General features: G+C 37.1%; 61 protein-coding genes and 1 riboswitch (1 of these 62 only partly in view). Of the genes, 48 read left to right on the forward strand and 13 right to left on the reverse strand.

Features of this window, described 5'->3' with window-relative positions; translation table 11 throughout:
• The first annotated feature begins 3 nt into the window (after positions 1–3).
• Positions 4–819, forward strand: a complete 816-nt coding sequence (locus HMPREF1654_RS04105; RefSeq protein WP_003076645.1) for an endonuclease/exonuclease/phosphatase family protein — start codon at positions 4–6, stop codon at positions 817–819.
• 51 nt (positions 820–870) lie between these two features.
• Here HMPREF1654_RS04105 and HMPREF1654_RS04110 read toward each other — a convergent pair whose 3' ends face one another.
• The gene (locus tag HMPREF1654_RS04110; RefSeq protein ID WP_003076375.1) at positions 871–1314 is read right to left on the reverse strand and encodes a hypothetical protein; all 444 of its coding nucleotides are present in this window, start codon (positions 1312–1314) and stop codon (positions 871–873) included.
• Between the two features lie 198 nt (positions 1315–1512).
• On the opposite strand from HMPREF1654_RS04110, the gene nrdR reads away from it, so the two are divergent.
• The 13 genes from nrdR to HMPREF1654_RS04175 all read left to right on the forward strand — a co-directional run bounded on the left by nrdR (position 1513) and on the right by HMPREF1654_RS04175 (position 15476).
• Entirely contained in the window at positions 1513–1986 is a 474-nt protein-coding gene (nrdR, locus tag HMPREF1654_RS04115) for a transcriptional regulator NrdR (RefSeq protein ID WP_003071846.1), read from the forward strand.
• A complete protein-coding gene (locus tag HMPREF1654_RS04120; protein WP_003076602.1) occupies positions 1987–3138 on the forward strand; it encodes a replication initiation and membrane attachment family protein in 1152 nt (383 codons plus the stop codon).
• Positions 3139–4038: a primosomal protein DnaI gene (dnaI, locus tag HMPREF1654_RS04125; protein WP_003076434.1), complete on the forward strand. Its 900-nt coding sequence runs from the start codon at positions 3139–3141 to the stop codon at positions 4036–4038. It begins immediately after the preceding gene.
• Positions 4035–4748, forward strand: coding sequence for an NADPH-dependent oxidoreductase (locus HMPREF1654_RS04130; protein WP_003076944.1), 714 nt, complete (start codon positions 4035–4037; stop codon positions 4746–4748). Before dnaI ends, HMPREF1654_RS04130 begins: the two co-directional genes overlap by 4 nt.
• A gap of 51 nt (positions 4749–4799) precedes the next feature.
• Complete coding sequence (gene der, locus HMPREF1654_RS04135; RefSeq protein ID WP_003076771.1) at positions 4800–6110, forward strand: ribosome biogenesis GTPase Der; 1311 nt, start codon at positions 4800–4802, stop codon at positions 6108–6110.
• 212 nt (positions 6111–6322) lie between these two features.
• Positions 6323–9433: a pilus expression-regulating Snf2 family helicase gene (locus HMPREF1654_RS04140; protein ID WP_003076590.1), complete on the forward strand. Its 3111-nt coding sequence runs from the start codon at positions 6323–6325 to the stop codon at positions 9431–9433.
• Between the two features lie 41 nt (positions 9434–9474).
• On the forward strand, positions 9475–10113 hold the full coding sequence (gene zapJ / locus HMPREF1654_RS04145; RefSeq protein ID WP_003076398.1) for a divisome accessory protein ZapJ: 639 nt from the start codon (positions 9475–9477) through the stop codon (positions 10111–10113).
• Positions 10114–10195: 82 nt separating this feature from the next.
• The gene (murC, locus tag HMPREF1654_RS04150) at positions 10196–11527 is read left to right on the forward strand and encodes a UDP-N-acetylmuramate--L-alanine ligase (RefSeq protein ID WP_003076300.1); all 1332 of its coding nucleotides are present in this window, start codon (positions 10196–10198) and stop codon (positions 11525–11527) included.
• Positions 11517–12041 (forward strand): GNAT family N-acetyltransferase, encoded by a 525-nt coding sequence (locus HMPREF1654_RS04155; protein ID WP_003076951.1) that lies wholly within the window; start codon positions 11517–11519, stop codon positions 12039–12041. Before murC ends, HMPREF1654_RS04155 begins: the two co-directional genes overlap by 11 nt.
• Positions 12038–12535: a GNAT family N-acetyltransferase gene (locus HMPREF1654_RS04160; RefSeq protein ID WP_003076946.1), complete on the forward strand. Its 498-nt coding sequence runs from the start codon at positions 12038–12040 to the stop codon at positions 12533–12535. The genes HMPREF1654_RS04155 and HMPREF1654_RS04160 overlap by 4 nt, the downstream gene beginning before the upstream one ends.
• Positions 12536–12643: 108 nt before the next feature.
• Positions 12644–14248, forward strand: coding sequence for an endolytic transglycosylase MltG (gene mltG / locus HMPREF1654_RS04165; RefSeq protein WP_003076984.1), 1605 nt, complete (start codon positions 12644–12646; stop codon positions 14246–14248).
• 204 nt (positions 14249–14452) lie between these two features.
• Positions 14453–14935, forward strand: a complete 483-nt coding sequence (greA, locus tag HMPREF1654_RS04170; protein WP_003068147.1) for a transcription elongation factor GreA — start codon at positions 14453–14455, stop codon at positions 14933–14935.
• A 76-nt stretch (positions 14936–15011) separates the two neighbouring features.
• Positions 15012–15476: an 8-oxo-dGTP diphosphatase gene (locus HMPREF1654_RS04175; protein WP_003076661.1), complete on the forward strand. Its 465-nt coding sequence runs from the start codon at positions 15012–15014 to the stop codon at positions 15474–15476.
• A 131-nt stretch (positions 15477–15607) separates the two neighbouring features.
• On the opposite strand, the gene yidC is transcribed toward HMPREF1654_RS04175, so the two are convergent.
• Positions 15608–16525, reverse strand: a complete 918-nt coding sequence (yidC, locus tag HMPREF1654_RS04180; protein ID WP_003077036.1) for a membrane protein insertase YidC — start codon at positions 16523–16525, stop codon at positions 15608–15610.
• A gap of 79 nt (positions 16526–16604) precedes the next feature.
• Positions 16605–16883, reverse strand: a complete 279-nt coding sequence (locus HMPREF1654_RS04185) for an acylphosphatase (RefSeq protein WP_003076293.1) — start codon at positions 16881–16883, stop codon at positions 16605–16607.
• A gap of 30 nt (positions 16884–16913) precedes the next feature.
• Here HMPREF1654_RS04185 and HMPREF1654_RS04190 point away from each other — a divergent pair, with 30 nt between their 5' ends.
• The 14 genes from HMPREF1654_RS04190 to yidD all read left to right on the forward strand — a co-directional run bounded on the left by HMPREF1654_RS04190 (position 16914) and on the right by yidD (position 26350).
• Entirely contained in the window at positions 16914–17654 is a 741-nt protein-coding gene (locus tag HMPREF1654_RS04190) for a TrmH family RNA methyltransferase (RefSeq protein WP_003076568.1), read from the forward strand.
• Positions 17655–17699: 45 nt separating this feature from the next.
• Positions 17700–18191 carry an HDIG domain-containing metalloprotein gene (locus HMPREF1654_RS04195; RefSeq protein WP_003071884.1) on the forward strand — a complete coding sequence of 164 codons (492 nt, stop codon included), beginning with the start codon at positions 17700–17702 and terminating at the stop codon, positions 18189–18191.
• A 25-nt stretch (positions 18192–18216) separates the two neighbouring features.
• Positions 18217–18900, forward strand: coding sequence for a Bax inhibitor-1/YccA family protein (locus tag HMPREF1654_RS04200; RefSeq protein WP_003077010.1), 684 nt, complete (start codon positions 18217–18219; stop codon positions 18898–18900).
• A gap of 108 nt (positions 18901–19008) precedes the next feature.
• Complete coding sequence (locus HMPREF1654_RS04205; protein ID WP_003076769.1) at positions 19009–20259, forward strand: diaminopimelate decarboxylase; 1251 nt, start codon at positions 19009–19011, stop codon at positions 20257–20259.
• Between the two features lie 54 nt (positions 20260–20313).
• A complete protein-coding gene (locus HMPREF1654_RS04210; RefSeq protein WP_003071891.1) occupies positions 20314–20562 on the forward strand; it encodes a YneF family protein in 249 nt (82 codons plus the stop codon).
• A 92-nt stretch (positions 20563–20654) separates the two neighbouring features.
• Positions 20655–21449: a glutamate racemase gene (racE, locus tag HMPREF1654_RS04215; RefSeq protein ID WP_003076250.1), complete on the forward strand. Its 795-nt coding sequence runs from the start codon at positions 20655–20657 to the stop codon at positions 21447–21449.
• The gene (locus HMPREF1654_RS04220; RefSeq protein ID WP_003076315.1) at positions 21446–22432 is read left to right on the forward strand and encodes a nucleoside-triphosphate diphosphatase; all 987 of its coding nucleotides are present in this window, start codon (positions 21446–21448) and stop codon (positions 22430–22432) included. Before racE ends, HMPREF1654_RS04220 begins: the two co-directional genes overlap by 4 nt.
• Complete coding sequence (locus HMPREF1654_RS04225; RefSeq protein ID WP_003071897.1) at positions 22408–22929, forward strand: metallophosphoesterase; 522 nt, start codon at positions 22408–22410, stop codon at positions 22927–22929. Before HMPREF1654_RS04220 ends, HMPREF1654_RS04225 begins: the two co-directional genes overlap by 25 nt.
• Positions 22926–23387, forward strand: coding sequence for a cyclic-di-AMP-binding protein CbpB (gene cbpB, locus HMPREF1654_RS04230; protein ID WP_003071900.1), 462 nt, complete (start codon positions 22926–22928; stop codon positions 23385–23387). Before HMPREF1654_RS04225 ends, cbpB begins: the two co-directional genes overlap by 4 nt.
• On the forward strand, positions 23384–24115 hold the full coding sequence (gene xerD / locus HMPREF1654_RS04235) for a site-specific tyrosine recombinase XerD (RefSeq protein WP_003068161.1): 732 nt from the start codon (positions 23384–23386) through the stop codon (positions 24113–24115). Before cbpB ends, xerD begins: the two co-directional genes overlap by 4 nt.
• Positions 24115–24825, forward strand: coding sequence for a segregation/condensation protein A (locus HMPREF1654_RS04240; protein ID WP_003076291.1), 711 nt, complete (start codon positions 24115–24117; stop codon positions 24823–24825). The genes xerD and HMPREF1654_RS04240 overlap by 1 nt, the downstream gene beginning before the upstream one ends.
• Positions 24818–25384, forward strand: coding sequence for an SMC-Scp complex subunit ScpB (gene scpB, locus HMPREF1654_RS04245; protein WP_003076907.1), 567 nt, complete (start codon positions 24818–24820; stop codon positions 25382–25384). Before HMPREF1654_RS04240 ends, scpB begins: the two co-directional genes overlap by 8 nt.
• A complete protein-coding gene (locus HMPREF1654_RS04250) occupies positions 25371–26096 on the forward strand; it encodes a pseudouridine synthase (RefSeq protein WP_003076243.1) in 726 nt (241 codons plus the stop codon). Before scpB ends, HMPREF1654_RS04250 begins: the two co-directional genes overlap by 14 nt.
• Positions 26096–26350 carry a membrane protein insertion efficiency factor YidD gene (gene yidD / locus HMPREF1654_RS04255; RefSeq protein ID WP_003068165.1) on the forward strand — a complete coding sequence of 85 codons (255 nt, stop codon included), beginning with the start codon at positions 26096–26098 and terminating at the stop codon, positions 26348–26350. Before HMPREF1654_RS04250 ends, yidD begins: the two co-directional genes overlap by 1 nt.
• A 32-nt stretch (positions 26351–26382) precedes the next feature.
• Here yidD and HMPREF1654_RS04260 read toward each other — a convergent pair whose 3' ends face one another.
• On the reverse strand, positions 26383–27822 hold the full coding sequence (locus HMPREF1654_RS04260; RefSeq protein WP_003076575.1) for a TrkH family potassium uptake protein: 1440 nt from the start codon (positions 27820–27822) through the stop codon (positions 26383–26385).
• A 3-nt stretch (positions 27823–27825) separates the two neighbouring features.
• Positions 27826–29175 (reverse strand): Trk system potassium transporter TrkA, encoded by a 1350-nt coding sequence (trkA, locus tag HMPREF1654_RS04265; protein ID WP_003076840.1) that lies wholly within the window; start codon positions 29173–29175, stop codon positions 27826–27828.
• A 323-nt stretch (positions 29176–29498) separates the two neighbouring features.
• Between trkA and HMPREF1654_RS04270 the strand changes: the two genes are divergently transcribed.
• The 8 genes from HMPREF1654_RS04270 (at position 29499) to HMPREF1654_RS04305 (ending at position 35853) form a co-directional block, all read left to right on the forward strand.
• Positions 29499–30011, forward strand: coding sequence for a tRNA (cytidine(34)-2'-O)-methyltransferase (locus HMPREF1654_RS04270; RefSeq protein WP_003076241.1), 513 nt, complete (start codon positions 29499–29501; stop codon positions 30009–30011).
• A gap of 56 nt (positions 30012–30067) precedes the next feature.
• Positions 30068–30295: riboswitch (FMN riboswitch) on the forward strand.
• 149 nt (positions 30296–30444) lie between these two features.
• Positions 30445–31008 (forward strand): ECF transporter S component, encoded by a 564-nt coding sequence (locus HMPREF1654_RS04275; RefSeq protein ID WP_003076956.1) that lies wholly within the window; start codon positions 30445–30447, stop codon positions 31006–31008.
• Complete coding sequence (locus HMPREF1654_RS04280) at positions 30998–31648, forward strand: phosphatase PAP2 family protein (protein WP_003076978.1); 651 nt, start codon at positions 30998–31000, stop codon at positions 31646–31648. Before HMPREF1654_RS04275 ends, HMPREF1654_RS04280 begins: the two co-directional genes overlap by 11 nt.
• A 21-nt stretch (positions 31649–31669) precedes the next feature.
• Positions 31670–31993 (forward strand): MGMT family protein, encoded by a 324-nt coding sequence (locus tag HMPREF1654_RS04285; protein ID WP_003076257.1) that lies wholly within the window; start codon positions 31670–31672, stop codon positions 31991–31993.
• A gap of 40 nt (positions 31994–32033) precedes the next feature.
• Positions 32034–32978, forward strand: a complete 945-nt coding sequence (mnmL, locus tag HMPREF1654_RS04290; RefSeq protein ID WP_016670386.1) for a tRNA modification radical SAM protein MnmL/YtqA — start codon at positions 32034–32036, stop codon at positions 32976–32978.
• Positions 32972–33520, forward strand: a complete 549-nt coding sequence (mnmM, locus tag HMPREF1654_RS04295) for a tRNA 5-(aminomethyl)-2-thiouridylate-methyltransferase MnmM (RefSeq protein WP_003076795.1) — start codon at positions 32972–32974, stop codon at positions 33518–33520. Before mnmL ends, mnmM begins: the two co-directional genes overlap by 7 nt.
• A gap of 12 nt (positions 33521–33532) precedes the next feature.
• Positions 33533–33787, forward strand: coding sequence for a hypothetical protein (locus HMPREF1654_RS04300; protein ID WP_003077046.1), 255 nt, complete (start codon positions 33533–33535; stop codon positions 33785–33787).
• An 11-nt stretch (positions 33788–33798) separates the two neighbouring features.
• Positions 33799–35853: a cation:proton antiporter gene (locus HMPREF1654_RS04305; RefSeq protein ID WP_003076739.1), complete on the forward strand. Its 2055-nt coding sequence runs from the start codon at positions 33799–33801 to the stop codon at positions 35851–35853.
• 74 nt (positions 35854–35927) lie between these two features.
• On the opposite strand, the gene HMPREF1654_RS04310 is transcribed toward HMPREF1654_RS04305, so the two are convergent.
• Both HMPREF1654_RS04310 and HMPREF1654_RS04315 read right to left on the reverse strand, forming a co-directional pair.
• Positions 35928–36227 carry a DUF1827 family protein gene (locus tag HMPREF1654_RS04310; protein WP_003076991.1) on the reverse strand — a complete coding sequence of 100 codons (300 nt, stop codon included), beginning with the start codon at positions 36225–36227 and terminating at the stop codon, positions 35928–35930.
• Between the two features lie 63 nt (positions 36228–36290).
• Positions 36291–36740 (reverse strand): NUDIX hydrolase, encoded by a 450-nt coding sequence (locus tag HMPREF1654_RS04315; RefSeq protein ID WP_003076391.1) that lies wholly within the window; start codon positions 36738–36740, stop codon positions 36291–36293.
• A 156-nt stretch (positions 36741–36896) separates the two neighbouring features.
• Here HMPREF1654_RS04315 and HMPREF1654_RS04320 point away from each other — a divergent pair, with 156 nt between their 5' ends.
• Positions 36897–37790, forward strand: a complete 894-nt coding sequence (locus tag HMPREF1654_RS04320) for a helix-turn-helix transcriptional regulator (RefSeq protein ID WP_003077000.1) — start codon at positions 36897–36899, stop codon at positions 37788–37790.
• A 59-nt stretch (positions 37791–37849) separates the two neighbouring features.
• Positions 37850–38455 (forward strand): GyrI-like domain-containing protein, encoded by a 606-nt coding sequence (locus HMPREF1654_RS04325; protein WP_003071947.1) that lies wholly within the window; start codon positions 37850–37852, stop codon positions 38453–38455.
• Positions 38456–38501: 46 nt separating this feature from the next.
• Here the strand turns inward: HMPREF1654_RS04325 and HMPREF1654_RS04330 are convergent, their stop codons facing one another.
• On the reverse strand, positions 38502–40769 hold the full coding sequence (locus HMPREF1654_RS04330; RefSeq protein ID WP_003076611.1) for an ATP-dependent Clp protease ATP-binding subunit: 2268 nt from the start codon (positions 40767–40769) through the stop codon (positions 38502–38504).
• 239 nt (positions 40770–41008) lie between these two features.
• Here HMPREF1654_RS04330 and HMPREF1654_RS04335 point away from each other — a divergent pair, with 239 nt between their 5' ends.
• Both HMPREF1654_RS04335 and HMPREF1654_RS04340 read left to right on the forward strand, forming a co-directional pair.
• A complete protein-coding gene (locus HMPREF1654_RS04335) occupies positions 41009–41239 on the forward strand; it encodes a DUF1797 family protein (protein ID WP_003023686.1) in 231 nt (76 codons plus the stop codon).
• A gap of 152 nt (positions 41240–41391) precedes the next feature.
• Positions 41392–41934, forward strand: a complete 543-nt coding sequence (locus HMPREF1654_RS04340; protein WP_003077029.1) for a ClbS/DfsB family four-helix bundle protein — start codon at positions 41392–41394, stop codon at positions 41932–41934.
• A gap of 443 nt (positions 41935–42377) precedes the next feature.
• On the opposite strand, the gene HMPREF1654_RS04350 is transcribed toward HMPREF1654_RS04340, so the two are convergent.
• From HMPREF1654_RS04350 to HMPREF1654_RS04360, 3 genes are read right to left on the reverse strand one after another with little or no spacing between them, the layout of a single operon-like run.
• Positions 42378–43766 (reverse strand): ABC transporter permease, encoded by a 1389-nt coding sequence (locus HMPREF1654_RS04350; RefSeq protein ID WP_003071961.1) that lies wholly within the window; start codon positions 43764–43766, stop codon positions 42378–42380.
• Between the two features lie 23 nt (positions 43767–43789).
• A complete protein-coding gene (locus HMPREF1654_RS04355; RefSeq protein WP_003071962.1) occupies positions 43790–44437 on the reverse strand; it encodes an ABC transporter ATP-binding protein in 648 nt (215 codons plus the stop codon).
• An 11-nt stretch (positions 44438–44448) separates the two neighbouring features.
• Positions 44449–45741 carry an ABC transporter permease gene (locus HMPREF1654_RS04360; protein WP_003076587.1) on the reverse strand — a complete coding sequence of 431 codons (1293 nt, stop codon included), beginning with the start codon at positions 45739–45741 and terminating at the stop codon, positions 44449–44451.
• A gap of 269 nt (positions 45742–46010) precedes the next feature.
• Between HMPREF1654_RS04360 and HMPREF1654_RS04365 the strand changes: the two genes are divergently transcribed.
• The 7 genes from HMPREF1654_RS04365 to HMPREF1654_RS04395 all read left to right on the forward strand — a co-directional run bounded on the left by HMPREF1654_RS04365 (position 46011) and on the right by HMPREF1654_RS04395 (position 53625).
• Positions 46011–46865, forward strand: coding sequence for a bifunctional methylenetetrahydrofolate dehydrogenase/methenyltetrahydrofolate cyclohydrolase (locus tag HMPREF1654_RS04365; RefSeq protein WP_003077021.1), 855 nt, complete (start codon positions 46011–46013; stop codon positions 46863–46865).
• A 105-nt stretch (positions 46866–46970) separates the two neighbouring features.
• The gene (locus HMPREF1654_RS04370) at positions 46971–47819 is read left to right on the forward strand and encodes an NAD(P)H-hydrate dehydratase (RefSeq protein WP_003076387.1); all 849 of its coding nucleotides are present in this window, start codon (positions 46971–46973) and stop codon (positions 47817–47819) included.
• A gap of 68 nt (positions 47820–47887) precedes the next feature.
• On the forward strand, positions 47888–48883 hold the full coding sequence (locus HMPREF1654_RS04375) for a LacI family DNA-binding transcriptional regulator (protein ID WP_003071972.1): 996 nt from the start codon (positions 47888–47890) through the stop codon (positions 48881–48883).
• 131 nt (positions 48884–49014) lie between these two features.
• On the forward strand, positions 49015–50328 hold the full coding sequence (locus HMPREF1654_RS04380) for an ABC transporter substrate-binding protein (protein ID WP_003071974.1): 1314 nt from the start codon (positions 49015–49017) through the stop codon (positions 50326–50328).
• An 88-nt stretch (positions 50329–50416) separates the two neighbouring features.
• The gene (locus tag HMPREF1654_RS04385) at positions 50417–51301 is read left to right on the forward strand and encodes a carbohydrate ABC transporter permease (RefSeq protein ID WP_003076718.1); all 885 of its coding nucleotides are present in this window, start codon (positions 50417–50419) and stop codon (positions 51299–51301) included.
• A 1-nt stretch (position 51302) separates the two neighbouring features.
• On the forward strand, positions 51303–52154 hold the full coding sequence (locus tag HMPREF1654_RS04390; RefSeq protein ID WP_003076941.1) for a carbohydrate ABC transporter permease: 852 nt from the start codon (positions 51303–51305) through the stop codon (positions 52152–52154).
• Positions 52155–52161: 7 nt separating this feature from the next.
• Positions 52162–53625: a glycoside hydrolase family 32 protein gene (locus tag HMPREF1654_RS04395; protein WP_003076539.1), complete on the forward strand. Its 1464-nt coding sequence runs from the start codon at positions 52162–52164 to the stop codon at positions 53623–53625.
• Between the two features lie 108 nt (positions 53626–53733).
• On the opposite strand, the gene HMPREF1654_RS04400 is transcribed toward HMPREF1654_RS04395, so the two are convergent.
• The gene (locus tag HMPREF1654_RS04400) at positions 53734–54963 is read right to left on the reverse strand and encodes an acyl-CoA thioesterase/bile acid-CoA:amino acid N-acyltransferase family protein (RefSeq protein ID WP_003076754.1); all 1230 of its coding nucleotides are present in this window, start codon (positions 54961–54963) and stop codon (positions 53734–53736) included.
• 46 nt (positions 54964–55009) lie between these two features.
• Positions 55010–55471 carry a MarR family winged helix-turn-helix transcriptional regulator gene (locus HMPREF1654_RS04405; protein ID WP_003076515.1) on the reverse strand — a complete coding sequence of 154 codons (462 nt, stop codon included), beginning with the start codon at positions 55469–55471 and terminating at the stop codon, positions 55010–55012.
• Between the two features lie 281 nt (positions 55472–55752).
• Between HMPREF1654_RS04405 and xseA the strand changes: the two genes are divergently transcribed.
• A protein-coding gene (xseA, locus tag HMPREF1654_RS04410) for an exodeoxyribonuclease VII large subunit (protein WP_003076702.1) crosses the window boundary here: on the forward strand, positions 55753–56412 show its 5' portion. The gene runs 681 nt beyond the window's last position; 660 of the gene's 1341 nt are visible here — the first part of the coding sequence; it begins with the start codon at positions 55753–55755; its stop codon lies beyond the right edge, outside the window.

Genomic DNA, 56412 nt, shown 5'->3' on the forward strand with positions numbered 1-56412 from the left:
ATCATGGCAAAATTCCTGACTTTAAATACTCATAGCTGGATGGAAGAAGAGCAAGAAAGCAAGCTAAATCAGCTAGCTGAGCGTATTCTTCAAGAAAAATATGATGTCATTTGCCTGCAGGAAGTCAATCAATTAGTGGAGTCTGAACAGGTTGTTCAGGCTCCCTTCTATTATGCAGTAGATGGCACCATTCCGATTCACCAGGACCACTATGTCCTGTGTCTGGTTGAGAAACTAGCTGAGGCAGGACTGGACTATTACTGGTCTTGGGCCTATAATCATATTGGGTTTGATATTTACAATGAAGGGGTCGCGATTTTGTCAAAAACCCCGTTGACTGCAAGAGAACTTTTGGTGTCTGATGTCAATGATCCAACAGATTATCATACGCGTAAAGTCTTGTTGGCGGAAACGGAGCTTGAAGGACAGCCCATCACGGTCGCTTCCTGTCACTTATCTTGGTGGAATAAAGGTTTCCAAGGAGAATGGGCTAAGTTTGAATCAGAGCTCTTGCAAGTTCAGACTCCGCTCGTTCTCATGGGAGATTTTAACAATCCTGTCGGCTATGAAGGCTATCAGCACATTCTAGAAAGTTCGCTTGCTTTGCAAGATAGTCATGCAGTTGCTAGTACAGTTGTTGGTACAGCAACAGTTGAAGGTGATATTGCTGGTTGGGCAGAAAACAAAGATGCTCTAAAAATTGATTATATTTTTACCAGTAAAGATTTTAACATTGAGAAATCAGCTATTGTCTTTGATGGACAGCGTGGTCCAGTTGTTAGTGACCATTTTGGATTGGAAGTAGAAATTGCGTTTTAGCAAGTAAAAAGCGAGAAAGTTTCGACATCATTTTCTCGCTTTTTTTATTTTTTATTCTCTAGAAGAGTGGCGTTTTCCAGCAGTGATAGCGGCGGCCTCAGTCATGGAAACTACTCTATCAAACCGTGTATTACGCGGCATATTATTGATGTTGTACCAATAAACACCGGTAGCTCCATTACGAGCTACATAAACGGTTCGTTCCTGTTGTTGCGCTGCAGCAGCTTTTTGTGCTTCTTCTTGCTTCCTTTTAGCTTCAACAGCTTTCTGAGCCTCTTCTTGTGCTATCCGCTCTTTTTCTGCTTTAGCTTTTTCTTCTTGCTCCTTTTTATCTTTTTGTGTAGATGAACTGCTGCTTGATAGGCTAATTTTTGCAGAAGAGGAGGAGCTGGAAATAGTTTTGGTAGCTTCTGTATTCGAAGAGCAGCCAGAAAGGATAATGCAGGTTAGCAGGATACAAGAGTAAGCTGCAATTGTTTTCTTTAATATCATCATAATAATCTCCTTTGTACAAAAAAATGATAACATTTGTCGAAAGCATTATATAAAAATTTATCGAAAAAGAGAATAATAGATTGATTGATATTGTCCAATTTTTAGGAATCGACAGACCTGATTGTACTCAAACTGCTGCCTTTTGTTATTTCTTAAAACATGGTATAATGAAGTATTAAGAGTTCAGGAGGGAAGCAGATGCGTTGTCCTAAGTGTGGTGGTAGTAAGTCAAGCGTTATTGACAGTAGACAGGCTGAAGATGGCAATACAATTCGTCGTCGTCGTGAATGTGATGAATGTCAATATCGGTTTACAACGTATGAACGTGTAGAAGAGCGGACACTCGTTGTCGTAAAAAAGGACGGTACACGAGAACAATTTTCAAGAGATAAAATCTTTAATGGAATCATTCGTTCGGCACAAAAACGTCCTGTTTCTAGCGATGAAATTGAAGCAATTGTTAGCAGAATTGAGCAAAAAGTTCGCAGTAGCAATGAAAATGAGATCGCAAGTGAGTATATTGGTGGTCTAGTAATGGAAGAGTTAGCTGAGTTAGATGAGATTACTTATGTTCGTTTTGCTAGTGTTTATCGTAGTTTTAAAGATGTGAGCGAACTGGAAAGTCTATTGAAGCAGATTACAAAATCCGCTAAAAAGAAAAAGGAACAATAAATGAAACCAAATGATCAATTTTCTTTTGTGAAAAATAATCTGATCAGTCAGGATAGTACAAGTTTGATTCGTCTGTATTTGCCAATTTTAGGAATCGATGCAACTACTATCTATCAATATTTTCTTGCTTTTTGGGATAATGGAAAATCATCTTATACTGTTGGGCACATTTTGAATCATCTCAATCTGGGAATGAATGCCTTACAAAAAAGTATAAACATTTTGTCCGCTATGCAGTTAGTGGAGCTGTATCAAGGAGAAAATCATTTCCAAATCTATTTGAAGTCCCCACTGTCGCCACGTGAATTTTTAAGTAATTCTGTTTATAGACGCTTGCTAGAAAAGAAGATTGGTGAAGCTGCGGTAGAAGCTTTATTACCTAGTCAGCCAAAGGGTCAGAAGCAAAACGTGAAGCTTTCAGATATGTTTCAAGTAGAAGATACAAAAACAGAATTGCCATCAAAGCAGAATCATTTTGAGTTGGACTATTTTAAACAATTGATGGCACGTGAAAACTTGCGTTTTGATAATGAAAAAGAAGATTTGCTGGTACTCTTTGCCATTGCAGAGCGACAAAATTGGACTTGGTATGAAACGTATCTGTTGGCAAAAGAAACTGCTGTAGGGCAAGTAATTTCCACGAAGCGGATGCAGCAAAAATTACAGCAAAAAGTTTCAAATGAACTGTTTTCAACTCAAGAGCAAACGATTCTTCGAGAGGCTAAGAGTAAGGCAGCTGTACAATTTTTGGCGGAAATCAAGAAAACTAAGCATGCAACGATTACACATGGGGAGCGTCAGTGCTTGACAGAAATGGCAAATTTGGGCTTGTTAGATGAAGTAATCAATGTGATTTTACTATTGACTTTTAATAAGGTAAATTCAGCCAACCTTAATGAAAAGTATGCTTTAAAAGTAGCAAATGACTTTTCCTATCAAAAAATCTTTTCAGCTGAAGAAGCTGTGGTGTATATTCGTGAACGTTATCAAGCACAGCATAGCAAAAAAGCAGCAAAAGATTCTATTCCAAAAAGTAATGTGCCTAGCTGGAGCAATCCTGATTATAAAAACGAAACCAGTGCTGAAAAGCAAGTAGAATTAGAAAAACAAAAACGTAAATTGTTAGCCAAATTAGATCAAGGAGGTGACTAGATGGAACGTGTTGGACAAGCAATGTCACGTAGAAATGGTGCGCAGCAATTTGATTATGATAAATTGGTCGAGCAAATCATGGCTGATCCAGATGTGGCGGCTTTTATCCAGTCAGAAGGGATGACACCAGCTGAAATCAAACGAAGCATTTCTAAGTTTAATCAGTATATTTCTGAGCGAAATCGTTTTTTACTAAGCGATGAGGCTTATATTGCTAAAGGATATAAGCCAATTTTAGTGAAAAATGAGGGATATGCTGATGTTTCTTATGAGGAAACTCCAGAGCTAGTTGAAGCACAGAAGCAAGCGGCTATCAATGTACGTTTAAATTTGATTAGCCTTCCAGCTAGTCTCAAGGAAGCTAGTTTAGCAAAAGTAGACTTAGACGATGTTGGTCGTTACAAGGCTTTTGAGTTGCTGACGAATTTTGTAGCGGATTATCCAAACTACAAAAAAGCCCTTTATCTTTATGGTGATTTTGGCGTAGGAAAAAGTTACATGATGGCTGCGTTGGCACATGATTTATCAGAAAAACGTAGTGTTTCTACGACGTTACTCCATTATCCTAGTTTTGTATTAGATATAAAGAATGCTATTTCTTCTGGTCTGGTTAAGGAAAAGATTGATGAGGTAAAAGTCGCACAAATCTTGATTTTAGATGATATTGGTGCGGAGCAATCAAGCCCTTGGATGCGAGATGAGATTTTGCAGGTTATTTTACAGCATCGAATGCAGGAAAATCTACCAACTTTCTTTACATCGAATTTTAATTTTACGGATTTGGAACGCCATTTTGCTACATCCAAAAACGGAGATGAAACTTGGCAGGCTCGTCGAGTTATGGAAAGAATCAAGTTTTTAGCAGAGGAAGTTCGTCTGGAAGGAGAAAACCGACGATGAATGAAACAATTGATTTGATGAAAAAGCATACTTCTGTTCGTCGTTTTACAGAAGAACCGATTTCAGAAAAGGAACTACGCGCCATCATTGACGCCGGTCGAGCGGCATCCAGCTGGAAGAATTTTCAATCTTATTCGATTATCGTTGTTCGTAGTCAGGAAAAGAAAGCAGCCTTGTTTGATTTGGTGCCTCAAAAGGCTATTCGCCAGTCGTCGGTTTTTCTGCTTTTTATTGGAGATTTAAATCGGGCTAAGAAAGGGGTATGCCTTCATACGGATACGTTTTATCCGCAAGGAGTGGAAAATATTTTGATTAGCTCTGTTGATGCTAGTCTAGTTGCGCAGAATACCCTGCTGGCGGCTGAAAGTTTAGGTTATGGCGGAGTTATCATTGGCTTGGTTCGTTATGCTTCTAGGGAAATAGCAGAGCTTTTTAACTTGCCGAACTATACTTACCCTATTTTTGGAATAGCTTTGGGGAAGCCAGCTCAACACCATACTGTTAAACCGCGATTGCCATATGAAGCAGTCGTTTTTGAAGAAAAATATCAAGAACAGGATGTGTCCATTATTCAGACTTATAATCAGGTTCAAGCGGACTATGCTGGGAATCGAGCAACAGATACGTGGAGTGAGCGATTGACGGCCCAATTTGCAAAAAAGCCAAACCTTGCTAGTCAGAATCTATTACAAGACAAGAAATTATTATAAATAAAGGGTACAGCTTTTGCTTACACCCTTGAAAACAGAAAGAGGAATACTATGGCTTTACCAACCATTGCTATTGTTGGCCGTCCCAATGTCGGCAAATCAATGCTTTTTAATCGGATTGCTGGAGAGCGGATTTCCATTGTTGAGGATGTTGAAGGAGTAACTCGGGACCGTATTTATGCAACGGCTGAGTGGCTGAATCGTAAATTTAGCATGATTGACACAGGTGGGATTGATGATGTGGATGCACCTTTTATGGAGCAGATCAGGCATCAAGCGGAGATTGCTATGGAAGAAGCGGATGTCATCGTTTTTGTAGTGTCAGGAAAAGAAGGCATTACAGATGCAGATGAATACGTAGCACGCATGCTTTACAAGACACATAAGCCGATTATTCTAGCCGTCAACAAAGTAGATAATCCTGAGATGCGGAGTGAAATTTTTGATTTTTATGCTCTTGGTTTAGGAGAGCCTTATCCTGTTTCTTCCATTCATGGAATTGGTACGGGGGATGTCCTAGATGCAATTGTTGAAAATTTACCGAAGGAAGAAGTGGTTGAAAATCCTGATATGATCAAATTCAGTCTCATCGGTCGTCCCAATGTTGGTAAATCTAGCTTGATCAATGCGATTTTGGGAGAAGAACGTGTCATCGCTAGTCCTGTGGCTGGAACTACTCGTGATGCAATTGATACGGTTTTTACGGACAGTGAAGGTCAAGAATTTACCATGATTGATACTGCTGGCATGCGCAAGTCTGGTAAGGTCTATGAAAATACTGAGAAGTACTCTGTTATGCGGGCTATGCGAGCAATTGACCGCTCTGATGTGGTACTCATGGTACTCAATGCTGAAGAAGGGATTCGCGAATACGATAAGCGTATCGCAGGTTTTGCTCATGAGGCGGGCAAAGGAATTATTATCGTTGTTAATAAATGGGATACATTGGAAAAGGATAATAAGACCATGCAAACTTGGGAAGCAGATATTCGTAATCAATTTCAGTATCTCTCTTATGCACCGATTATCTTTGTCTCAGCTCTAACCAAGCAGCGTCTACATAAGTTGCCGGACATGATCAAACAAATTAGTCAGAGTCAAAATACCCGTATACCGTCTGCAGTACTCAATGATATCATCATGGATGCCATCGCCATCAATCCAACACCGACTGATAAAGGCAAACGACTAAAAATCTTCTATGGGACGCAAGTTACAACCAAACCACCGACTTTTGTTATCTTTGTCAACGAAGAAGAGCTGATGCATTTTTCTTATCTGCGCTTTCTTGAAAATCAGATTCGTAAGGCATTCGTTTTTGAAGGAACTCCGATTCACTTGATTGCCAGAAGGCGGAAATAGGGCGGAGCTAGCTAAACAAAACATAACATAAAAATAGTAGTAGCAGTATGAGGTGATTAATCTGATGTGTTTATGTAAGAAAGAATATAAATAGGACGAAATACTATAACAATCAAAGAAAACATTTTCTAAAAGAAAGCAAGAAAAACCTTGCTTTTTTTCTTTATACTGAAAATATGATATAATGAATAGATAAAATAAAGGTGGTACTTATGGCAAAATTAATTCCTGGGAAGATTCGGACAGAAGGGATAGCTCTTTACGAAGCAGGGAAAATTGAAATTCTCAAGGTGAAAGATCAGATGATTTATAGCCGAGTGGAAAATCATAATCTCCGATATAGTTTGAATGATGAAGCTATTTTTTGTGCTTGTAATTTTTTCCAAAAGAAGAAATATTGTGCCCATTTAGCAGGGGTAGAATATTTTCTGAAAAATGATCCCGAAGGGAAAATTGTTTTGACCAACCTGGAAGAAGAACAGACAAATTCAGAAGAAACTCAAACGAAAGTTTCTTTTGGGAGTCTTTTCTTGGATAGGATTCTTCCACCAGAAGATGTAGCTATTCGGTACGAATTATCTGCCGTTGGGCAAGAAGATGATTATACGGGACAATTTTTGTGGACGTTGCGCATCAGCCGTTTGCCAGATGAGCGCTCCTATGTTGTTCGAGATATTTGTGCTTTTTTAAAAATTATTGAAAAAAGTGATTATTATCAAATTGGCAAGCATTATTACGAAAAAATCCAGTTAGCAGCCTTTGATGAGGCTAGCCAAGAGGTGATTGAGTTTTTACGAGGGCTTGTTTCTTATCAGCAAACTCAAGATGCTTCTTTTATCTTTCCAAATGCTGCTAGACATCTTTATTTTCCGTCTAGTTTATTTGAAGAAGGTGTGAGCCGACTTATGAATTTGCCACATTTCCGCTTAGAATACAGTCTTTATGACTATGACGAAGTTTTTTTTCAAGATTTACATGCCGAAGTAGGAATTTATGATTTCAAAGTAGAGGAAAATTCGGATTATTTTGAACTTGTCATTACAGAGCAAAATTATAAAATCCTATACGATGGGGACTTTATTTTTTATGGAAATCATTTTTTCCAACTGACGGAACAGCAAAAGCGTATTATTCGAGTGATTCGAGAATTACCTGTGGATACTGATTGGAAAAAACGGCTTCAATTTGATACAAGTGATCAAGCGAAACTGGCTTCAGGATTACTAGAATTTCAAAAAGTCGGCTCTATTCATGCACCGGAAAGTTTGGTGATTCATACGTTTGTTCCAGCGTTTGAGTTTGAATTGTTGGATACGAAAGAAATCAGCCTCAAAATTCAGTTTGATTATGGAGATCGTATAGTTACCAGTCGTTTGGAGTTAGAAAAATTACCATTTGCTAGTGATTTTCAACTGGAACAGAAAGTTTTTCAACAAACTCTATCTGCTGGCTTTGAGGCGGATTTTGTGAGCAAACGGCTTCCTTTGCAAACACAAGAGATCTACTCATTTTTCACTTCCATTCTTCCACGTTTTAAAGATTTAGGGAAGGTAGTGGTATCAGACAACCTAACAGCTTTGTACCAAATTGAAAAACCGGCCGTTTCTATTCAGACAAATGGTGGTTTGTTGGACATTGGTTTTGACTTTACAAGTATTGACCAGATGGAAGTGGATGATGCTTTAGAGGCTCTTTTTTCAGCCAATGATTATTTTGTCAGTCGTTCTGGGAAGGTCCTCGTTTTTGATGACGAAACAAAAAGAGTCAGCAAAACTTTACAAGATTTACGAGCAAAAAAAGGAAAAGGGGGCATTTTCCAGACCCAGCGGATTACTGCTTATCAGCTATCTGAATTATTCAAAGATCAAGAAAAGGTGAGTTTTTCGGAGGAGTTTCGTCATTTAGCCTTTGATTTGACACATCCAGAGGAGTTTGTTCTACCGCCATTGAAAGTGGAAGCAGTTTTGCGCGATTACCAAGAAACTGGTGTCAAATGGATGTCTATGCTTCATCATTATGGTTTTGGTGGTATTTTAGCAGATGATATGGGGTTGGGGAAAACACTCCAAACGATAGCCTTTTTAAGTAGCAAACTACAAAAAGAGACGAACGTCTTGATTTTGGCTCCATCTAGTTTGATTTACAATTGGCTAGATGAGTTTACAAAATTTGCACCAAAAATGGATGTAGCCGTTATTTATGGATTAAAACCAATTAGAGATAATTTGATTGCGGAAAGACATCAGGTGATGATTACAAGTTATGCCTCTTTCCGTCAAGATGTCGAAGAATATAGCCGATTGAATTTCGATTATCTCTTTTTAGATGAAGCACAAATTATGAAAAATGCGCAGACTAAGATCGCTCATCATTTACGAAACTTTGAGGTCAAAAATACCTTTGCTCTTTCTGGAACACCGATTGAAAATAATCTCGGCGAATTGTGGTCGATTTTTCAAATTGTTTTGCCAGGCTTATTACCTAGCAAAAAGAACTTTTTGAAACTGCCTGCAAAAACTGTCGCTCGTTTTATCAAGCCCTTTGTCATGCGACGGAAGAAAGAAGATGTTTTACAAGAGCTGCCCGATCTTATTGAGGTTTCTTATCGCAATGAACTGGCAGATAGTCAAAAGGCCATCTACTTAGCGCAGCTAAAACAAATGCAGGAACGCGTACTTACTTCCACAGAGGAAGAACTGAATCGTAGCAAAATGGAAATTTTATCTGGTTTGATGCGGTTACGTCAAATCTGCGATACTCCCGCGCTCTTTATGGAGGACTATCATGGAGAGAGTGGCAAACTAGAAAGTTTGATGGAACTATTAGAGCAGATTCAGACAGGAAGCCACCGTGTGTTAATCTTTTCTCAATTCCGAGGAATGCTAGATATTATCGAAAAAGAATTGAAAAAGATGAAAATGGAGACGTTTAAAATTACAGGTTCTACACCAGCAAAAGATCGACAAGAAATGACAAATTCTTTTAATAATGGAGAAGGGGATGCCTTTTTAATCTCTTTAAAAGCTGGAGGTGTTGGTTTGAATCTAACTGGTGCTGATACTGTTATCTTAGTAGACCTTTGGTGGAACCCAGCAGTAGAGTCTCAGGCAATTGGTCGAGCTCACCGTATGGGTCAAGAAAGAAATGTGGAAGTGTATCGATTGATTACGCGAGGAACGATTGAAGAAAAAATTCAAGAATTGCAGGAAAGCAAGCGTCATCTCGTATCAACTATCCTAGATGGAACAGAATCCCGTGGCAGCCTAACTGTTGCTGAAATACGAGAAATTCTAGGAATTTCTACAGAAACACTTGAAAAATAGCACCAATAGGTTATAATGAAGTGTTGAAAGGAAATGTGCTCATGAAAGAAAAAACTTTTCCATTGATTTCTGATGATGAGATTATGCTATCAGAAATGCCGCGTATGAATCTTTACGATGAAAGTGATCTTATCAGCAATATTAATGGTGACTATGTTGATAAGAATTACTTAGAATGGGAACCAATTGTAAAGAAAATTGTAGACAGTCAAGTAAAAAAAGGGAAAGGGAAAGCTTACCAAGCAGCTTCAGCTATTCCGTCTGCTGAAGTCGCAAAACCTGCCCCAAAAAGCTATGCGGAATTGGCTAGAGAAGAAGCCAGAGCGGATTTAAAAAAGAAACGCTCAGCAGCTTATTTGACTTCAGACTTTATAACTAAAAAACGCTCCCATCCTGCTGTTAATAATGCTAATACAGCTATTTCACATCAACCAACAGCATTTTTCCAAAAGGAAAATGGTAGTGGGTTATCAAAATATAGTCGAAATTTAAAGCAGGATCATTATATTTTAGCAGATATCAAAGTAAATACCTCTTTGCCGAAGGAATCACCAAAAAAATCTAAAAATAATTATGACTTTTTAAAAACAAGTCAAATTTATAACAAAAAAGAATTGCAAAATCAAAGAGAGCGTCGGATAGCGCAGGAGTTAAATTTAACACGATTGGAAGAAAAATAATCGAATGTTGACAAAAAGTAAAGACGTTTTGGTGTGAACGCGATTTCACCTATTTAATGTTCTTTGTAATTAAGGAGAAATTATGACAAAAACCTATCATTTTATCGGGATTAAGGGCTCTGGAATGAGTGCTTTAGCATTGATGCTGCATCAAATGGGACATCAAGTTCAAGGAAGTGATGTTGAAAAATACTATTTCACTCAACGTGGCTTAGAACAAGCAGGAATTAAAATCTTGCCTTTTGACGAAAAAAATCTTCAAGCAGATGTAGAAGTTATTGCAGGAAATGCTTTCCGTCCGGATAATAATCTAGAAATTGCTTACGCCGATGCAAATGGCATTTCTTATAAGCGTTACCATGAATTTCTTGGAATCTTTATGCGTAATTTTGTCAGCATGGGGGTGGCGGGTGCACATGGAAAGACATCAACAACTGGCATGTTGGCACACGTCTTATCAAATATTACAGATACTAGTTATCTCATCGGTGATGGTACAGGGCGTGGCTCTGCCAATGCGAAATATTTTGCGTTTGAAGCAGATGAATATGAGCGTCACTTTATGCCTTATCATCCTGAATATTCGATTATTACGAATATAGATTTTGACCACCCAGATTATTTTACTAGCTTAGAAGATGTTTTCAATGCATTTAATGATTATGCTAAACAAGTTAGCAAAGGAGTGTTTGTTTACGGTGAAGACAAGGAGTTACGTCGGATTACAGCCAATGCTCCTATTTATTATTATGGTTTTAAGGAAGGGAATGACTTTGTCGCTCATGATTTGCTTCGTTCTACGACGGGTTCCAGCTTTAAAGTTTCTTTCCGCGAGCAAGAATTAGGAGAATTCAAGATTCCTAGCTTTGGTCGCCACAATATTATGAATGCGACAGCTGTTATTGGTTTGTTGTATACAGCTGGATTTGATTTGACTTTGGTTCGAGAGCATTTGGCTACTTTTGGTGGTGTGAAACGTCGGTTCACTGAAAAAATGGTGAATGGAGCGACAATTATTGATGACTTTGCTCATCACCCTACTGAAATCATTGCAACTTTAGATGCAGCTCGCCAGAAATATCCAAGCAAAGAAATTGTTGCAATTTTCCAACCCCATACCTTTACTAGAACTATTGCGCTTTTGGACGAATTTGCAGAAGCCTTGAGTCAAGCAGATGCAGTGTATTTAGCACAAATTTATGGTTCTGCACGTGAAGTGGATCATGGAGATGTTAAAGTAGAAGATTTGGCGGCGAAGATTGTAAAAAAAGCAGAAATCATTACTGTTGACAATGTTTCGCCGTTATTAGAACATCCAAATGCAGTTTATGTTTTCATGGGAGCTGGTGATATTCAAACCTATGAATATTCTTTTGAACGCTTATTATCCAATTTGACAAGCAATGTCCAGTAATCTAACTCCTCAAGTCACTATTCGAGAAGCTGTTTCAGAAGATTTGGAAGCAATTATAACGATTGAACAGGAAAATTTTGCTACAGAAGCAGCTGTTTTGCAAACTATCCGAACATGGATTGAACAGATTTCGAATATATGTTTAATAGCAGAATTAAATAATAAAATAGCTGGCTACATCGTAGGGTCAGCCGTTTTTTCACATCATTTGGCAAATGAGATGACAGACAATTCAGCAGAAAAACAGGAAAAATGTAATTTTATTACGATTCAGCAATTATCAATTCACCCAGACTTTAAAGGTCAGGGGCTGGGGACATTGCTTTTAGCTGCTTGTAAAGAAATAGCGGTTACACAAAATCGGAAAGGTCTTCAGTTGGTTTGTTCAGATGACTTGATTTCTTACTATGAAATGAATGCTTTCGTAAATGAAGGAATCTCTGAAAAAGTTTATGATAATACTATTTTATATGAATTGACATGGGAAAATCCATACTTTAAGGAGAAAAAATGAAGATTAGACAAGCGAATTTAGCAGATTTGGATGCTATTACGGCAATTGAGTGGGAGAATTTTGGTTCAGACGAAGCCTTGAGCCGAGATATTTTAGAGGTTCATATTCAAAAAATAGCGACCAGTTTTTTAGTTGCTGAACGAGATGGTCAAATTTTAGGCTATCTGGAGGGGCCTGTTCGTCCAGAACGTCATCTAATAGATCAGTCTTTCACTTCAGAAGTGGAAGATTATAGTTATTTACAAAATCATTATATTTCATTAACTAGTTTATCTGTTTCTAAAAGTGCTCAAAATATGGGAATAGGCCATCGTTTGTTGGATAAAATGAAAGATATTGCTATTCGAGACCGGCGATTGGGAATTAATTTGACTTGTCATGATTATTTAGTTAGTTATTATGAAAAGCATGGCTTTGTCAATGAGGGACGATCTCAATCCACTTATGCAGGTGAAGTTTGGTATGATATGGTTTGGGAAACACCTAATAGTTGAAAAAGATTGATTATTTTGTAGAAAGCCTGAAAGAAAGGCCTTCTCTTATTGCTTTTATTTACCTTTTACGTTATAATAGTAGGGATACTGAACAAGGAGGTCAATTATTTGACTGAAGATTCACGAGAAAAAGAAGGGTTGAGTTTTAAAGAACAGATTCTACGTGACTTAGCCAAAGCAAAGGAAACTAGCCAATCAACTCGTGTTGAATCATCTAATGATTTACATGAAGAGTTAGAGCTAGGACAATCTACACTTTCTTCTACTCAGAAAGAAGACAAACCGCTTATTTCTGGAATGGATATATCCCAAGTGCAGCAAGAAGAAAAGAGCAAACCAGAACCAGCTTCATTAGAAAGTCCGCTACCAACTGTTCAGCAAATAGAAGCTGAAGCAGTAGCTAGGGAAGAGAAAGAGTTTAATACTCATACAACGAAAGTTCCTGTTTCTTACCCAACTACTCAGGTGGTTGATAAAACTAAGATTCCAGAAGAATTGGTTCAATCTGCAGCTTATGGGACAGAACCAGAGCCAGAGAAACTATCCCGTTTAAATCGAACTTCTCAAGCAGTTACTGCTAAGAAACGGCAAGGTAAAGTCGCCGGGAAAATTGTTAAAACGGTTTTGATTTTAGTGCTTTTAGGAATTGGGCTAACAGGTTTCTTTGCTTATCGCTATATAACATCAGCTTTACAACCGATTGATGCAAAAAATACAAAGTATGTGACGGTTAAGATTCCAACTGGTTCTAGCCCTAAAGCAATTGGAAAAGTCCTGGAAAAATCTGGTTTGATTAAAAATGCTCAGATTTTTAGCTATTATGCTAAATTTAAAAACTATGCAAATTTCCAATCAGGTTATTACAATCTACAAAAAAGTATGACTTTGGATATGATTGCTAAAAAGTTACAAAAAGGCGGAACGGAGACTCCACAAGACCCTTCAATGGAAAAATTAACAATTCCAGAAGGTTATACGATTGATCAAATTGCAAAAATGATTGCAAAGTTGAAAAAGAATAAATTGTCATCAGATACTTTCCTAAAGAAAGTCCAAGATGATAATTTTATCACTCAGGAGGCTTCGAAATATCCGAAATTATTGGAAAACTTAGCTAAAAAAGAGAGTGGTGTGAAGTATCGTTTGGAAGGCTATCTTTTCCCTGCTACTTACAATGTGACAGATAGTACAACAGCTGAAACTCTCATTGATCAAATGTTGGCTGCAATGGATAAGACTATGTCGCGATATTATGATGTTTTAGCAGCGAAGAACTTGACAGTGCATGATGTTTTAACAATTGCATCCTTAGTTGAAAAAGAAGGTTCAACGGATCAAGATCGGAAAAATATTGCAAGTGTTTTTTACAACCGTTTGAATCAAAATATGCCTTTACAAAGCAATATTGCAATTCTGTATGTTCAAGGAAAACTTGGACAAAAAACGACCTTATCGGAAGACGCTGCAATTGATACGAATATTGATTCGCCTTACAACGTCTATAAAAACACTGGTTTAATGCCTGGTCCTGTAGATAATCCGAGCCTTTCTGCTATTGAAGCGACAGTTAATCCAGTTAAAACTGATTATCTATATTTCGTAGCTAATACAGAAACAGGCAAAGTTTATTTTGCAACTACCTATGCAGAACATGAGAAAAATGTTCAGGAGCATGTCAATAGTAAATTGACAAAGCCAAGTAGTTCAAATTAAAAGGAATAGAGCAAAATCGGTACTTCGTAGAACTTGATTTGATTCTCCTTTAGCGCAATGAAAATTAGGTCTAAAATAGAATGCAATAAGCATATTTTAGACTGGATGGAGATTGTGCCTTGCAAAGGAATCGCACACGATATTAGAAAGTTGGGACATTATTGTCCCAATCTCTTTGTTTAAAAATAGAAAGAAGAAAAAATAATGGCAGAAAAAACTTATCCTATGACCCTTGAAGAAAAGGAAAAACTTGAAAAAGAATTAGAAGAACTAAAATTAGTTCGTCGTCCAGAAGTGGTAGAACGTATTAAAATTGCTCGCTCTTATGGAGACTTATCAGAAAACAGTGAATATGAAGCAGCCAAAGATGAGCAGGCTTTTGTTGAAGGCCAAATCTCAAGCCTGGAAACCAAGATTCGTTACGCTGAAATTGTAGATAGCGATGCAGTAGCTCATGATGAAGTCGCTATTGGTAAGACCGTTACGATTCAAGAAGTTGGTGAAACAGACGAAGAAGTCTATATGATTGTTGGCGCAGCTGGAGCAGATGCTTTTGCAGGAAAAGTATCTAATGAAAGTCCTATTGGACAAGCATTAATTGGTAAAAAAACAGGTGACACAGCTACAGTTGAAACACCTATTGGTAGTTATGATGTAAAAATCCTAAAAGTCGAAAAAACAGCATAATTAAAAAAAGAAAACGCGCCCCATGGTATCATCACAATCACGGGGCGCGTCTCAGTAAAACATAGAGGAGGGAAATATGTCCCATCAGTCTCAAGTGATTTTAACCAACATGTGTCTAATTGAAGATGATCAGAATCGTATTGTTATGCAGATTCGGGCCCCCGAGCGATATTCTTGGTCAGGAGCAGCTCTGCCTGGTGGACATATAGAAGAAAGGGAGAGCCTTTATCAGGCAGTTGTACGTGAGGTTTATGAAGAAACAGGATTAACAATTCATAACCCTAGATTGGTTGGTATGAAACATTGGTATACGGCAGAAGGTATTCGTTATCTGGTCTTTCTTTATCGTACAAATGAATTTTCTGGTCATCTTCGTTCGTCAGAAGAAGGTGAAGTTATGTGGGTGGCTCGTGAAGACCTAGATACTATGGAGTTGGCTTATGATTTAAAAAATTTGTTGCGTGTTTTTGATGACCAATCATTGTCAGAATTATTTTATAGTGAGCGCTTAGAAAATGATTTTGTCCGTGAATTTTGGTAAGCTTGTTTTTGAATGAGAATATTCTGTCATTCAAGTTGGTGTTTGAAAAGATGGAGTGTTGTTTCATAGTAGGATGCTTTTCTGATTAAACGACAAGCAAAAAGCTGGAATGATTGTTCCAGCTTTTTTGTTTATCTTGAACGTTGTTTTCCAGCGTTGCGATTTTTCTTTTTATTCTGTTTTCTATTTTCAATAATAGCTTGAGTGTTAGGTGTTACATCTTTTTTACGGCCAGAATTTTTAATGGCTTTAGGGGGATTGTTTTTGTATTCTTCAGTAACGCGTTTTCTGAGTTGTGGACGGATGTAATGATTGATAATCAATTGTTGAATGATCATAATGAAACCGCCGACTACCCAATAAAGTGTTACACCTGCTGGAGCTGTGAGAGAGAAGATGACAATCATGAGCGGGCTCATGTACATCATTTTCTTCATTTGCTCTTTTTGAACTTCATCAACACCAACAAGAGTTAAAGCAGATTGAATGAAATATAAAATCCCGACAATAACAGTAAGAAGAACGCTAGCTTTTCCAAGTGGAATTCCTAAGAAGACACTCTTTGCCACTCCTTCAGTATATTGAGCAGAGAAGTAAAGAGCAGAGAAAAATGGTAATTGAATCAGTAGAGGGAGACATCCGATACCCCCGAGCATATTAACACCATTTTCTTTTTGGGCAGCCATGAGTGCTTGTTGAGCAGCCAGTTTTTCTTCTTGTGTTTCAGCATTTTTCATGCGTTCTTGGATTGGCTCAAAAATCGGCTTCAAGTAGTTCATCTTTTCAGATTGATAAGTTGCTTTCCATGATTGATAAAGTCCCAGTGGCAAAATGATCAGCCGCACAATCAGGGTAACAATGATAATAGCAACACCAAAACCTAGCCCCATGTTATTAGCAAAATACTGAATGGCAAGGCTCATTGGTCTTCCAATGATATCCCAGACAAACCCAGCAGGCTTACCATCTTTGACTTGTACACATCCTGAGAGTAGAAGAAGCATAGAGAGCCCCAGTCCTGAGAATAAAATACGATTTACTTTTTTCACGTGTTTGTTTCCTTTTTCTAAAAAATAATACCTTTCTATTCTACTGTTTTTTTCTTAAATATACAATAGTTCTTCGGACCTAATTTGCAATTTTAAAATCTGAATAGGATTCAAAATTAGCCATTGTAACATCTAAATAGCTGACTTTTGAAAATGGTGTGGGACCTTTTCGGATTTCTTGGATGAATTTAGCCATGAGAGTGGGATTTTCGGATTGTGCTAAAATCTCTACGGTTCCATCTTCATTATTCCAGACACGCCCTGTTATTCCACCTATTTCTGTAGCAAGTGTATAAACACCCCAACGAAAGCCAACACCTTGTACACGCCCTTGTGCAATCATTCTTACTTTTTTCATGCGAGTCTCCTTTTGTGTTATAATAGTTCTATGAATATTATAACCTCAAAAGCTAATAATGTGGTAAAAAATACTAAAAAATTACTTCAAAAAAAGTATCGGAAAAACTCATACTTAATTGAAGGGTGGCATTTATTTGAAGAAGCAGTTAATACACAAGCTCAAATTCTTCATATCTTTGTTCTAGAAGAATTTGCCGATAGAGTGTCAGATTTTTCTCAAGTTCATGTAGTGACGGCAGAAATTTTAGCAGATTTAGCTGATTCGAAAACGCCGCAGGGCGTTGTGGCAGAGATTGCTTTTGAAAAACAATCTGCTCCTTCATTTCTCAAAGGGAAGTATCTCTTTTTAGAAGATGTTCAAGATCCGGGAAATGTGGGAACAATTATCCGAACGGCTGATGCTGCGGGTTATGATGGAGTGTTCATTTCACAATATTCGGCAGATATTTACAACCTTAAAACTTTACGTTCTATGCAAGGCAGTCAGTTTCATTTGCCGATTTATCGTATGAAGACCTCAGATTTTCTTAAGCTTGCTAAACAAGCACAGTTACCGATATTAGCAACGACGCTTTCAAAAGATTCAATAGATTATCGGGAAGTAGCGCCCATATCAGACTTTGTTCTTGTGATGGGAAATGAAGGGCAAGGGATCAGCCAGCAGATGATGGATGAGGCAGATCAGCTGGTTCATATTTCTATGAAAGGGCAAGCTGAGAGTTTAAATGTAGCTGTTGCAGCAGGAATTCTCATTTTTTCTTTAAGTTAAAATTTAGAAATGTATTTATAATTAGAAGCACATGGAGGTGGTTCTATGCTTTATAAAGAAGACAAAGAGTATATGGAGCACGTTGGTCAATTGATTGCTCAACCACGCGTCCAGAAACTAAAAACCATAACACATCATATATATTCCAATCGTTTGGAACATTCGATTCATGTTAGTTATACGAGTTATAAAATTGCTAAGAAATTAGGTTGGGATGCAAAAAGTACTGCGCGTGGAGGTCTTTTGCACGATATGTTTTATTATGATTGGCGTGAAACGAAATTCAATAAGAGCCATGCTTGGGTACACCCTCGGTTAGCGGTGAGGAATGCACGGAAAGTAACCAAATTAAATAAAGTCGAAGAAGATATTATTCTCAAACACATGTGGGGGGCAACAGTAGCGCCACCGCGATATAAAGAAGGCTATATTGTTACCATAGTGGATAAATACTGGGCAATTAAAGAAGCGATGGCACCAGTTCGGAAAAGAATTGCTAAAAGAAGACTTTTCCACAGAAAAATGTTAAAATCATAACTATAACAATAAAAGGAGAGAGTTTATGAACAATACAATTATTCAAGAAAATAGCGGCATCAATAGTTTTTATGCAAAAGTATACTCTTTAGTTGGAATGGGGATTGGTATTTCTGCTCTTGTATCAGCACTAATGCTGACCATCTTTCAAGATGTGATTTTGTCTGTCATGACAGGAAATACTTGGATTTTTTACTTAGCAATTTTTGCTGAGCTGATCCTTGTCTGGGTGGCTTCGGGCATGTCTGTCAAAAACAATCCAGCTGCATTGCCAACTTTTCTAATTTATTCAGCTTTAAATGGTTTTACGATTAGTTTAGTGTTGGCTCTTTACACACAAGCAACAGTTTTAGCAGCCTTTGTTACTTCTTCTGCAATGTTTTTTGCTATGGCATTGATTGGGAGATTTACCAAAAAAGATCTTTCTAGCCTAGGCAGAGCTTTTATTGCAGGGTTAATTGGAGTTATCATCGCTAGTTTGGTGAATATTTTCCTTAAAAATTCTGGATTAGATTTTATTATTAGTATTATTAGTGTGATTATCTTCTCTGGCTTGATTGCTTGGGATAATCAACGAATCCGTTATGTCTATGAGCAATCAGGGGGAAATGTGGCAGCTGGTTGGGCAGTTTCACTCGCCTTAAATATTTACCTTGACTTTATCAATCTGTTTCTCAGTATTCTTCGTATTTTTGGAAGAGACAATTAAAAGTAAGAATAATGGAAGTTGGATTTTTTCTAGCTTCTTTTTTTATTGGCAGATGATTCTTCTTTTATGATATAATAAAACGCATCAAGAGAAAGCATGAGACTAACTATGAAAGAACCTTATATCAGTCGTGAAAAGTTAGCTGAAATCACAGCACAATTTCCAACACCATTTCATTTATATGACGAGAAAGGAATTCGTGAAACAGCGCGTGCGCTTCATGAAGCCTTTTCATGGAATCAGAGTTTTAAAGAATATTTTGCGGTGAAGGCAACTCCAAATCCGACTATTTTGAAAATTTTGAAAGAAGAAGGATGCGGGGTAGACTGTGCCAGCTATGTAGAACTCTTGATGAGTCAGAAAGTAGGTTTTTCGGACAGTGACATAATGTTTTCGTCCAATAATACACCTGCAAAAGAAATGCAGCTTGCGCGTGAATTGGGAGCTACTATCAATCTTGATGCTTATGAAGATATTGCATTTTTACAGGAGGTAGCAGGTATTCCGGAAGTTATTTCCTGTCGTTATAATCCCGGCGGTGTATTTGAGTTAGGAACGGACATTATGAATTCTCCAGAAGAAGCCAAATTCGGAATGACAAAAGCACAGCTTATTCAAGCATTTAAAGATTTAAAAAAATTAGGAGTCAAAAAATTTGGTATTCATGCTTTGCTGGCTTCTAACACCATTACGAATTGTTATTATCCCGAATTAGCTCGTCAGCTCTTTGAATTAGCTGTTGAGGTTGTGGCTGAAACTGATGTGGATCTGGATTTTATCAATCTTTCGGGTGGAGTAGGTGTTCCTTATCACCCTGAAGAAAAGGCAAATGATATTTTAGCAATCGGACAAGGAGTCCGGCAGGCTTATGAGGAAATTTTAGAACCTGTAGGCTTAGGAAAGGTAAAAATTTTTACGGAATTGGGACGCTTTATGCTGGCCCCTCACGGATTATTGGTGACGAAAGTATTGCATAAAAAACAAACTTATCGCACTTACATTGGTCTGGATGCTTCGGCAGTAAACCTTCTTCGTCCTGCCATGTATGGTGCTTATCATCATATTACAAATATGGATCATCCAGATGGTCAAACAGAAATAGTGGATGTAGTAGGTGGCCTTTGTGAAAACAATGATAAATTTGCTATTCAGCGTGAACTACCAATTACTAATATTGGAGATACCTTAGTGATTCACGATACAGGAGCACATGGTTTTTCAATGGGCTATCAATATAATGGCAAACTTCGTTCGGCTGAACTTTTATTGGGAGAAGATGGTGGTGTACGATTGATTCGGCGTGCCGAAATACCTGAGGATTACTTTGCAACTTTGTATGGCTTTGATTTTGAAAAATAGACAATTTTTGATATAATAAGAAGATGTAAAAAGGGAAAAGAGGATTACATATTTATGGATTTATTATTAGCTATTTTGTTGATTATTCTTGCTTTTTTTGGTGGTATGTTTGCTGGAATGTATCTTGTTCGCAAACAAATTGAAAAAGAATTTGCTGACAATCCACGTTTGAATATCGATGCAGTTCGTACGATGTTATCCGCAAACGGACAAAAGCCAAATGAAGCAAAGGTACAACAAGTGTATCGTCAAATTAAAAATCAACAAAAAGCAGCACTTGAAAATGCTAAAAAGAAAAAATAATCTTTGTTTTATATGATAAATTGATTTTTAAATAGATAAATGAATGGGGATTTGGGACTTGCACCCAGTCCCTTCTTTAGAAAGAAGAACTTATGGATAATCGACCAATTGGTTTTTTAGACTCAGGCGTGGGCGGTTTGACAGTTGTTCGTGAGCTGATGCGGCAACTTCCACATGAGGAAGTAATTTATATTGGCGATTCTGCACGTGCTCCTTATGGTCCCCGACCTGCAGAGCAAATTCGGGAATACACATGGCAATTGGTACAATTCCTTTTAACCAAAAATGTCAAAATGATTGTTCTCGCCTGCAATACAGCTACTGCTGTGGTTTGGGAAGACATCAAAGAAAAGTTAGATATCCCGATTTTAGGAGTCATCTTACCAGGAGCTAGTGCAGCAATTAAAGCATCTCAACATGGAACGATTGGCATTATAGGAACGCCAATGACGATTCAATCAGATATTTATCGTCAAAAAATCGAACGTCTCTTACCGGAAGTGGAAGTGACAAGTCTTTCTTGTCCCAAATTTGTACCGCTAGTAGAATCTAATGAACTGTCGTCTAGTATTACGAAAAAAGTGGTGTATGAAAGCTTAATGCCTTTAAAAGGCAAGGTGGACACTTTAGTACTAGGTTGTACTCATTATCCTTTACTAAAACCAATCATTCAAAATGTGATGGGACCAACTGTGAAATTGATTGACAGCGGAGCAGAATGTGTACGGGATATTTCTGTCTTGCTAAACTACTTTGAAATCAATCATAGCAGAGAAGGAAAACTCCTGCAACACCACTTTTTTACAACAGCAAATGCGAAAAGGTTTGCTGAAATTGCAGAAACGTGGTTAAACAAAAAAATAAATGTGGAGCATGTAACATTATGAGTAATAACGTTTATGAGTATAAAGATGCTCAAGATTGGTATGTTGGAGAATGGTCTTCCTATGGCAGGGGATTCTATTTTAAAGATGTTATTTCAGAAGAACTTAGTCGAATGGAGGAAGAGCTCCGTCAATTAGTAGTGGAGGGACAATCTTTTTCAGTTACTGTCATTCAATATAGTTCAATTATGTCTTTTGTTCAATTCGTCTTGCAACTAATCAATGAAAATCAAGGATCACAGTTTCAGGCACAATTTCATAAGGGTGCTATTTTAATCACGGAAAAGGAACAATTAGTTTTAGTGCACTTGCCTGAAAAAGGTGTCAAATTAAATATTTTCTTTTCTCAACAAGAATTGTCAGGTTTGACAGTAGGAGATACGATTTTAATTGCTACTCGTAATGAGGGAAAGACCGCTGAATTCCGCAGAATCTTTGAAAAATTGGGCTATCAGATTGAAAATTTGAATGACTATCCTGATTTACCAGAGGTTGCAGAAACTGGGATGACTTTTGAAGAAAATGCTCGTTTAAAAGCAGAGACTATCTCTAAGCTAACTGGCAAAATGGTATTGGCAGATGATTCAGGTTTAAAAGTAGATGCGCTAGGTGGTCTACCTGGAGTTTGGTCTGCTCGCTTTGCTGGAAATGATGCAACGGACTTAGAAAATAATGCAAAACTACTACATGAATTGGCAATGGTTTTCGAGTTGAAAGATCGCTCAGCGCAGTTTCATACAACTCTTGTGGTAGCAAGTCCTGCTAAAGAAAGTCTAGTCGTGGAGGCTGACTGGCCAGGATATATTAATTTTGAGCCAAAAGGTGAGAATGGATTTGGCTATGATCCGTTATTTTTAGTAGGTGAAACAGGCAAAACATCTGCAGAATTAACAATGGAAGAAAAGAATGCTCAATCACATCGAGCTCAAGCAGTTCAAAAATTAGTGGAGGTATTTCCAACATGGCAAAACAAACCATCATCGTAATGAGTGATTCTCATGGAGATCGTGCTATTGTAGAAGAGATAAAGACCTATTATCTCGGAAAAGTAGATGCTATTTTTCATAATGGTGATTCTGAGTTGCCAAGTGATGACGAAGTGTGGCAAGGAATTTATGTTGTAGCAGGGAACATGGATTTCTATGGTGGCTATCCAGATCGTTTGGTGACAGATTTAAATGGTACCGTTATTGCACAAACTCATGGTCACCTTCAGCATATCAATTTTGGTTTTCAAAAATTGGATTTGTGGGCACAAGAGGTAGATGCAGATATTTGTTTATATGGGCATTTGCATATTCCAGATGCGTGGATGGAAGGAAAAACGCTCTTTTTAAATCCGGGGTCGATCAGTCAACCACGAGGTGTTATTAATGAGCGACTTTATGCCAAGGTAGAGATTACTGATGATGCATTCCATGTAGATTACTATACACGTCAGCACGACCTATACTCTCGCCTCTCAAAGGAGTTTTCTCGATGATTGCCAAAGAATTTGAAAATTTTCTCTTACAGCAAGAAGACACTTTTTTAACACCGGCAGAAAACTTGGCTGTCTTGATTGACACCCATAATGCAGACCATGCTATTTTATTACTGAGTCAAATGACATACTCACGAGTACCGGTAGTAACAGATCAGAAAAAGTTTGTGGGTACGATTTCGCTAACAGATATCTTATCTTATCAAATGCAGCACGAAATCCCTGATGAAGAGTTTATGACAACTGATATTGTGCATATGGCAAAAAAAGATGACCTAACTGTCGGCCCAGATTTTACATTGACAGAAGTACTACATAAATTAGTAGATGAGTCCTTCTTGCCAGTTGTTGATCAGGAAAATACGTTTCAAGGAATTATTACGCGCAAATCTATCTTAAAAGCAGTCAATGCTCTTTTACACAGCTTTGCGAATGAATACGAGATCCATCCAAAATGAAAGAAGAAATAATCACCTTTTTAGAAGGAAAAAATTTATCTGACAATTCAAAAACAGCTTATTTTTATGATTTGGAGCAGTTTGTAGATGTGATTCATGCAAAAATTACAGATACTAATCTTCGAATTTATCGGGCTTCTATTGCTGACTTCAAACCTTCTGTTCAAAAGCGAAAGCTATCTGCTGTCAATCAATTTTTGTATTATTTATACAACAAACGCTTCATTTCAAATTTTTATCGCCTAGAGTTGCCAAAAGTTGGAATTCCGAAAGAGCACGATGCGGAGATTTTGGACTTATCTAATTTTTATGCTGATACAAATCAATACAACGGTCGTTTGATTGCACTTCTCATTTTGGAAATGGGGCTGTTGCCAAGTGAAATTTTGCAGTTAAAAGTAGCAGATGTAAATCTAGATTTTCAGATTATTCGCATTGAGAAAGCAGGTCAAAAGCGTATTGTTCCTATTCCAGATCAATTGATTGGAGAACTGGGAACAACTCTGGAAGGGACTTATTTGTTAGAAAAAAATGGGAAAACCTATTCACGGCAATGGGGCTTTCGTCAATTAGAGGCTTTTTTGATTGAAAAAAATCAAGCTACCTTATCTGCTCAGAGTTTGCGAGAGCAATATATTTTACGTCAGCGAGAGAAAGGCGTAGAAATATATGAAATTGCGCGCAATTTAGGTTTGAAAACAATGATGACGTTGGAAAAATATAGATAATGGACATAAAAATTAAAGATTTTGAAGGCCCATTGGATTTATTACTTCATTTGGTGTCAAGATACCAAATGGATATCTATGATGTGCCGATTACAGAGGTTATTGAGCAGTACTTAGCTTATGTAGCGACCCTTCAAGCTATGAAGTTAGAAGTGACGGGTGAATATATGGTCATGGCGAGTCAGCTCATGTTGATTAAAAGTCGGAAGCTCTTGCCAAAAGTGGCGGATACCGTAGAAACTGAAGAGAATCTGGAGCAAGATTTACTTGCTCAAATCGAAGAATATCGGAAATTTAAATTGTTAGGTGAGAAAATGGCAGAGCAGCATGAAGAACGGGCTCTTTATTATTCCAAACCTAAAATCGAATTGGTATATGAAAATGCTGAGTTACGTCATGACAAAACAACGATTGATTTGTTTCTGGCTTTTTCAAAGTTGATGACACAAAAAAGAGAAGAATTTGCTCAAAACCACACAACCATTGTCAAAGACGAATATAAAATTGAAGACATGATGAATGTAATACGCAATCGCTGCTATTTACAAGAAAAAATTGCTCTTCAAGCAATCTTCTCAGAAACAAAAGATATAAATGAAGTCATTACTCTATTTTTAGCAACATTGGAATTGGTAAAAGTACAAGAAATTCAAGTGGTGCAGGAAGAAAATTTTGGGAATATTTATCTAATGGGAAAAAGAAATGAGTAAATTAGCAGAGATTGAAGCCTTGCTCTTTGTAGCAGGTGAGGACGGCTTGCGTGTCCGTCAACTAGCAGATCTCCTCTCTATACCGCCTACGGGTGTGATACAGAGTTTGGAGAAATTAGCAGAAAAATATCGAAAAGACGAAGATTCAAGTCTTGCTCTATTAGAGACATCGAATGCTTATAAAATTGTTACCAAACAAGATTTCGCTGACCTTTTGCGGGAATATTCAAAGGCTCCGATCAATCAAAGTTTATCAAGAGCTGCCTTGGAGACTCTATCTATTATTGCTTATAAGCAACCTATTACAAGAATTGAAGTAGATGAGATTCGCGGTGTCAATTCTAGTGGTGCAATCTCTAAGTTACAGATTTTTGATTTGATTCGCGAAAATGGGAAAAAAGAAGTGCTTGGTCGCCCAAATCTTTATGTGACGACTGATTATTTTTTGGATTATATGGGCATCAATAGTCTAGAAGAATTGCCAGTAGTGGAAGAAACAGAGCTAATAACAGAGGAAAGTCAACTATTTGCTGAAAGGATAGAGGATGAGAATCAATAAATATATTGCCCATGCTGGGATTGCTAGTCGTAGAAAAGCAGAAGAATTGATAAAGCAAGGGCTGGTCACTGTAAACGGACAAGTTATTCGTGAATTGGCAACGACGATCAAATCTGGAGATCGCGTGGAGGTAAATGGTCAGCCAATTTACAATGAAGAAAAAGTGTACTACCTCTTAAATAAGCCACGGGGTGTTATTTCAAGCGTGACAGATGACAAAGGTCGTCAAACAGTAGTTGATTTGTTACCAAATGTCACAGAACGGATTTATCCAGTAGGGAGGCTTGATTGGGATACGTCAGGTGCCTTAATTTTGACAAATGATGGAGATTTTACAGATGAAATGATTCATCCTCGAAATGAGATTGATAAGGTCTATGTCGCTCGTGTCAAGGGGGTAGCTGATAAAGAGGTCCTTCGACCGTTGACAAAAGGTGTAAAAATTGATGGTAAGAAAACCAAACCAGCTGTTTATGAAATTCTGAAAGTAGACCCTGTTAAAAATCGTTCGATTATCCAGTTGACGATTCATGAAGGGCGAAATCATCAAGTAAAAAAGATGTTTGAGGCTGTTGGTTTGCAAGTAGATAAACTTTCCCGCACGCAATTTGGCCATCTAAATTTAACTGGCCTTCGTCCGGGTGAAGCTCGCCGTCTCAATAAAAAAGAGGTCAGTCAGTTACATAATCTAGCTGTTACAAAGAAAAAATAATGAAAAAAGTCCTTATCGCGCTAATCCGTTTTTATCAAAAATTTATCTCACCAGCTTTTCCACCTTCCTGTCGTTATCAGCCGACTTGCTCAAACTACATGATTCAAGCGATAGAAAAACATGGCATTAAGGGGTTGTTGATGGGGATTGCACGTATTTTGCGTTGCCATCCATGGGCGAACGGAGGAGATGATCCTGTACCGGATGATTTTAGTTTGAGACGCAATCACTCAGAAAATAAAGAAACTCACTAGTCTATTGACTGGCGAGTTTTTATTTAATCTAGTTATCGTTTGGACCAAGTTTGTGGCATAAAGAGCAGAATCATCGGGTAAATTTCTAAACGTCCAGCAATCATAGCAAGAGAAAGCAGTAATTTGGAAATTGGACCAAAGATTGCAAAGCTGTCTGTTGTTCCTAACATTGGACCAATGTTGTTGAAACAACTAAGAACAGCACTCACGACGGTCATCAAATTATTATTATCTAGACTGACAATGAAAATAAGACTGATGATAATCATCGTATAAAGCACAAGGTATTTTAAGATTTTATGCTGTGTATCTTTGTCAATCACGCTATGGTTGACATGCAGGGTCAGTACACGTTTTGGTGAGAGAGTGGATAAAACTTGATTTTTAGCAATGCGGACTAAGATTAAGCCACGAACAATTTTTAAACCTCCTGCAGTTGATCCGGCAGAACCTCCTATACACATGAGAATGAGGAGAATAAATTGGGAAAAGAGTGGCCAAGAGGTAATGTCACCAAGCCCAAAACCGGTTGTGGTGATAATATTAGATACTTGAAAAAGAGAAACTTCCAAGGTCTGGGAAAGATTTTGATAAATATGGAAAACATTGAGACAGATGACTATAGTTGCAGATGTTACAATAATGAGATAAGTTCGCAATTCTTCATCGCCAAAGAATGCTTTAAATTTCCTCAATAGTAAAAAGTAATAGAGATTGAAATTTACTCCAAAGATAAGTACTCCAAAACTGACTAGATACGTAATGAGAGAGCTGTTATAGTGAGCAATACCATCATTGTAAACTGCGAAACCTCCAGTTCCTGCTGTTCCCATCGCAATGATAAAGCTATCAAATAGAGGCATACCTGCTAAGTAATAGATTATCACAAAAATAACGAAAAGTGCCAAATAGAGTAAATAGAGAATTTGCGCAGTGTCCTTTAATTTAGAGACGACTTTACCAAAGACAGGACCAGGCACCTCTGCGCGCATCACTTCCAAATGGCTATTTTTATTATTTTCCATGATAGCAAGGGCAAAGACGAGGACTCCCATGCCTCCGATTAAGTGGGTGAAACTACGCCAAAAGAGTAGAGAATGTGATAAGACAGAGACATCTGGTAAGATAGAGGCACCTGTTGTTGTAAAGCCTGAACTAATCTCAAAGAAAGCATCTATGAGGTGAGGAATTTGTCCTGAAAAAACAAAAGGAAGAGCCCCGAAGAAGGACCAAAGTATCCAGCATAAAGCGACAATTAAAACTCCTTCTTTAGCATAGATGTGATGATTTTTTGGCTTAAAAGTACTTCCTAAAAGTCCGACGACTAAGAGAATGCCGATTGTAGCACCAATGGAGAGTATAATATCATTTGGTTCATGATAGATGAACGCTACAATGAGCGGAACCAGTAGTAGTCCAGCTTCAATGATTAACAGCTTTGAGAGGAGGAAGCGAATCATACTTCTATTCATGGTTTACCTCTCTAACAAATCATAGATTTGTGTGATATTTTGTATTAGTGTTGTAACGATGATTTGGTCGCCGATTTGAATTTGATCCTCGCCTGTTGGGAAAATAGGCTTTCCGTTTCGGATAATAGCTGCAATTAAGACACCTTTTTTTAATTTTAAAGTGGAAAGTGCCCTTCCAGTCATTTTATTTTCTTCCTTGATTTGAAATTGCAGGGTTTCAAGTAGTCCATTCGCTAAGTGATGCATAGCTTGTAAATCAGAATACTGGGCATTCACACGTCCACGGACAAAGTGCATAATCGTATCTACCGCGATTCTCTTTGGTGTGACAATGCTTGAAAATTCCTGACTATCTACGATTTCAAGCAAGCTAGTCCGATTGATTTTTGTGATATTTTTTTGAACACCCATGCTTTCAAGGAACATAGAAGAAATGATATTTTCTTCATCCACCCCAGTCAGTGTAGCGACTGCATCATAATGTTGAGCACTTTCTTCTAGTAAAATGTCTTTTGCGGTACCGTCTCCTTGAACAATATGTAAATGTGGAAATTCTTGACTAAACCATTCAGCATGTCTCGGATTGATTTCAATCACCTTCAGTTTTATTTTGCTATTTTTTAGGATATTGAGTAGGTAATAAGCAATTTTCCCAGCTCCAATGAGCATCAGACTTTTTATGACTTTTGGTCGAACGAAATTATGGAAAAGAATAACCTCGACTCGGTTTCCAGTGACATAGATAGTATCATTCTGCAAAATGGTGATTTCACCGTCTGGAATGAACAATTGATTATCGCGTTCGATGGCACAAATCAGAACATTTCCAAATTTTTTTCGGAATTGAGATAAAGTCATCTGGCAGAGGTTGCTATTTTGTTTGACTTTGAAGGCCATTAAACTGACACGTCCATTTGAAAAATGCTCCACAGAAAGCGCGTTAGGAAATTCGATGATATTTGCAATGTACCGGGCTGCTAGTAGCTCAGGATTAACAATGAGCGAAAAACCAAGAATATTTTTTTCTTTAAAATAAGAATTTGAATATTCTGGGTTACGAGCACGAACAATCGTTTCTTTTGCTCCCATTTTTTTAGCTAATACAGCTGAAATCATATTGACTTCATCTTGCTCCGTCATGGCAATAAAAATGTCACAATGTCCGACATCAGCCTGTTCTAAAATTTTAAAATTGGCACCGTTACCCACAATGCCCATAATATCATAACGTTTTGTAACCCTATTGAGGACAGATTCATTTTGTTCGATTAGAATCACATCATGATTTTCCGCCACAAGTGAACGGCAGAGTGCAGCTCCGACTTTACCGCCACCAACGACAATAATTTTCATCTTATACCTCCCAAGTATCCTATCCTATCATACCCTTTTTTTACTAAAATTTCATCACTTTGAAGAAAGAAAAATGTATATTTTGTTTAAATAAGGTATTCTGATGAAACCGAGAAGATAAATTTTAAAAAATTACCAAATAATTAGGTTTTTTTATTGACATGTACAAAGAAAGTGATATACTAAAAAAGTACCTTCATTGATTTACCTCAAACCTGTTGTGATGTAAGTTAATGATGTCTTAACCACGCTGTCTGCTGAGCTTGACTCCGGGCAGTGTGGCTATTTTTTTGTATGAGTAATGAAATCAGGAATGAAAAATTATGACATGTAAAAACCACATTGTTCTTTTTGAACCACAAATTCCACAGAATACTGGGAATATTGCCCGGACTTGTGCAGCAACGAATTCATCGCTTCACATCATTTTACCAATGGGATTCCCGATTGATGATCGCAAGATGAAACGAGCGGGCCTGGATTATTGGGACAAGCTGGATATTACTTATTATGATAGTATAGAAGAGTTCATGAGTGCAATGGATGGGCATCTTTATTTGATTTCTAAGTTTGCAGAGAAGGTCTATACAGAAGAAAATTTTGCAATCGCTGGGAATCATTATTTCATGTTTGGACGTGAAGATAAAGGATTGCCAGAGGCATTTATGCGTGCTCATTCTGAAAAAGTTTTGCGTATTCCAATGAATGATGAGCATGTCAGAAGTTTGAATTTGTCAAACACAGTTTGTATGATGGTGTATGAAGCACTACGACAGCAAGATTTTACAGGATTAGATCTAGTACATAAATATGAACATGACAAATTAAAAGAATGATATCGGAACGATTCAGATAAAACGCTTGCCCTTGCAGGCTTTTTTTGTTATGATTAAAGGGTCTTCAGGGCAGGGTGAAATTCCCGACCGGCGGTGATTTACAGTCGTTGATAATCTGTTACTTTTTATGAAATGTTATAATTTCTTGATATAGCTTTGAAGTGTAACATACTCTAAAAATAAAAGCCTTTGTCAACTAAATAAACTGTTTTAAGTCCGCGAGCATGAGCTGATGTGGTGTAATTCCACAACCGACAGTACAGTCTGGATGGGAGAAGACGAAAGGCAAGGGAGAAATTCCCAAACGGTGACTTTTAAATTTTATTTAAGGAAATTTCCTTATACTATCATAAAGGTTTTATTGATTGGGATAAGATATTCTTCAGCAAGCCTTCCAGCTTCTCTAATTTTAATAAAATTGGAGGAATCTGTTATGACACATACACGTAAAATGGCTATTATTGCCATACTTTCAGCTATCTCATTTTTGCTGATGTTCTTTGATTTTCCGCTTTTACCGGGAGCCAGTTTTTTAAAGCTAGATTTTAGTATTTTACCTATTTTAATTGGTTTAGTAGTGCTAGATCTCAAAGGTGCTTTCAGTATTTTATTGCTTCGTTCAATATTGAAACTGGTGCTGAATAATCAAGGTGTCAATACCTATATTGGCTTGCCAATGAATATCATTGCAGTAGCTATTTTCGTCATTGCTTTTGGGCTCATTTGGAAAAAGGAACAGACAACTGTTCGTTTCTTGAATGCTTCTGTGTTAGGGACACTCGGATTAACCTTGGCAATGCTGATTCTCAATTATATCTACGCTATTCCGCTATATGCAACATTTGCGAATTTTGATATTTCAAAGATTCTTGGTGTGGCAAATTATTTATTTGCGATGGTCATTCCATTTAATTTATTAGAAGGTACGGTTTTTGCAATTGCTTTTTGGCTCAGCAACTTGCTTTTGAAACCAATTTTAATCAAGTATGAAAAATAAACAAACGTTTTTAACCAAGGGCTCTTTTGCCCTTTTACTTTTTGTGATTTTAGGATATGTTGTCAAGTTTCATCCTAATTATTTAAAAGGCTTTGATCAGCCAATTCAGACAATTTTGCGTGGGGATTTACCAGATTCTTTGACATTTTTCTTTTCTAACGTGACAAGTCTAATCAACATACCCGTTATTATAACTTGGGTTGTAGTTTTAGTTGTTCTTTTCCTTTATAAAAAATGGTGGAGTGAGGCGATTCTTTTGGCTGGCAACCTTGCTTTGACGGGAATTTTAGTGGCTCTTTTGAAAAATGTCTATCAACGTCCTCGTCCTACGATCCAACATTTAGTAGAAGAAGGTGGATTTTCTTTTCCGAGTGGACATGCCTTGGCTTCGACGTTAGTTGTTGGGGCGTTAGTGATTATTGTGAGCCAGCGCGTGAAAAATCGTCATCTCAGACATTTGCTGCAAGTGTTACTCATGGTATTCATTCTTACAATCATGACATCTCGCGTTTATCTAGGAGTTCATTATCCAACAGATATTTTAGGAAGTCTTTTCTTAGGTTTAGGGATGTTGCATATTGAATTTCCTTATTATGATAAGTTGCGTTTCCAATGGCGTTTTAGAAGAAAACAAAATTAGGTTGTCACAAGGAAAATGCTGATGAATAAAGTATTGAATGAAAAATTAATAAATCAAATTTTATCAGTTGTAGCCTGCATTCCCGTAGGAGAAGTCGCTACGTATGGGCAAATTGCCAGATTGATTGGACGAGAAAAAAATGCTCGTTTAGTTGGTCGCGTCTTATCTCAGGCTGGATCTTATGGAAAATATCCTTGTCATCGTGTGGTTAATTCCGCAGGACGCTTAGCGCCAGCGTGGGAGGAGCAGAGACATCTTCTTTGGGCCGAAGGAGTGACTTTTAAAACGAATGGCTGCGTGGACTTGAAAAAACATCAATGGAAGCCAACTATTAATAAAGTGTAATAGAACTCCGAACGCGAGTTCTATTTTATTTTGTGGTAAAATGAAAGTTATGAAACCTTATAATTCTTTGAATACTTATTATCGAAAACTATTTGGAGAGAAGACCTTTAAAGTCCCAATTGACGCGGGGTTTGATTGCCCCAATCGAGACGGAACGGTTGCTCATGGCGGCTGTACTTTTTGTACGGTGTCAGGATCTGGTGATGCTATTGTAGCGCCAGAGGCTCCTATCCGTGAGCAATTTTATAAAGAAATTGCCTTCATGCATCGAAAATGGCCTGAAGTCAAAAAATATCTAGTTTATTTTCAAAATTTCACTAATACCCATGATAAGGTGGAAGTCATTCGTGAACGCTATGAACAGGCCATCAATGAGCCAGGAGTTGTAGGTATCAACATTGGAACCAGACCAGACTGCTTGCCTGATGAGACAATTGCTTATCTAGCAGAATTATCTGAACGTATGCATGTGACGGTAGAGTTGGGCCTGCAGACGACTTATGAAACTACTTCGCAATTGATTAATCGCGCACATTCATATGAATTATACGTTGAAACAGTTCAACGCCTACGGAGATATCCCAAAATTGAGATTGTTGCCCATTTAATTAATGGTTTGCCTGGTGAAAGCCATGAGATGATGATAGAAAATGTTCGGCGCTGTGTGACAGACAATGATATTCAAGGCATCAAGCTACATCTTTTGCATTTAATGACTAACACACGTATGCAACGAGATTATCATGAAGGGCGTTTGCAGTTGCTTAGCCAAGATGAGTATGTTTCTATTATCTGTGATCAATTAGAAATCATTCCTGAACATATTGTCATTCATCGGATTACAGGTGATGCGCTACGAGATATGTTAATTGGCCCTATGTGGAGTCTCAATAAATGGGAAGTGCTAAATGCGATTGAGCAAGAAATGAACCGTCGTGGCAGTGTTCAAGGATGTAAGGCAAAGGAGCAGCGATTTATATGTTAAGACCATTGCAAATGGCACATGCCTTTTTATCAGAAGTCATAACCAAAGAAGATATAGTCATAGATGCTACTATGGGAAATGGACATGATACTCTTTTCTTGGCACAATTAGCTAAAAAAGTCTATGCTTTTGATATTCAAAAACAAGCCCTCGAACAAACTACCAAGCGTTTAACAGAAGCTAAAGTAGATAATGTTGAATTGCTTTTAACTGGTCATGAAAATGTGGGGCAGTACATTAAGAGCACGAAGGCAGCTATTTTTAATTTAGGCTATCTGCCGTCAGCAGATAAGTCGGTAATTACCCAGCCACATACAACCATACAAGCGTTAGAAAAATTATGTCAGTGTTTAGTAGTTGGTGGTCGAATTGCTGTTATGATTTACTATGGGCATATAGGTGGTGATGTGGAGCGAGATGCAGTTTTGGATTTTGTTGGTCAGTTGCCACAGCAGGAATTTACAGTCGCTCTTTATAAAACTATCAATCAAATTAATTACCCCCCTTTTTTGGTGATGATTGAGAAATTAAGAACGACTTAACTGGAGATAATTATGGATAAACACTATCTACATGAAAAATTAAATAATTTGCGTAGTCAATACCTTGAGTCGACCAATGGAGAAATATTGAGCAAGCAATTAAATAATGCGCATATGAGCAAAAAGATGCTTCGGATTAAGAAAAAATTGGTCCATCTCGAAAGGGAACGCTGCCAAAAAATCATTGAACATCGTGATGTATCGAAAATTGAACAGAAAATTTCAGAGCAAAAAACTTTGTTTGAAAAATGTTGTAAACAAAAATAAAGGAGGAAAATGTGAGCTTACTCCTTTATATTATTATCTTCTTATCTGTTTTGATTGTTTCAAATGCAATGAATAAGCTATTTCCTAGTCTGCCAACACCTCTTGTACAAATTCTTTTAGGAATTGGCTTGAGATTTCTTCTGCCGATCGGCAGATTTCATTTGGAAACGGAGATTTTTCTAGCTCTTATCATTGGACCGTTACTGTTTCGGGAGGCAGAAGAAAGTGACGTTACTAGTATTCTTAAGCATTGGAAGATTGTGGTTTATTTAATTTTTCCAGTGATCTTTCTCTCTACTTTGAGTCTTGGCTTTTTAGCGCATGTACTTTGGGCAGTTCTTCCTCTTGCGGCTTGTATCGCAGTTGGGGCCGCTTTGGGGCCAACTGATTTAGTGGCCTTTGCGTCCTTATCTGAACGCTTTACCTTTCCAAAACGTGTAGAAAATATTTTGAAAGGTGAGGGCTTATTGAATGATGCGAGTGGTCTGGTTGCTTTTCAATTTGCTTTGATGGCTTGGATGACAGGAACGTTTTCTATTAAGCAAGCAAGTTTTTCTCTGCTTATTTCCATTATTGGTGGCTTTATAGTAGGCAGCTTTACTGCTTTTTTGAACCGGCAGTTACAAAAGTTACTTCATACGGTTCGAGCCTTAGATATTGCAGGAGAATTGTTGTTAGAACTAAGTTTACCATTATTGACTTTCTTTCTAGCAGAAGAAATCCATGTATCAGGGATTATTGCTGTGGTCGTGGCAGGAATTTTTAAGGCCAGTCGTTTTAAAAGGATTACTTTATTAGAAGCTCAAGTCAATATTGTGGCAGATACGATTTGGCAAACTATTACATTTATGTTGAACGGGTCTGTCTTTGTTATTTTAGGAATTGAGTTAGAAACGATAGCTGAGCCTATTTTGAAGAATCCTGTATATGATAATTTCTGGCTTCTTCTGACAATTCTTTTGTTAACGATTGTGTTGTTTACTATTCGTTTTGTAATGATTTCTGGCTTTTATTTTTTGAGAAGTCTGCGGTTGAAAAAAAGAATGTCAAATTATTGGAGGGATATGGCACTGTTTACTTTTTCAGGTGTGAAAGGAACGGTGTCTATTGCGACGATTCTCTTGATTCCAACAGCTTTAGAGAAAAAATATCCCCTTTTACTTTTTTTGGTGGCTGGAGTTACGTTACTTAGTTTTTTGACAGGACTTGTAGTATTGCCTCGGTTGTCAGAAAACAAAGAAGAATCATCAGACTACCTCATGCAGATTGCTATTTTAAATGACGTTGTCCAAGAATTGGAAAAAGAGTTGAAACACACTAAAGTTAAGGCTCCTCTTTATGCAGCTATTGATAATTATCATGGACGGATTGAGCATCTTATTTTAGAGCAAGAAGGAAAATCTGTTCAAAAGGACTTGACAGATTTGCAATTACTGATGTTAAGTATCGAAAGCGATGGTCTAGAACAGGCTTACGAAGAAAGGAATATTAGCAATCGTGCCTACTCCATTTATCAGCGCTATTTATGGAGTATGGAACAAAGAATCAATCGAAATCTCGCTTCGCGCTTAAACTATTTTTTGATTGTTTCTTTTCGAATTGTTCGCTTCCTACTTCATGAGGTATTTACGCTGGGTTCTACTTTTCGTAATTGGCTCAATCAAGATAGAATAAATCCTAGTAAAACTGAAAAAGAAGAAATTGCCGAGCTGTATTTAGCCAATACAGAAGTGATTATTAGTAGTTTAGAAAATTTGAAGGGTGTTTATAATACTGCACTCATCAATTTCTTACAAGATTCGCGCATTCGTGAGACAGCGATTATTGAAAGTGGTGCTTTTATTGAGCGGGTTATTACGCGTATCAAACCGAATAATATCAAGGAAATGCTGCGAGGGTACTATTTGGAACGGAAGATTATTTTTGAGTATGAACACGAAAAGCTCATCTCAGCGAGTTATGCAAAATATCTTCGTCAAAATGTTAATAATTTAGAAAACTATTCTTTAAAAGAAACTGCTAATACGTTACCATACGACATGATGGATTATGTTAAACAAAAATAATAAAACGGGAGCGGAGTGAGTACTTTGTTGCGAACCCCCTCCTTTTTTAGATAAAAAAATAAGCCCTGTGAGGCCTATTTGGTTGGAATGGATATTTCAATAAGATTTGTTGAATAGAGTGTCTTAATTCGAGATGCATCAATCGATTTTATATTAACCTTTCGTTTCAGAAAAAATTCTCGAATTTTTTCAACTTCTTGTTCACGAATGGCACGGTGTTTATTTGAAATCAGAATTTCATAATGAAGAGGGGCTTGCGTAAAGACGACGTCTGTATTTCCGGCGGAAAAAGTCTCAACTAGTGTAGCATCTGTACTTTCTAATTGACTTTGTACAAGGCGTGCATGGCTGTTTGTCGTGTTAATAAGCTTCATCTGACTTCCTCCTATATTCTATCCCTATTATAGCACTTTTCCATAAGAAATGTGAACAATTTCTCAGACTTTATGACTCTTTTTCCACATTTCAATTCCCCATTTATGGCTTCCACGTTTTAGTTTGGAAATAGCTTCTTCGATTGGAAGCCAAGCAAGCTGATTAAAATCCTCTAACGGTGCTTGTAATTTCTCATAATGGCTTACTTCATAAATGTAGGCAGGGTTATAAAAATAAGTGTCGCGGTGACGAGAATAGAAATATTCATCTGCTTCTCCGTAATATTGACCAATGTGAGCAGTAAAACCAAGCTCTTCAATCAGTTCACGTTTTAAGGCAGTCAAGTGATCTTCGCCTTGCTCAATCTCGCCTCCTGGTAAGAACCAAGCACCGTTTGGAGCCTGGACTAAAATTATATTTTCTTTCTTTTCGTCTGGAATAACTGCGTAAACACCATAGCGATTAACATATTGAATGCCTTCTTGTCTTTCTCCAAAAGTTGCGACTGTCATATTTGTTCCTCTTTTGTGACTAGTTTACTATTATCATAAAGGATGAAGTGGTTACTGTCAAGGGTTTAATAAGATTTCGTTTTGTTCAGTCACTTGTTATTAAAACAAGACAAGATTTGGCAAGTTATAATGGTATAATTATAGAGAGGTGAAAACATGACTCAAGGAAGATTACTAGGTATCATTTATTATCTACTAGGGAATGGGCATGCTACAGCACCAGCATTGGCTGAGAAGTTTGAGGTGTCGATTCGTACTATTTATCGTGATGTGGATCGGTTAAGCAGTGTAGGTATCCCTATTTATTGTAATCCGGGGAAAGGCGGTGGCATTTTTTTACTGGATTCATTTGTACTGGATAAAAGTTTACTATCGGCTCAGGAGCAAGAAGAATTGCTCTTATCTGTACAAGGCTTACAAGCTTTACGAGAAGAAAATCAAGTATTAGAAAAGCTGCAGGCTTTGTTTCAAATTAAAATGGATAACTGGCTACAAATTGATTTTACAGATTGGCGTGGACAAAAATACTATCAAGAAACGTTCGAGCAGATTAAGAGAGGAATCTTTCAGAGGCGGCTTCTTCAGTTTGACTACTTGAATCAACAGGGTGAAGAGATGAGCAGATGGGTTGAACCTATGCAATTGATTTTTAAAAGTCAAGATTGGTATTTATATGGATTTTGTCGGAGAAAACAGGATTTTCGGTTATTCAAACTAAGTCGAATCAATCACTGCCAGCTATCACCTGAAATATTTGACCGAGAGTTAAGACAAGCTGACTTTCAAAGTAAAGAAAACCAACAGGAAACAATTCGGCTACAATTGAAATTTGAAAAACATCAAGCTTTTCGTGTCTATGAAGAATTTTCTGGTTTGATTTCGACAGATGTGGTAGGAAATTTACTTGTAGAAGCAGAATTTCCGAATCATGACAGTCTTTATGCTTATCTTTTATCCTTTTTGGATGGAGTGGAAGTGTTAGAACCGCCTGAAGTGCGACAGAAATTAGCAAAAAAATTAAACGAAATTTTCCAAAAATATAAAAGTTGACAGAAACTGACAAGTTTACTTTGTTATGATTATGATAGAAAAACGAAAGGGGTAAACAAATGAAATATGAATGGAGAAAGGCTGAAAAAGCTATATATGGTGTGAAGGCAAGTCCGACGCTAGTGACGGTTCCTGACCAGACTTTCATTATGATTGACGGAGAAGGCAATCCAAATAGCTCTGATTTCTCTGAGCGAGTTTCGGCTCTGTACTCTCTTGCTTATGCAGTTAAAATGGATTATAAAAAATCCAATCCAGAGCTAGAAGTGACAGATTTTACAGTCTATCCGCTGGAAGGGATTTGGCGGCAAAAAGAAGCAGAAGTTTTAGTAAAAGATGACTTGGTTTATACAATTATGATTGCACAGCCGGAGTTTATCACCAGAGAAATGGTTGAAAAAGCTCTTGCAAAAGTAAAAGTGAAAAAACCAAATTTACACTATGATGAAATTCGCTTCGAACGAATGGATGAAGGAAATAGTATTGCAATGCTTCATGTAGGACCTTTTGACGATGAACCGCAAACTTTTGCGAAAATGGATGCTTTCTGTCAAGAAAATGGGTTAAAACGTTGTATGAATTACCATCGTGAAATATATTTGAACAACAAAAATCGAACAAGTCCACAAAAGCTGAAGACAATTTTGAGATACAGGGTTCAGTAACTAGAAATCACTCCTTAGAGAAACTTCTAAGGAGTGATTTTTGTATCTAATTAGCATTGTTATCTATTGTTGTCTTGGATTTATTCTCAGATTTTTTAGCTGGTTTGATGACAATCTTACCATTACTTGTCATGATAGCTTTGAGCTCTTTGTCGCTTGGATGTTCAAGATAGTAGTCAGTGATAGCATCCTCAATGTGATCTTGGATTGTCCGACGAAGTGGACGAGCTCCCATTTTCGGATCGTAACCAAGATTAACTAATTTTTCCTTGACTTTATCTGTTACATCTAGGTAAATGTCATTCGTGGCAAGCCGTTCATTGACATCTTTAAGCATCAAATCTACGATTTGTAGGAGATTTTCTTTGCTAAGAGATTTGAACTCAATAATACCATCAAAACGGTTCATAAATTCTGGACTGAAGAAGTTCCCTAATTCACCGATAACAGAATTGGTTCGTCCTTCACGCGCTGCACCGAATCCGACGTTTGCTTCAACTTTTCCAGTACCGGCGTTGGAAGTCATAATGATAATCGTATCTTTGAAACTGACTGTCCGACCTTGTCCATCTGTCAGACGTCCGTCATCCAGTACTTGCAAGAACATGTGCATGACATCTGGGTGAGCTTTTTCTATTTCATCAAGTAAAATGAGAGAATAAGGATTACGACGTACGCGTTCTGTTAATTGCCCAGCCTCTTCGTAGCCAACGTAACCTGGAGGAGCTCCGACGAGTTTTGCTACGCTATGTTTTTCCATATACTCACTCATATCAAAGCGAATCATGCTGTCAGCTGAACCAAAGAGCTCAATCGCTAATTGTTTAGAAAGTTCTGTTTTGCCGACACCGGTTGGCCCAACAAAAAGGAAAGAACCAATTGGTCGGTTTGGTGTACCTAGTCCAACTCGATTACGGCGAATAGCTTTGGCAATTTTATCAACAGCATCATCTTGACCAATGACATGAGTTTTCAAATCATCAGCCAGACTAATCAATTGTGATTGTTCCTTTTCTTTCAAGTCGCCAACTGGAATATTGGTCTTTTGCTCAATGATATGTTCAATGGTTTTTTCACTGATAAGAGGCGTATCTTGATCAGCCATTTTATTTTGCTGCATTTCTTTGTATTTGGCAATTTGGTCACGGAAATAAGCAGCTTTTTCAAAATCTTCATCACGAGTAGCTTGTGCCTTGAGATTTTCAGCTTCTACCAATCGTTGATCAATGACTTTTGGATCGACAAAGTTAAGTGTCAGATTCATCTTAGAGCCTGCTTCATCTAGCAAGTCAATGGCCTTATCAGGCAAGAAGCGATCTTGGATATACCGATTGGACAAGACAGCTGCTGCTTCAATGGCATCGTCGGTGTATTTGACGTGGTGATAGTCTTCGTATTTCTTTTGAATACCTTTGAGGATAGTGATCGTTTCTTCAACTGTTGGTTCATCAACTTTTACAGGCTGCATACGGCGTTCCAGTGCAGCATCTTTTTCGATAATCCGGTATTCATTGAGAGTTGTGGCACCAACTAATTGGAGTTCACCGCGAGCAAGTGCTGGTTTTAGAATGTTTCCAGCATCCATATTTCCATCACCAGCAGAACCAGCTCCAACAATTTCGTGAATTTCATCAATGAATAATATCACATCCTGACGAGAGCGAATTTCGTTCATGAGTTTTTGCATTCGTTCTTCAAATTGACCACGGATGCCAGTTCCTTGAACCAAGCTAACGACATCTAAGCGGATAACTTCTTTGCCTTGGAGTTTATGTGGCACATCACCGTCTACAATTTTCTGAGCCAAGCCTTCGACAACTGCTGTTTTACCGACACCGGGCTCTCCGATGAGGACAGGGTTGTTCTTCGTTCTACGATTGAGGATTTCAATAACACGAACAATTTCCTCATCACGACCAATCACGGGGTCAATTTCACCACGCCGAGCAAATTTAGTCACATTGATACCGAATTCCTCTAGGAGACCTTTAGGTTGCTGTGATGCTTGTTGGCGTGCACTATTGCCTTGATTGGAGCCATAGCCTCCATTGCCATATCCACCACCTGATTGAGTAGGAGGAGTCTGCGGTTCTTGATGATTTTGAAAATTCCCTATATTGCTAAAGAAATCATCAAATGGATCTAGGTTGTTTTGATTATTCATATTGGTCATGCCACGAAACAAGGCATTGTTTGGATCCGTTTTCATGATTTGATAACAATTTTGACAGAGGTCAACTTGATGTTGTTTCCCATTAACATTTGTGTAAAGATGAATGGTAGATTCATTTATTTTACAGTTTTGACAAAGCATACGCTACCTCTTTCTTTGAAAAATTTACTTGGCGAAGGTCAATTGGTCAATTATAGTCAAACTTCTTAATTTCATTATAGCAGTATTCTAAAACATTGCAAGGATAAAGTGTTAAAAGAGAGAAGTTTATATTTGAGCGTTTCATTTTGTGTTAAATTTACCAAAAATGGGTCTTTTGCTGGTATTTCATCTTTCATTTGTGGTAAAATAGTAACGTATAAATGAATAGGAGAAGGAAAATGGAATCACATTTAGTAAGAATTATCAATCGTTTAGATGCTATGACAAAAGATGGTGGCAATCTGAAACGTAATTTTGAACGTGACGGAGTTGTTGTAGCAGAAGTAGCTTATAGTTATGATGAAGAAAATGGCTCAGTTTTCACTTTGCGAGATGTTGCAGCGCGTGAAACATATACGTTTGATAGCATTGATTTGATTGCGATGGAAATCTATGAATTGTTGTATTAAGTTTGTAAGTCTCTAATAAGAATATCCTCTAAGTATCCACTTAGATGTGAACTGTATCCCAAAAGTCAGACACAAAAAATCTAGCTTTTGGAGTCAGTGCAATATTGTCAAGTTGTTTCCTGTTCATTCAGAAAGCAGAAGGAGAATTTAACATGGTAAGGCCGACTAGCAAGACTGAGTTGATTAGTGCAGCGACACAGCAATATGCAAAGCTACAGTCATTGATTTCTCAATTAACAGAAGAAGAGTTGAATACCCCATTTGATTTTTCAAAAGATGAGAAACGGAAAGAAGCTCATTGGAAGAGAGATAAAAATCTTAGAGATGTTCTCATTCACCTTTATGAGTGGCAACAATTACTTCTCAATTGGGTATATTCTAATCAAAATGGTGTAGAAAAGTCATTTTTACCACTAGCTTATAATTGGAAAAACTATGGTGAGTTGAATGTGGCATTCTGGCAGAAGCATCAACAGACTTCGTTAGAAGAAGCAACTAAAATGCTTCACCAATCTCAGAAAAACGTGCTGGTTTTAGCTGAAAATTTTACGGATGAAGAGTTGTTTTCAAAGGGCATCTATAAATGGGTTGGAGGGAGTACCCTCGGCTCCTACTTTATTAGTAGCACATCAAGTCATTATGACTGGGCTATGAAGAAGTTGAAAGCACATCGAAAGAACTGTAAAAGTCAGTAAACAATCAGTAGGGTTGGTAGCAAAAAGACAAACAACATACAATGGCTAAGAGAGCAAATCCAAAGAACTTCACACCATTCTTTGATATGTCAAAGCGAATCCAAGGTTATTCCGTTCGAAGGTTGGCAAAAGTAACTTATCAAGTAAGGTGGTGGGGCAGAACGAAAAATTGAATATGTTTAGTTTCGCTCTCTTGTTTTTAGGCTCAGGTTACTCAAGAGACCAGGAGACTGTTGAGGTGGTGAATAAAGAAAACGAAGTGTTTATCAAAGAAATTTGTTGGAGCCTAAAAGACGAACAAAATTGTGACTTGCTCCGCAAGTTCTGTTTGCAACCTAAAAGCAGTGCTTTAAGCATTAGCTACCGTGTCAAAGGCTTTCGACCATAATAAAATGAGGCTGAGATCTTTTTCTCAGCCTCTTTATATGAATGGTTTCTGTGTTCTACTTGCTATTATCACCCATTAGTAAGTCTTTAGGTTGTTTACTAAGGAGTGTGACTGAAGCAATGAGGACGGAAACGATGACAATGGCAAGTCCAAAGATGACCACCTTGGTCATATCATCAGGAGATACATGTACATTGAGGCTAGTGAGGGTCTTGTTAAAGCCATCCACTTCAGCCCCGCCTCCAAGATTGGCGCTCTTACCTTCTCGAGCTAGTTTTTCAGCAATACCACTGGTAACTTGTTTTAAAATGCTATTTCCCATCACCTTGCTGACAGCACTACCTGCAAAGTAAGCACCAATGAAGCTAAATATACTTACAAAGAGAACTTCTGTGATAAATTGGAAGAAAATCTTTGTTTTGCTAATTCCCATTGAAAGCATGATTCCCATTTCTTTTCTACGACCATTGATCCATAAGAACAAGACTAGGGTAAGAACAATCGCTCCAAAGATTAGAGTTCCGATTAAGAGATTTCCAGTAACGCCATAAATACCGTTAATAGAAGATTGAAGTGCTGGGAAGTTGCTTGTACTCTTAACAAGGGTGTAGGCTTCCCAATCAATAGATGATATTTCTTTTACTTTCGCCATCACTTTATCAATATCTTGGCTACCGTTTACAAAGAAAGTAGCATCTTGATAAATAGCGTTTTTATCTGTTGAACCTTGTAAAGTTTTAGTCGTTTCTAAATCTGTGATAAAGGTATTTTCATACAATTCTTGAGGACTAGAAACGCCTCCTTTATTTTTTCCGTCAAAAATTCCGATAACTGTCACTTTAGTAGTTTTATTAGCTTTGCGAACGTTATCATAGTCATAAGTATTCGATTTTATATTAATCGTATCGCCGACTTTAAGTTTGTTCTTTTCTGCAAAATCTTTATGAATTAAAGCAACATTTTTGTCATTTTTGTTGATATGTCTACCTTCAACTAGTTTGAAGGTTTCTGCGGTAAATTTATCATCTTTAGATGAATCGTTGATACCTGTTGCCATAATGGCACGGCCGAATTTTTGTTTTCTATCTTCGCTTTCAAAGTCGGTTTCTCCAGATTCAACCAATTGGTGATCAATTAAGTCAGCGACAACATTCATTCGTTTGATGTAGCCAGAGATACCTTTAACTTTTTCCACAGCTTCGATATCTTCGCCTTTAAGATTTCCTGCTCCGCGAGGGGTACCTTGGTTCACTTCGCGGTTAATCTGCATTGAGAAACTGCTAGTGATATTTTTGAAAGTCTCTTTTGAAGCAGCGTCTGTTGCATTTTTAACAGCAATACTGCCAAGTGTTAAAGTAGAGATGGCTAACAGGATTAAAAAGATAATCAGTGTTTTTATTTTTTTGCGCCATACATAGGCAAGGGCGTTCTTTATCGTTAACATATAATTTCTTCTCCTTGGAGGTCTTATTTATAATTCTTAGTGACTTCGACTAAGTTCTTATTGCTTAACTCTAAGACGACGTCCGCTTTATTAGCTAACTCTTTACTGTGTGTTACAACAATCACACATTTATTTTTTTGTTTAGCTGATTTAATTAGGACTTCAATGATGTCCATGGCAGTACCTTCATCTAAGTTCCCAGTTGGTTCATCTGCTAAGATAATTGGTGCTGTAGATGCAAGAGCGCGTGCAATAGCAACCCGTTGCTGCTGGCCACCTGATAATCGTAATACGTTACGATGGATTTCTTTTTCGTTGAGTCCAAGTTGTAGTAAGCTATCTTTACTTGCTTGGGAATTTACGAGTCGAACATTCTCCATCGGAGTTAAGTAATCGATTAAATTATAATTTTGGAAAACCAGGGAGATTTGTTTCCGTCTGTGATGGTTATAGCCTTTTTGAGCGATGTCTTGATCTTCAAAGAGGATTTTTCCTTTTGTAGGAGTATCAAGTCCTGCAAGAAGGGAAAGCAAGGTTGATTTTCCTGCACCAGATTTCCCTATAATAGCATAAAATTTTCCTTCTTCAAATGAAGCTGTGATCTGATTCAATACATTTTCTTGTAGGCTATTGTATTGGTAACTAACTGAATCCATTTTTAAAATTGTCATGTTTTGTCTCCTTAACTTATATCGGTTAAAATATCTTTTGGTTTTTTATGTAGGATAATAGAAGATGAACCTACTACTGCAAGTAAAATAATGATGAGCAGTATTCCATAAGTCATCAAAATAGTAGAGGTATGTAACTGCGGAACGATATTTTCAAAAATAGCGGATGAGCTATCTTGTTGTTGACCGCCTTTTATAAACCCTTTGAATACCATAGTGGAAATATAAGAGCCACTAATAGAAGCTAGTGCCATACTAAATACTGATATGATAACCAGTTCCAGTATGAATTGAGAGATAATCATCGCTTTTGAAATACCGAGAGATAATAGTACTCCGATTTCATAAATCCTTTCTCTCAACCAGAACATGAGAATCAAGGAAAGAACGATGATACTTCCAATAATGATACTGAAAGTTAAAACATTAATAATCTGTTTGAAGCTGGTAACAGAAGAAGAAACTGCTTCAAAAGCCTTAGAATTTTTAACAAGATCAGTTTGCTTCCAATCAATTTTTGACTTTTTGACTGTATTAATGACTTTATCAATTTGATTTGGATTTGATACGAAATAAACGGCTGCAGATAATTTATAATCAGCTGGTTTGTAGCCTTGTAAGTATTGGCTCGATTCATAGTCCATATAGACAGTATTTTCTGTCGCATCTGAGCTTAAACCTGTTTGTTTCTCTTCTTTTTTTCCAGAGAAGATACCAGCAATTTCAAACTCTACTTCATGGAGTTGTTTAGCATCCTCATCCTTTAAGGAAGCTCCCTTTAGTTTTAGTTTATCTCCAACCTTTAAATGGTTCTTTTTAGCTAATTTTTCATGGATGAGAATCTTGGATTTATCACCTTTACGAATTGGCTTTCCTTGTTCAAGTTTGAAAACACCACTTGCAAAGGTTGTTTCTAGAGTAGAATCACTTGTTCCTAATGCAGCAACCAGATTGTTGAGGACAGGGTTTTGATTGTCTCTTGTGACACCTTGTTTTTTCTTAACAACAGTTTTATCTGTCAAACTTGCTAAAGCATCGTATTTGAAGTTGAATTTTGAAATTTCTTTATTCTCAAGTAATTTTTCTGCTGTTTTTAGTGAAAGTGGTCGTTCAAGTGTTTTACTAGTTATGGTAAAGCCGGTATTAGATGCGTCATAGATTTTCTTTTCGATATTATTAGTTGTTCCCATAATGGAAAAACTACTAGTTAAGGCAGTTGAAATGAGAGTAAGTATCAGAAATACAAGAAGAGTTTTAACTCTTTTTCTACTGATGTAATTCAAAGCCTGTTTGGCTATTTGCATAATTTTCTTCCCTTCTATATATTTTTAAACTAAATCGGTACCGTGTTCTATGTTAAAGCAGTTACCTTAAAATAGTTTTAAGGTTTAAGGTAATTTTAAGTTTTTTGGCTGATTTTTTTCTGTTTTTTATGTAAATTTTTATAAAATATTAAAAGCTGAAAGAAGGAAGGAATTCTACGATCGTTTGATTGATAACGTTTTATAAGAAAAAGCAGTCATTTTTTTGTTATATGTTATAATAGAATGAAGAAATTAGAAATGAGATGGATATGACAAAGATAATTGATGGTAAGGCTTTGGCAGAAAAATTGCAAATACAGTTAGCAGAAAAGGTTAGAAAATTAAAAGACGAAACAGGATCGATTCCAGGTCTTGTAGTGATTTTAGTGGGAAATAATCCAGCCAGTCAGATTTATGTACGAAATAAAGAGCGTTCAGCTTTAGCAGTGGGGCTTCATAGTGAAGTGGTACGTTTGCCAGAAACGACTAGCCAAGAAGAATTACTTGCTTTGATAGAACGATACAATCAAGACTCAGCTTGGCATGGTATTTTAGTGCAATTGCCTCTTCCAAAACATATTGATGAAGAAGCGGTGCTGTTAGCGATTGATCCCGATAAAGATGTGGATGGCTTTCATCCGATGAATATGGGGCGACTCTGGAGTGGCCATCCTGTTATGATTCCCTCAACACCTGCTGGTATTATGGAAATGTTTCATGAGTATGGTGTTGACTTAGAAGGCAAACGTGCGGTGGTCATTGGACGAAGTAATATTGTGGGTAAGCCGATGGCACAGCTTTTGCTTGCTAAAAATGCAACAGTAACCCTGACGCATTCACGAACACATCATTTATCAGAGATCACAAAAAAAGCTGATATTTTGGTTGTCGCCATTGGTCGTGGTCACTTTGTGACGAAAGATTTTGTTAAAGAAGGTGCAGTCGTGATTGATGTGGGGATGAACCGTGATCAGAATGGTAAATTGATTGGCGATGTAAAATTTGATGAAGTATCAGAAATCGCTAGTCTCATTACTCCTGTGCCAAAGGGCGTTGGTCCCATGACCATTACTATGCTCATGGAACAGACATATAGAGCCTGCAAACGGAGTTTGAATAAATAGAATGCGACATGTCTTCGATTTTGGAGACATGTCTATTTCGTTTATGGTAAAATAAAGATAAACAAGGGTGTCACTTTTCTACTGGCATAAGTGAAGGGAGAAAACATGAAAGTGGTAGACTATACATTATTGAAAAAGGTTATTCAGCCACGTGCGCTGAATGGTCACAAGGGAGAGTATGGTCGTCTGTTATTGATTGGCGGTACTTATCCGTTTGGTGGCGCAATAATAATGGCAGCAATGGCTGCGATCTATAGTGGAGCTGGCTTGGTCACAGTGGCAACAGATAAGGAAAATATCCCATCGCTGCATGCACAATTACCTGAGGCAATGGCTTTTGATATTCGGGACGAGAAATTATTGAAAGAACAGGTACAAAAGGCAGATGTGCTATTGATTGGTCCAGGTTTGGCTGAAAATCCTCTTGAAAAAGCTACTTTACGGTTGGTAATAAATCTTGTTAGTGAACGTCAAGTTTTTATCATGGATGGTGGAGCCATTTCTTTTTTTAGCAAAGAAGTTTTGCCATTTCCAAAGGCACATACGATTTTTACACCACATCAAAAAGAATGGGAACGGTTGAGTGGATTAAAGCTAACAGAGCAGACACTCGAAAAAAGTCAAGAAGCAGTTAATGCTTTTCCTGTTAAAACTATCGTTGTTCAAAAAAAGCATGGAACGACTATTTTTCAAAGTGGAAATCGGAACTGTTTTCAACTGTCCATTGGAGGTCCGTATCAAGCAACAGGCGGTATGGGAGACACACTTGCAGGTATGATTGCAGGCTTTACAGGACAATTTAAAACGAGCTCTCTACTAGATCGTGTAACTGCCGCTGTCTATCTTCATTCGGCGATTGCAGAGGAGTTGAGCAAAAAATATTATGTGGTCTTGCCAACAGAAATTAGTAAAGCGATTCCTAAGTGGATGAAGAGATGGTGCCGTAAATCATGAAATTTATAAAAAATTCTTGTCTTTAAAGTGGTCGCATGGTAACATAAAAGTAAGAAGGGAGGTTAATTATGAAGGCAACAATGAAAGATGTCGCTGAGCTAGCTGGAGTAGGAGTTGGAACAGTTTCACGTGTTGTAAACGGTTATCGAGTAAAAGATTCTACATACCAAAAGGTTCAAGACGCTATTCAAATGTTGGATTATACTCCAGATGAATATGCTAGAGGATTAAAAACAAATCGAAGTAATATTGTTGCTTTGATTATTCCAACAATTTGGCATCCTTTTTTCTCTGAGTTTGCTTATTATGTTGAAAAGGAATTGCTGAAAAAACAGTATAAATTATTTATTTGTAATGCAGATGGAGATGCAGTTAATGAAATTGAATACATCGAAATGTTAGAAAAAAATAAAGTAGATGGCATTATTGGGATTACTTACTCAGATATCGATCGCTATATTTCCTCTAGTCTCCCTTTTGTCAGCTTTGACCGCCATTTTTCAGAAAATGTCGCTTATGTGACTTCGGAAAATTATATTGGTGGACAAATTGCAGCAAGAGAACTATTAGAGCGAGGGGCTAAACAGTTAGCATATATAGGGGGAACTAATATTCATGAAAATGAAACAACACAGAGGAAAAGAGGATTTTATGCAGAAGCAGAGGCACAAGGTTACTCTGTTTTGAAATTAGATATGTCAGAACCTTTGTTGAATCCTAAGCAACAAATTGCAGATTTTTTGGTAGCACATCCACAGATTGATGGTATTTTTACAGTCAATGATTTTATGGCACTAGATGTCATGAAAGTAATGGAAAAATTAGGGAAAACAGCACCCGTAGATTATCAAATTATTGGTTTTGATGGCTTGCGCAATGCTGCAGACCAGACTTACTTACTCTCAACAATTGCGCAATCATTGGACTTGATAGCCCAAGCTTCAGTTAATTTATTGCTTCGATTAATTGCAAAAGACAAAGTTGTCGAATCAAGAGTTACTATTCCAGTTCATTTTGAAGAAGGGGGTACAACGAAAAAGAAGGAATTTGACGAAAAAGTATAAAAAGTGTTGACTTTTGATGAAAGCGCTGTTATAATAAGGTTATAAAAATGAAACGTTTCCAAAAAGCAAGAAGACCTAGCGGTCTTTCTATTTAACGCAAATATTGAAACGTTTCCAAAAAGGAGAGGCTTATGCGTAAAGGTATTGTTTTATCAATGGTTGCAGCTTTGTCAATCGGAGTGTTAACAGGTTGTAGTGGAAGTTCTAATAAAAGTTCAAAGAGCGCATCCAATGATGTAAAAGTTTGGGTTCAATTTTCTGATGAAACTGCTGAAGGAAAAGCTTGGGAAAAAGTCGTTCAAAACTTTAACAAAAAATATAGGGGTAAATACAAAGTTACGACAGAGTATATTCCTCGTAGTGGAAGCGGAGGCGGATACGAAGATAAGGTTAATGCCGCCATTTCAACGAATAGTCTTCCTGATGTGATTACACTTGATGGTCCCAACACAGCTGCTTATGCAAAATCAAAGGTTATTGCACCATTAGATAAGTATCTAAAAGATAACAACATGGATGATGTTCTTGATAGTATCAAGCAACAAGGTACTTATGATGGGAAATTCTATGCTTTTGGCTATTCAGAGTCAAACGTTGGCATTTATTATAATAAAAAAATGTTCAAAGAAGCTGGTATAGATGAAGCAAGCTTGCCAACTTTGAAAAAACCTTGGACTTGGGATGAATTTAAAGCGATTAGCCAAAAATTAAAAAATCATTTTAAAGAAGCTGCGATTGATTTCCGCCTCAATTCAAATGATGAAATGTTGCCATATGCTTATATGCCCCTGATTTGGTCAAATAGTGGTACGGTTGTTAATAAAAAGGGAACAAAGGCTGCAGGCTATTTTAATGCCAAAGAAAGCGTAGAAGCAGTTCAATTTATTCAAGATCTTATTAAACAAGGGTATACAACAGTTAGCCCAGTTGAAAAGGGGTTTGAAACCGGAAAATATCCAATGGTTTTGAGTGGTTCGTGGACAATTGCTGACTTACAAACTAATTACAAAGATATTGATTTCGGTATTTTACCATATCCGGTATCTAATAAGACAAAGAAATTAGTCTCTCCTTCAGGAAGCTGGCAATTGGCAGTCACTACTAAGTCTAATAAAAAAGTAGCAGCGGCTGAATTTGTCAAATTTGCAACCAATACAGAATCAAGTGAAATCTTAAGCTTGGGGAATAGCGTTTTGCCAATTCGTAAATCAACTATCAAGAATATGCAAAATAAGGTTTCTGAACCAATGAAATTCTTGATGGAACAAAATGCAGCGACTGCTCATGCGCGTCCAGTTGTTGTAGCTTATCCACAAGTATCTCGGGCATTCCAACAAGCTATGCAAGATATTAGTTATTATAAGGAAAATCCAAGTGTTCAAAAAGTACTAGATTCACGTGCAAAAGAAATGCAAACAGCAATTGATGATTCCTTGAACAAATAGAATCTGTTCTAATCTTTGAGATGAGGCAATGTCCTAAAAAGCGGCTCTGTTTCATCTCCGTTTTATTTCAAGAAGAAGGAGATTTATTATGGTTCAAAAGAAGCGTCAGAAATTAAAAGAAAATTTATTAGGTTATGGTTTTTTATCACCTGCATTGATTCTTTTGTTGATTTTCTTAGTCATTCCGGTTGGAATGGTAGTCTATTACGCCTTTACGGATTATTATTTATTAACACCGAATGAGCGTAAATTTATTGGATTAGCTAATTTTGCTCGTTTGCTTAAAGATCCTACATTTCTGAAAAGCGTCTTAAATACGGCACAATTTGTTATCTGGATTATTCCAGTTCAGCTGGGTGCAGCTCTTGGGATGGCTTTGATTGTCAATAAAAAGCGAAAAGGAAATATGTTTTTCAAGGTTGCATTTTTTGCGCCAGTTGTTATGTCTTTAGTTGTTATTTCTATTTTGTGGTTGTATTTGCTCAATCCAAATAATGGTTTATTAAATGCTTTATTAAATAAAATTGGCATTGCTTCTCAACCATTTTTGAGAAGTCCAAAACAGGCTATGTATGCTATCGTGTTTGTCTCTGCTTGGCAAGGTGCAGGTTATCAAATGTTACTCTTTCTTGGTGGAATGCAAAACATTCCTCAAGATGTTTATGAAGCCGCAGAATTGGATGGTATTACTAAGTGGCAACAATTTCGCTATATCACCATGCCCCTCTTGAAGCCCACTGCTTTGTTTGTGCTCTTAACGACCTTAATTTCAGCTTTTAAATTGATTGTACAACCAATGGTTATGACGCAGGGTGGCCCAATGAACTCTACAATTACCATGGTGTACTACATTTATCAACAAGGATTCACTGATCGTTTAGTCGGTTACTCTAGTTCGATTGCTCTAGTGTTTACAACTTTGATTGGTATGATTAGTCTCGTGCAAAGACGTATCTTGAAGGAGGATGAATAATATGAAGCGAAAAAGGATAAAACCAAATACTATTTTGGAATATGTTCTCTTGCTTTTGTTAGCAGCACTCTTTCTTTTTCCAATGCTTTGGATGGTTGTTTCTTCTATGAAGCCAGAGGCAGAAGTTTATAAAAATTTAACAGGTTGGCAGGCCTTTTTGCCAAGTTTTAATCCACTAAATTGGTTTAAACCATACCAAGAAGTATTGGCACGATTTAGTATTTTAACCTATTTGTCTAATAGCTTGTTTTATGCGGGGACTTTTGCTATCGGATCGATTATTATTAATTCACTGGCAGGGTTTGCATTTGCTAAAATAAATTTTTCGGGGAAAAAGTATTTATTTGGATTTTTATTGGGATTGCTTATCATTCCAATGGAAACTATGCTCATTCCTCAATTTACGATTATCAATACTCTGGGGTTGGTCAATAATCGTTTAGCAGTTATTATTCCAGGTTTAGCAAGTATTTTTAATATCTATCTTTTTAGAAATTTCTTTATTGCTATTCCAGAGGAAATTATTGAATCTGCTAGAATGGACGGAGCTAGTATTTTACGTATTTTCTTTCGGATTATGTTGCCAATGTCAAAACCAGCAATTGCAACGGTTGGTGTGCTTTCCTTTATTTCCAGCTGGAATGATTATATTTGGCCTTTAATGGTGTTAACAGATTCTTCAAAATTTTCCATGCAAGTTGCTATTACTACAATCAATACGACACAGCCTGTTTACATCAATCAAGTAATGGCTGTGTTGACCATATCAACTATTCCACTGATTTTGGTTTATATCGTTGCTCAAAAATATATTATCCAAGGTTTAGGTGGATCAGGTACAGGGATTAAGTAGGTAATATATGAAAATAAACATTCAAAAAGCAAACGAATATATAGCTAATCACCGACATAAAGTAGTGAATCAGTACAGAGGCAAGCTTCACCTGTTGCCTCCAATTGGCTGGATGAATGATCCTAACGGGTTTGTCTATTTCAAAGGAGAGTATCATCTTTTTTATCAATTTCACCCTTATGATAGCATTTGGGGGCCTATGCATTGGGGACATGCAAAGTCGAGAGATTTGGTCCATTGGGAGGAATTACCAGTTGTCTTAGCACCAAGTGAAACTTACGACCAAAACGGTTGTTTTTCAGGTAGTGCATTGGTTGTAGATGATAGATTGGTACTTATTTATACAGGCCATGTTGAAGCTGGTGAGGAGCGGATAGAAACCCAGTGTATTGCGACATCTAAAGATGGTATTGTTTTTGATAAATACGTTGGTAATCCTGTTATCTCACAAGAACAAATTCAAAGAATTGCGGATATTGCAGATTTTCGAGATCCGAAAATGTTCAAATATGGGAATATCTATTATACTGTTGTAGCTTCTAAAACAGCTGATTCACGAGGTCAAATTCTTCTATTTGAATCAACAGATGGTTTCAATTGGCAATTCAAATCCGTTCTTCTGGAAGGAAATCAGGAAGAAGGAATCATGTGGGAGTGTCCAGATTTATTTGAATTAGACGGTAAATGGGTGCTTATGATATCACCAATTGAAATGAAACGGCAGCAATATCAGTATTGGAATATCAATTCAACGCTGGTCTTTATTGGGGAAATAGATTGGAAAATTGGACGCTTTAAAGTCGAACATCAACACGAAGTGGATGGTGGTTTGGACTTTTATGCTCCACAGACCTGCGTGAATGATACAGGAGAGCGATATCTGGTTGCTTGGATGCAAATGTGGAATCGGACCATTCCTTCTCACGAACTGGGACATGGATGGTCTGGCATGATGACCTTGCCTCGTAAACTTTCCATAAAAAACAATTGCTTGTATCAAGAAATTCCTCGTAGCCTATTTCAACAATTGGATGTACAGGGGAAAATTATTTTATCCGATAAAGAAGCTGTTTTGCGTCTTGAAAACAGTGTGAGACAACAGCAGTATATTCGTCTAGAATTAGAACAATTAGGTGATTTTGAACTTCAATATGCTAAAAATGAGCATAATCAATTCATTAAAATTGCTTATTCTCAAAAAAATCAAATATTAGAATTCAGTCGTGTAGGAGTGGGGTATGCAATTAAAGGAAAAGAAGAGCCGTATTCTGATACTCGCTATATGAGGTTAACATCATTGGACGAACCATTTATATTAGAACTTGCCCGCGATACAAATTCTTTAGAGTTGTTTATAAATGGTCAGACTATGTCTATGACTTTTTATGAAAAAAAGTTTGCCCATGATTTAGTATTGAAAAGAGAAAATAACTTTATAAAGGGGTGTTTAGAATTATATAATATTTCTTAACTTCTGCGATCTTTAGTTTATAAAATGCTTCTTATAAAATAACCCAATCGTTTTTCGATTGGGTTTGTGTGTATAAAAGTGAATAATTCATATAGTTCTCTACTAACTTTATAAATTCTGTTTAAAAAAATAAACTGTTTTTCTCCAAGAATCAATGCTATCTTGGAGCAGTCTTTCCCAAGGAATCTGATGATATCGATGATTTCCTTGATAAGCAACAGTTAACATATGTCTGCTATTGGGATATATAGCTAAATCTGAGACATATTTTTGATTGACCTTTTTCAGAATATTTAAAGAAGCTTGATAAGCTGGCCAAATTTCGTCATTTGGAGATGCAATTAGTAAAATATTAGCTTGTATTTTTTCTACAGGAATGATACTTTGTGGATTGAAACTACAAAGTTGCTTAAAGAATCTTTGTTTTATTAACTTTATAATGGAAAAAGCTGTGTAAGGCAGTTCGTTATTATGATAAGTCCAAGAAGAGGCCTTTGAATTTTTGTACCCTTTCAATCCTTCTAAAACTGCCATAGATGGGGAATTTAATACTAAGCAATGAATATCCGAAAACAAAGAGGCGGCAACTAAGGCAAATTCAGCTCCTTTTGAACGACCATATATTCCTATCCTATCAGAAGCAATATCGCTTTTTCCTTTAAGGAAATCAATTGCCTCTTTAATAATTTCTAACGGAATTTGATTTAGATTTTGATGTACCCCATCTAAGCCAAAATAAGCAAGTGCTAAACAGGCGAAGCCATGATTTGATAATAGCTGAGCGATGTTTTGGGCTTTTTCAATTCGACCATCACTTCCGCTAAGTACGATGATAGCAGGCATTTGTTGTTGATTCTTTCTACAGAAAAGGCGACCAATTGCTTGTTTAAATTGTACTTCATGGTAGTTGGTGTCTGGATCCAAATAATACCTTTCAAATTGAATTTCTTCTAGTATTTCTTCTTTTTGAATTACTTGAATTTGTAGATGAAAGCTAGGAAATAAGGGGATGTTTTTGATGTTTTTAGATAATTTCTTCTTTTCTTGACTTGTTGGTTGGAGATTGAAAAATAACCCCATTTCGCTTACTCCTGTGTAAGAACCAGAGATAGCAGGAGTTTTGTTTAGAGAGATGCTTCCTTTTGCGTTTGTCAGAAAAATAGCTTGAGACTGCCAAATAGTATCAGGAGATAAAGCCATTGATGTATTAATATTATAATAATCTCGACTAATCATTCGGACAGTTGCTTCTTGATAAGGATGTAAACCAGTAATTCTGATATTAAAAGGTGAGTCAGCAAATAAATTAGGACTTTCTACAAAAATTTTTACAACCATTTTAACCTCCCTCTGTTAAGTGCGTTTCACACAGTAATAAAAACAATTAATCTAACCAGGGTAAAGTTTCCCATAGTAATTTTGTTTCTTTCATTAAGTTTTCAAATGAATCAATTATCTCGGGGGGATAATTATTCAAAATTTTTAACAGTTCTTGACTAAGATATTGCTGTTGCTCTTTATGAATTTTTAAAATTTTTTGACCTGTATCGGTTAGAACCAATTGATATCCGATTTTAGAGGTGCGAGATGGTAACTTTTTGACAAGATATTTTGTTTCTAATCTTTTTATCATCTGACTAATTGCAGAACGAGAAATATTTTGAAGTTTAGAAAGCTCTATCATGGAAATCTTATTATTTTTGCCAATTTCAACAATTGTATGAACTTCTGCAAGGGTTAAATTTTTAAATGCTTTAATCCAATGTTGCTGCTTTTCCAATTGTAAATAGGCTTGTATGAACGATTGAAATAATTGATTGAAAGAATATAGTTCTTTTTTATTCATAGCTCCTCCTTGTTAAGCTGCTTAACATTATAACAAAATCTTTGTATAGAAGTCAATAGAGTAGGCTTCTATCTTGCGAATGTTTAGATCATATCTATGAAATACTTGTTATTTTTTAGTACTTTGTGTAGTTTAGCAAGCTCATTGAGGAAGGATCAGCTTGAAGTCTAGGAAACTAGGCTTTTTACACTTTTATGAATTCTGTCAATGATTTTTTATAGATAGTTTGGTATAATAAACATTACAAATGAAGAAGAACTATAGGGGAAGAAAGGAGAGAAATGGCTGAGTATTTATCTGTATCGACCTTGACTAAATATTTAAAGTTAAAGTTTGATAAAGATCCTTATTTAGAGCGGGTTTATTTGACAGGAGAAGTTTCCAATTTTCGCAAACGTCCGAATCATCAGTATTTCTCTCTCAAAGATGAAAAGGCTGTTATTCAGGCAACAATCTGGGGCGGAGTTTACAAAAAGCTAGGTTTTGACTTGGAAGAAGGCATGAAAATCAATGTTGTCGGCCGGATTCAGCTTTATGAGCCAAGTGGCTCCTACTCTATTATCATTGAAAAAGCGGAGCCCGATGGTGTAGGGGCTTTAGCAATTCAGTTTGAGCAGCTAAAAAAACGATTAGGGAAAGAAGGCTTGTTTGAGACTCGATTTAAACAAACCTTACCACGATTTCCTAAGAAAATTGGGGTAGTGACTAGTCCTAGTGGTGCAGTGATTCGTGATATTATTACAACTGTTAGCCGTCGTTTTCCAGGAGTAGAGATTATTCTTTATCCAACCAAAGTACAGGGAGAAGGAGCTGCTACTCAGGTGGCAGATAGTATCCGTCGTGCTAATACGCGAAGGGATTTAGATGTCCTTATCATCGGCCGAGGTGGTGGGTCAATTGAAGATCTTTGGTCATTTAATGAAGAAATTGTTGTCCGTGCC

The sequence above is a fragment of the Streptococcus intermedius SK54 = ATCC 27335 genome, from assembly GCF_000413475.1.
GTDB lineage: Bacteria > Bacillota > Bacilli > Lactobacillales > Streptococcaceae > Streptococcus > Streptococcus intermedius.

Excerpts from the sequence above, each read along its gene's own strand:
- HMPREF1654_RS04105 (WP_003076645.1), top strand. The coding sequence starts at position 4 with ATGGCAAAATTCCTGACTTTAAATACTCATAGCTGGATGGAAGAAGAG.
- HMPREF1654_RS04110 (WP_003076375.1), bottom strand. The coding sequence starts at position 1,314 with ATGATGATATTAAAGAAAACAATTGCAGCTTACTCTTGTATCCTGCTA.
- nrdR (WP_003071846.1), top strand. The coding sequence starts at position 1,513 with ATGCGTTGTCCTAAGTGTGGTGGTAGTAAGTCAAGCGTTATTGACAGT.
- HMPREF1654_RS04120 (WP_003076602.1), top strand. The coding sequence starts at position 1,987 with ATGAAACCAAATGATCAATTTTCTTTTGTGAAAAATAATCTGATCAGT.
- dnaI (WP_003076434.1), top strand. The coding sequence starts at position 3,139 with ATGGAACGTGTTGGACAAGCAATGTCACGTAGAAATGGTGCGCAGCAA.
- HMPREF1654_RS04130 (WP_003076944.1), top strand. The coding sequence starts at position 4,035 with ATGAATGAAACAATTGATTTGATGAAAAAGCATACTTCTGTTCGTCGT.
- der (WP_003076771.1), top strand. The coding sequence starts at position 4,800 with ATGGCTTTACCAACCATTGCTATTGTTGGCCGTCCCAATGTCGGCAAA.
- HMPREF1654_RS04140 (WP_003076590.1), top strand. The coding sequence starts at position 6,323 with ATGGCAAAATTAATTCCTGGGAAGATTCGGACAGAAGGGATAGCTCTT.
- zapJ (WP_003076398.1), top strand. The coding sequence starts at position 9,475 with ATGAAAGAAAAAACTTTTCCATTGATTTCTGATGATGAGATTATGCTA.
- murC (WP_003076300.1), top strand. The coding sequence starts at position 10,196 with ATGACAAAAACCTATCATTTTATCGGGATTAAGGGCTCTGGAATGAGT.
- HMPREF1654_RS04155 (WP_003076951.1), top strand. The coding sequence starts at position 11,517 with ATGTCCAGTAATCTAACTCCTCAAGTCACTATTCGAGAAGCTGTTTCA.
- HMPREF1654_RS04160 (WP_003076946.1), top strand. The coding sequence starts at position 12,038 with ATGAAGATTAGACAAGCGAATTTAGCAGATTTGGATGCTATTACGGCA.
- greA (WP_003068147.1), top strand. The coding sequence starts at position 14,453 with ATGGCAGAAAAAACTTATCCTATGACCCTTGAAGAAAAGGAAAAACTT.
- HMPREF1654_RS04175 (WP_003076661.1), top strand. The coding sequence starts at position 15,012 with ATGTCCCATCAGTCTCAAGTGATTTTAACCAACATGTGTCTAATTGAA.
- HMPREF1654_RS04185 (WP_003076293.1), bottom strand. The coding sequence starts at position 16,883 with ATGAAAAAAGTAAGAATGATTGCACAAGGGCGTGTACAAGGTGTTGGC.
- HMPREF1654_RS04190 (WP_003076568.1), top strand. The coding sequence starts at position 16,914 with ATGAATATTATAACCTCAAAAGCTAATAATGTGGTAAAAAATACTAAA.
- HMPREF1654_RS04195 (WP_003071884.1), top strand. The coding sequence starts at position 17,700 with ATGCTTTATAAAGAAGACAAAGAGTATATGGAGCACGTTGGTCAATTG.
- HMPREF1654_RS04200 (WP_003077010.1), top strand. The coding sequence starts at position 18,217 with ATGAACAATACAATTATTCAAGAAAATAGCGGCATCAATAGTTTTTAT.
- HMPREF1654_RS04205 (WP_003076769.1), top strand. The coding sequence starts at position 19,009 with ATGAAAGAACCTTATATCAGTCGTGAAAAGTTAGCTGAAATCACAGCA.
- HMPREF1654_RS04210 (WP_003071891.1), top strand. The coding sequence starts at position 20,314 with ATGGATTTATTATTAGCTATTTTGTTGATTATTCTTGCTTTTTTTGGT.
- racE (WP_003076250.1), top strand. The coding sequence starts at position 20,655 with ATGGATAATCGACCAATTGGTTTTTTAGACTCAGGCGTGGGCGGTTTG.
- HMPREF1654_RS04220 (WP_003076315.1), top strand. The coding sequence starts at position 21,446 with ATGAGTAATAACGTTTATGAGTATAAAGATGCTCAAGATTGGTATGTT.
- HMPREF1654_RS04225 (WP_003071897.1), top strand. The coding sequence starts at position 22,408 with ATGGCAAAACAAACCATCATCGTAATGAGTGATTCTCATGGAGATCGT.
- cbpB (WP_003071900.1), top strand. The coding sequence starts at position 22,926 with ATGATTGCCAAAGAATTTGAAAATTTTCTCTTACAGCAAGAAGACACT.
- xerD (WP_003068161.1), top strand. The coding sequence starts at position 23,384 with ATGAAAGAAGAAATAATCACCTTTTTAGAAGGAAAAAATTTATCTGAC.
- HMPREF1654_RS04240 (WP_003076291.1), top strand. The coding sequence starts at position 24,115 with ATGGACATAAAAATTAAAGATTTTGAAGGCCCATTGGATTTATTACTT.
- scpB (WP_003076907.1), top strand. The coding sequence starts at position 24,818 with ATGAGTAAATTAGCAGAGATTGAAGCCTTGCTCTTTGTAGCAGGTGAG.
- HMPREF1654_RS04250 (WP_003076243.1), top strand. The coding sequence starts at position 25,371 with ATGAGAATCAATAAATATATTGCCCATGCTGGGATTGCTAGTCGTAGA.
- yidD (WP_003068165.1), top strand. The coding sequence starts at position 26,096 with ATGAAAAAAGTCCTTATCGCGCTAATCCGTTTTTATCAAAAATTTATC.
- HMPREF1654_RS04260 (WP_003076575.1), bottom strand. The coding sequence starts at position 27,822 with ATGAATAGAAGTATGATTCGCTTCCTCCTCTCAAAGCTGTTAATCATT.
- trkA (WP_003076840.1), bottom strand. The coding sequence starts at position 29,175 with ATGAAAATTATTGTCGTTGGTGGCGGTAAAGTCGGAGCTGCACTCTGC.
- HMPREF1654_RS04270 (WP_003076241.1), top strand. The coding sequence starts at position 29,499 with ATGACATGTAAAAACCACATTGTTCTTTTTGAACCACAAATTCCACAG.
- HMPREF1654_RS04275 (WP_003076956.1), top strand. The coding sequence starts at position 30,445 with ATGACACATACACGTAAAATGGCTATTATTGCCATACTTTCAGCTATC.
- HMPREF1654_RS04280 (WP_003076978.1), top strand. The coding sequence starts at position 30,998 with ATGAAAAATAAACAAACGTTTTTAACCAAGGGCTCTTTTGCCCTTTTA.
- HMPREF1654_RS04285 (WP_003076257.1), top strand. The coding sequence starts at position 31,670 with ATGAATAAAGTATTGAATGAAAAATTAATAAATCAAATTTTATCAGTT.
- mnmL (WP_016670386.1), top strand. The coding sequence starts at position 32,034 with ATGAAAGTTATGAAACCTTATAATTCTTTGAATACTTATTATCGAAAA.
- mnmM (WP_003076795.1), top strand. The coding sequence starts at position 32,972 with ATGTTAAGACCATTGCAAATGGCACATGCCTTTTTATCAGAAGTCATA.
- HMPREF1654_RS04300 (WP_003077046.1), top strand. The coding sequence starts at position 33,533 with ATGGATAAACACTATCTACATGAAAAATTAAATAATTTGCGTAGTCAA.
- HMPREF1654_RS04310 (WP_003076991.1), bottom strand. The coding sequence starts at position 36,227 with ATGAAGCTTATTAACACGACAAACAGCCATGCACGCCTTGTACAAAGT.
- HMPREF1654_RS04315 (WP_003076391.1), bottom strand. The coding sequence starts at position 36,740 with ATGACAGTCGCAACTTTTGGAGAAAGACAAGAAGGCATTCAATATGTT.
- HMPREF1654_RS04320 (WP_003077000.1), top strand. The coding sequence starts at position 36,897 with ATGACTCAAGGAAGATTACTAGGTATCATTTATTATCTACTAGGGAAT.
- HMPREF1654_RS04325 (WP_003071947.1), top strand. The coding sequence starts at position 37,850 with ATGAAATATGAATGGAGAAAGGCTGAAAAAGCTATATATGGTGTGAAG.
- HMPREF1654_RS04330 (WP_003076611.1), bottom strand. The coding sequence starts at position 40,769 with ATGCTTTGTCAAAACTGTAAAATAAATGAATCTACCATTCATCTTTAC.
- HMPREF1654_RS04335 (WP_003023686.1), top strand. The coding sequence starts at position 41,009 with ATGGAATCACATTTAGTAAGAATTATCAATCGTTTAGATGCTATGACA.
- HMPREF1654_RS04340 (WP_003077029.1), top strand. The coding sequence starts at position 41,392 with ATGGTAAGGCCGACTAGCAAGACTGAGTTGATTAGTGCAGCGACACAG.
- HMPREF1654_RS04350 (WP_003071961.1), bottom strand. The coding sequence starts at position 43,766 with ATGTTAACGATAAAGAACGCCCTTGCCTATGTATGGCGCAAAAAAATA.
- HMPREF1654_RS04355 (WP_003071962.1), bottom strand. The coding sequence starts at position 44,437 with ATGACAATTTTAAAAATGGATTCAGTTAGTTACCAATACAATAGCCTA.
- HMPREF1654_RS04360 (WP_003076587.1), bottom strand. The coding sequence starts at position 45,741 with ATGCAAATAGCCAAACAGGCTTTGAATTACATCAGTAGAAAAAGAGTT.
- HMPREF1654_RS04365 (WP_003077021.1), top strand. The coding sequence starts at position 46,011 with ATGACAAAGATAATTGATGGTAAGGCTTTGGCAGAAAAATTGCAAATA.
- HMPREF1654_RS04370 (WP_003076387.1), top strand. The coding sequence starts at position 46,971 with ATGAAAGTGGTAGACTATACATTATTGAAAAAGGTTATTCAGCCACGT.
- HMPREF1654_RS04375 (WP_003071972.1), top strand. The coding sequence starts at position 47,888 with ATGAAGGCAACAATGAAAGATGTCGCTGAGCTAGCTGGAGTAGGAGTT.
- HMPREF1654_RS04380 (WP_003071974.1), top strand. The coding sequence starts at position 49,015 with ATGCGTAAAGGTATTGTTTTATCAATGGTTGCAGCTTTGTCAATCGGA.
- HMPREF1654_RS04385 (WP_003076718.1), top strand. The coding sequence starts at position 50,417 with ATGGTTCAAAAGAAGCGTCAGAAATTAAAAGAAAATTTATTAGGTTAT.
- HMPREF1654_RS04390 (WP_003076941.1), top strand. The coding sequence starts at position 51,303 with ATGAAGCGAAAAAGGATAAAACCAAATACTATTTTGGAATATGTTCTC.
- HMPREF1654_RS04395 (WP_003076539.1), top strand. The coding sequence starts at position 52,162 with ATGAAAATAAACATTCAAAAAGCAAACGAATATATAGCTAATCACCGA.
- HMPREF1654_RS04400 (WP_003076754.1), bottom strand. The coding sequence starts at position 54,963 with ATGGTTGTAAAAATTTTTGTAGAAAGTCCTAATTTATTTGCTGACTCA.
- HMPREF1654_RS04405 (WP_003076515.1), bottom strand. The coding sequence starts at position 55,471 with ATGAATAAAAAAGAACTATATTCTTTCAATCAATTATTTCAATCGTTC.